The organism is Paenibacillus sp. J22P143 (genome assembly GCF_059692035.1).
This window is the reverse complement of record NZ_JCAUAQ010000034.1, coordinates 1-45,935: the sequence shown is the minus strand read 5'-3', so window position 1 is coordinate 45,935 and position 45,935 is coordinate 1. Positions and strand designations below refer to the sequence as shown.

Genomic DNA, 45,935 nt, shown 5'->3' with positions numbered 1-45,935 from the left:
AACTCTCCATAATAGTTTGGACAATTGCTTGTCCGTATATCTGAAAGCTTAATTGCTCATTTGCGTTGCTAGCGAGATTTTGCAATCTCTTTTTTGAACGATTTCTCGTTCGTGCTTACTCACTCGTTGTTCAGTTTTCAAAGATCAATCACTCTTGTCCCACCTGCTCTCTTTCGAAAGCCGGAAGACCAATATACCACACTGAGTTTTTATTTGCAACTCTTAATTTCGAGTTGTATTTGTTGTGTTTCTTATGTTTCTCGTGTTGTCCTCAGCGGCAACTTTTATAAGATACCACAGACGCCACACACTTTGCAAGTACTAATTTCAAAAAAAATCGAGGCACCGAATGGTGCCCCGAAACGAAGAAATTATTCGCCTTGGCGCTCACGCATCAACGGGAATAATAAGACATCACGAATCGATGGTGCATTCGTCAATAGCATTACCAAACGGTCGATCCCTATACCTAGACCACCCGTTGGTGGCATTCCGTACTCAAGAGCGCGGATGAAATCTTCATCCATTTCATGCGCTTCATCATTCCCTTGTTCTTTTTCACGCAGCTGCGCTTCAAAGCGCTCTCTTTGATCGATTGGATCATTAAGCTCTGTAAAGGCATTAGCATGCTCACGCGCTACGATAAAGAGCTCAAAACGATCCGTAAAGCGCGGATCCTCAGGGTTCTTTTTGGCAAGCGGAGAAATCTCTAATGGATGTCCATAAATGAACGTAGGCTGAATCAGCGTCTCTTCAACGAAAGTCTCGAAGAACTGATTTACAATGTGACCGAATGTCATATGCGGCTCAACAGAAACTTTGTGCTCTTTGGCCAAGCCATGCGCTTGCTCGTTGGTCATATGGACACTAAAGTCTACACCTGTGACTTCTTTAATCGCATCCACCATGGATACACGTCTCCAGCCCACAGCTAAATCAACCTCATGATCTCCGTAAGGAATTGTCGTCTGTCCAAGCACCTCTTGCGCGATATGAGCAACAAGCTCTTCTGTCAGCTTCATGATATCTTTGTAGTCTGCGTATGCCTCATACAGCTCAATCATCGTAAACTCTGGATTATGACGCGTAGAGATACCCTCGTTACGGTATACGCGACCGATTTCGTATACTTTCTCTAGTCCGCCAACAATAAGACGTTTCAAGTGAAGCTCGATCGCAATACGCATATGAAGCTGCATATCCAGCGCATTGTGATGCGTGTTAAAAGGACGTGCTGAAGCGCCGCCTGCAATCGAATGTAAGGTTGGTGTTTCTACTTCTAAATAGCCTAAGGAATCTAAATAACGACGCATGGATTGAATGATTTTGGAACGAAGAATAAACGTCTTTTGCACATCTTGATTCATAATCAGATCGACATACCGTTGACGATAGCGCAGCTCAACATCGCTAAGGCCATGGAATTTATCCGGCAGCGGAAGCAAAGATTTCGTCAATACCTCAAGTGATTTCACTTTAATCGAGGTTTCGCCTGTCTTCGTTTTGAAAACAACACCTTCTACCCCTACCATATCGCCTAGATCGAGAATATCAAAAGCTTTATATATGTTTGCATCCAGCGCATCTTCACGCACATAGATTTGAATTTTACCTGTGATATCTTGCAGATGTGCGAAGCTAGCCTTGCCCATGCTTCTCTTCTGCATAATACGCCCAGCAATACGGACTACTACGTTGGCTTCATCTAATTCTTCTTTGCTCATCTCTTGATAAGCAGTAAGAATATCACCCGCTGCATGCGTTCTTTCAAATTTGCTCCCAAATGGATCGACACCGAGACCGCGAAGCTCGTCCAATTTGTTGCGTCTGATCACGAGCAGCTCATTTAACTCTAGTTCCTGACTCATTATTTCATCTCCTACTCATTAGTTAAGTCTGTGAACGGAAAAAAGCTTCCTGAGGGAAGCTTTCCAAAAGGCTTGCGGCTGCACGCTACTTTTTAATATCAATAATTTGATACTGAATGACGCCAGCAGGTACTACAACATCAACGTTGGTGCCCTTTTGCTTGCCTAGAATAGCTCTACCCACAGGGCTTTCATTGGAAATCTTATTCTGCAACGGATCGGATTCAGCCGAACCTACAATGTTGTATTCTACCAAATCGCCGAATTCCAAATCTTTCAGTGTTACAATCGACCCAACACTTACTGTGTTAATATCGACTTCATCGTTATTAATAATCCGCGCATTGCGCAGCATTTTTTCTAAAGTAATGATTCTACCTTCAATGAAGGCTTGCTCATTCTTCGCGTCTTCGTACTCGGAGTTCTCACTAATATCGCCATAACCGATGGCAACCTTAATTCTTTCCGCGACTTCTCGGCGTTTCACGGATTTCAGATGCTCAAGCTCATCCTCTAATTTCCGTAGCCCTACTGGTGTAAGAATGACCTCTTTTTCAGCCATTGCCAACTGATCTCCCGTCATGTGAAAGATTTTCATATCGTTGAATCGATGCTTCCTGCTAGGAGTTGGGTCTTTATAGAGCTGATTCAAGTAGTATGAATTCACGTTTCATAATAAGTTGCTTACTCGTTAGTCTTTCAATATATGCAGGAACACATTAATATTGACTGATTATATTGCAACGGTTTCAAAATGTCAATGTCAACCATTGCTGCATGTTTTTAATGCAGCACGGCCGATTCCTCCGCTGCCCCAGACGCGGAACTTGTCGCAAGATGCTCGACATATTCGTCTAATGTACGAACCATTTCATCCCGCTTCAAGGTTTCCATAATGACATCCTTCACGCGGGCCGCTCCCGTCATTCCTTTGAGGTACCAAGCCATGTGTTTGCGCATTTCCTTCACGGCAACATGCTCACCTTTGAGTGCGATCAGTCGATCCATATGCAAAATCGCAATGCGAATTTTCTCTTCTGCTGAAGGTTCTGGAGGTAATGTACCATTCGCTAGGTATTGAACCGTACGGTACAGCATCCATGGATTGCCTAATGCTCCACGTCCAATCATGACACCGTCTACACCGGTTTCGTCCAACATACGTTTCGCATCCTCTGGTGTCACAACATCACCGTTCCCGATAACCGGAATAGAAAGAGCTTGTTTAACATCACGGATAATGTTCCAATCCGCTTTCCCTGTATAGAGTTGCTCACGTGTACGTCCGTGTACACTAACGGCGCTGCCGCCGCCTCTTTCGACAGCTTTCGCATTTTCTACGGCATAAATATGATCAGAGTCCCACCCAATACGCATCTTGACCGTAACCGGTTTACTAACTGCCGCGACAACTGTGGCGATCATCGCTTCGATTTTATCCGGTTGGAGCAACCATCTTGCTCCCGCGTCACATTTCGTAATTTTGGGAACAGGGCATCCCATGTTGATATCAATAATATCGGCATTCGTATGTTGGTCAACAATTCTAGCCGCCTGAACCAACGTATCCGTGTCGCCTCCAAATATCTGAAGACTCAGCGGTTTCTCACGATCATCGACATACAACATCTCCATAGAGCGTGTGTTGCCGTGAACAATCGCTTTATCACTAACCATTTCAGCACAGACTAAGCCTGTACCAAACTCTTTGGCGATTAATCGAAACGCTGGATTACATACGCCCGCCATTGGGGCTAACACAACTCTATTGGGAGCTTCGACATTTCCTATTTTCAGCACCGAAGATTCCACTCCTCTCATTTCACAACTACCGCAACTAACTCATCCGGTTCTATATTAAGAACTTGCGAAATATTTAGAATCATTTTATTATCCGGCTTGCGTGTTCCTCGTTCAATCGCCCCTAATATGGCAATGGATACGCCTAACAAATCAGCCAGCTCACTCTGGGTATAGCCTTTTAATTTACGAAAAGCGCGAATGCGCTGTGCTATTGAGCTTTTTTCCATAGGATGACGCCTTCCTTTCCTTCCAGTTTCTCCAAGTGTGCAGAGATAGATTCAAATAGAGCGTCCTGCCGCGCGTAGAGAACCTCAGATAGGGGCACCAATACAAAAGCCCGCTCATGCATCCGCGGATGCGGAATGATCAAGTCGGGGGTCGTTAGCCGATTGTCACCAAATAGGAGCAGATCCAAATCAATCGTTCGAGGTCCCCAACGCAAGTCGCGCGTCCGACCCAGACGATTCTCGATGGCAAGCAAGGTAACCAATAACGCTTCAGGCGATAAGTCAGTATGAATTTGAATAACCATATTTAGAAAAGCAGATTGATCCACATAGCCTACAGGCTCGGTTTCATAGATGCTGGAAAGTTGCGTCACCGTTATCCCCGATTCCTCATTCAGCGCTGCAATTGCACCCTGCAAATAATGTTCACGATTATCAATATTGGAGCCTAATGCGACATAAGCTATGGTTCGTTCTCGTTCTTCGGCTGTCATTCCAATGCCCGCTTTCGATTGATCTCTATAGTAACGCCGTCAAAAATAACGGCAAAGGGCGGATGCGGCTTGATAACGCGAACCGTCACTTCATTGATACTAGTATAAGTATGCAGGAGCTCGGATGCAATATTTTCTGCTAATGCCTCGATTAATTTGTACGTACGCCCTTCAACAATCCCTTTGATTAGGAAGAAAGCCTCTCCGTAATGGACGGTTTGGGTCAAATCATCGGTCTTTCCAGCTTTATCTAAAGGGAGCATCAGCTCTACATCAACGTAGAAGCGTTGCCCCAGCGTATTTTCTTCAGGGAACACACCGTGATTGCCAAAAAATTGCATGCGGGATAGCGTGATTTTATCCATAGTAGAAACCTCCAGGGGTTAAATGTTGCTGCGAATAATCGCGTCGGTCATAACAGCTAGTCGTTTCATCGCTTGGATATCGTGGACCCTAACGATGTGGCAACCTTGCGCAATGCCTAGCACGACGGTCGAAGCTGTACCTTCAAGGCGCTCTTCGGGAGGCAACCCGAGGGTTAGGCCTATGACACTTTTACGGGAAGTGCCCAAAAGGACCGGATATCCCAGATTTGCGATCAAACGCAAGTTGTTCATTAGGTAGAGATTTTGCTCATAGGATTTGGCGAAGCCAATGCCGGGATCGAGAATGATGCGTTCAGGCTTAACTCCTGCTCCGATAGCTTCGTTTGTATACTTTTGCAGATCCCCACATACGTCTTGAAGAAAATCGACATATTCTGAGCTTATTCGATTATGCGTGATGATAAATGGACAATCATATTGCGCTGCTACTGCTGCCATGTCAGGATCCGCTTGTCCGCCCCATACATCATTGATGATATGGGCCCCTGCTTCAAGGGCTTGTCTAGCTACTTCCGCTTTGTAGGTATCGATTGAAATCGGAATGCTCAGTTCACGACTGATGGCCTGAATTACGGGGATAACACGCTGCAGCTCCTCATCTAGTGTGACTGTTGCCGCACCTGGTCGTGTAGATTCCCCGCCAATGTCGATGATATCTGCGCCTTCTGCAACCATTTGATGGGCTTTGCTAACCGCATCTTCGATTTGTTTATAGCTGCCGCCGTCCGAAAAGGAGTCTGGCGTTACGTTCAATATGCCCATTATGATCGTTCGATCACCAATGGGCAATTCGTGTCCTCTGCAGGATAACACATTCATCTTAGGTTCACTTCCTGTTCGTTGCTGTTAGTTCGCTTAGAGCCTACTCATTGCCCCATGCTAAACGTAATGTTGAATCAGTTGGCGGGTTATAAGACCTAGAGACCCTGTGCCTACGGTGTAAGCTTGTCCATTCGGCGTGTACAAGGTGGTGACTGGTACAATTTCTTGAATAGAATTTACGAGAAATACTTCGTCCGCATCGACGAGATCTTCCCAACGGTACAGACCGTCCTGTATGAGTAGCTGTAATTGCTGCGCTAACGCTATGACATGCCCTCTCGTGATGCCTGGCAAGATACCTGTATCAAGTGATGGTGTATAGAGGGTGTCATTTTTGACAAAAAAGAGATTGCTGACGATCCCTTCGGCCACATAGCCATCTTCAGATAACATAAGGCCCTCTGCCCCAGTTGCCCACGGGTATTGCCCCAGCTCTCTTTTGGCCAAAATGTTGTTCATATAATGAAAGGACTTGAATCGGTACAAGCCTTCTGGTGTATTGCGAGGCAGCTTAAGCAGTTGCAGCGCTTTGCCTTGAAGATAGGTTCGTTCATCCTTTGGAGGTAACGGTTTGATGTAGATGATTTCCTGTGGATGGGTGTAGTTGTCGGACGGCAGACCAAGTGCTTCCACACCTGCAGAAAGTGAATACCGAATATAAGCATCATCCAGGTTGTTGACCTGGAGTAGTTGCTCGATTTGAGCTGTTAGCTTGTCAAGATTAGGCTCATAGATGATGCGCAGCTCTTGGCACCCATCGGTTAGACGACGAAGGTGCTCAGCGAGCAGGAAAGGCTTACGGTTATAGGTTCGAAACGTCTCGAACAAACCGATCCCGTACAGAAAACCGTGGTCGTATACGGAGACCACGGCTTCTGTTTCTTGGACTAAAGTTCCATTGATGGAGATGATCATACGTCTGTTAAACCCCCGACTTGGCTGTGCGACGAAGGAAATTGCGAAGCATTTGGTGACCATGCTGCGTGATGATCGATTCGGGGTGGAATTGAACCCCTTCGATCGGATACTCTTTATGACGCAAAGCCATGATTTCGCCTTCAGCCGTTTGTGCGCTGATTTCCAGACAATCTGGTAATGTTTCTGTTTTGACGATTAAAGAATGATAACGTGTTGCGATGAAAGGTGACGGAAGTCCTTCGAATAAGGTTTTGCCGTCGTGGAAAATCTCCGAGGTTTTGCCGTGCATCAAGCGCTCTGCGCGAATCACATCGCCACCGAAGGCTTGGCCAATGGATTGATGTCCGAGACAAACACCGAAAATCGGGATGATCCCTTTAAAATGGTCAATCAGTGATAAGCTAATTCCAGCTTCATTCGGCGTGCAAGGCCCTGGAGAAATTAAGATATGGTCTGGCGCGAGCGCCTCGACACCTGCCAAGTCAATCTCGTCATTCCGACGAACGACGACTTCCTCTCCGATCTCTCCCAAATACTGCACAAGGTTGTACGTAAACGAATCATAATTATCAATCACTAAAATCATTCTAAGCTCCCCTTTCGTCAGCCCCACTCGGGCTTAAGCTCGGCTCATGCTCCGCTCGCTATACTCGATTGCTTTCCACATCGCTTTGGCTTTGTTCAAGGATTCGATGTATTCACGCTCTGGGATGGAATCAATAACGATCCCCGCTCCCGCTTGAATATGGCCCATCCCATCAACCGCTACTAACGTGCGTATAATAATATTAAATTCCATATTGCCATTATAGTCAATCCATCCCATCGAACCTGTGTAGGGCCCGCGACGAACCGGCTCTAGTTCTTCAATGATTTCCATGCAGCGAATCTTCGGTGCGCCCGTGATCGTTCCTCCAGGAAAGGTCGCCGCAATGACATCATAAGCGTCCTTCCCTTCCGCCAATTCGCCTACGACTTCGGAGACGATGTGCATCACATGGGAATAGTACTCGATGACCATGAAGTCCTTCACATGGACGGAGCCATATCGCGAGATGCGGCCCAGGTCGTTGCGCTCGAGATCGACCAGCATGACATGCTCGGCGCGCTCTTTGTCATTGTTGATGAGCTCGCCGGCTAGGCGCAGATCATCCTGCTCGTCCTTGCCGCGCGGGCGCGTGCCAGCGATAGGACGCGTCCGCAGGATGCCGTCCTCAAGCTGCACGAGCAGCTCCGGCGAGCCGGAGACAAGGGCGAAGCCTGCGAAGCGCAGCAAGCCCATATAGGGCGAGGGATTGACGATGCGCAGCGCCTCGTAGATCTCCTCCGGCGTCGTGCGCAGCTGCCGGCTCTGCCTTACGGACAAGTTGACTTGGAACACGTCACCTTGGGAGATGTAGGCTTGGATGCGCTCCACCGCAGCCATGTAGGCGGTCTTGTCGAACGCAGGCTGGATGCCTGCGATGCTCTCGACGTCGATGTGCAGCTGCTCGCGCGCCATCGCTGGTTGGTCGGCACCGCTCAGCGGTGTGCCGGACCAGTTGCCGGCGCGGATCGCGTGCCAGCGGACGAGCATCGCTTCGGCGCGAGCGTGCGCCTGCGCGTAGAGCGCCGCGAGGTCTGCACCTTGCTCGAATGGCATGTGCACCGCGATGAAGAGACTCTTCTCGGTGTGATCCAAGGTCCACACCTGATCATACATAGCGAAGCTGTAGTCAGGGATCGGCAGATCATCCTGCGATTGCTCCGGCAGCTTCTCGATGGTGCGAATCACATCGTAGCTCCAGTAGCCTACGCAGCCTCCGACAAATTTGGGTGCACCTTGGACTTTCGGACTACGGTAGGCAGACATCCATTGCTTGACGATGTCGAGCGGCTTGCCTTGAACGCGAGATATCGCCCAGTTCGTGTTCGTGATTTCTGCTTCCAAGCCTGTACCGCGAACCGTCGAAAAGGGATGCAGCCCAAAGTGCGTATACCGACCGCCTTTTCCGCTTTCGAGCACGAAAGAGTCTGGCGAAGCTTCTTTCCACGCGTCTTGCCATGAGGCGATCCGATCATCTGCCAGTCCTAATTTGATTACATACGGCAGCATCGTGGAGGTGGAAGTGGAGGACCAGTCCTGCCATTGTTCTATTGTTGTTAAAATCATTACTTGCGCTCCTTAGTGAAAAATCCGTTCTTTCGTTGTCCATTAGTATACTCCAACCCTATACAGAAAAAAAGCCCCAGCTGTAATAGCTGAAGGCTTGATCTCTTTTGCATGCGATTCGATCTTATTGCTCTTCGAATTGGTACAAAGGCGTTGAAAGGTAACGCTCACCGTTACTTGGAACGACAGCAACAACACGTTTGCCAGCGCCTAACTCTTTAGCAACCTTCAATGCTGCGAAAATCGCTGCACCGGAGGAAATTCCGCCAAGAATACCTTCTTCTTTGGCAACACGACGTGAAGTTTCGAACGCATCTTCGTTCTCAACCGTAATAATTTCATCGTACACATTCGTATTCAAAATATCTGGAACAAAGCCTGCGCCAATACCTTGAATTTTATGAGGACCTGGCTTACCACCAGAAAGAACTGGGGATGCCGAAGGTTCAATTGCGTAAATTTTGATGTTCGGGAAGTTTTCTTTCAAAACGCCACCCGCACCTGTGATTGTTCCACCTGTACCGATACCAGAGATGAAAGCATCCAGTTTACCATCATGAGCGTTGATCGCTTCCACGATTTCCGGTCCTGTTGTTTCACGGTGAACTTTCACGTTCGCTTGGTTCTTAAATTGTTGTGGAATGAAGTAAGAAGGATTCTCCGCTTGAAGCTCTTCCGCACGTTTAATTGCACCCTTCATGCCTTCTGCTCCTGGAGTTAGAACCAGTTGTGCACCGTAAGCGCGAAGCAGGTTACGTCTTTCCAAGGACATGGTTTCAGGCATAACAAGGATTGCTTTGTATCCTTTTGCTGCTGCGACTAGAGCAATCCCGATTCCTGTGTTACCACTGGTCGGTTCTACAATCGTGTCGCCTGGTTTCAATTTACCTTCTTGCTCAGCTACTTCGATCATGGAGATGGCAATACGGTCTTTAACACTAGCACCTGGATTTTGGTACTCTAATTTCACATAAACCTCTGCACTGCCTTCTGGAACAACACGGTTCAAACGAACTAGCGGTGTATCTCCAATCAAATCCGTAATGCTCTGTACTAATCTTGCCATAATATTTCCCCTCCAGATTGAGTATTGAATGATTTCCGAGTTAAATGGTTGGTATTAATGAATCTAATCTTATCAATGCGTTTACAGGTTGTCAACCAAATTTTCACATTCTCTTATCGGAGCGTCGAATCTACTACACTTACCTTCCATTTACTTCGTAACTGCGCGACAAAATCTTTCAATGGAGGCGCTTGTTGCAGCGCAAGCTCTCTGCGCACATTCTCCCGTATGAACACCAGATCCGGGTTCTTTTTGTCCCGTCGATCCTTAAGTAAGACGACCGCAAACCCCTGTGAAACAGGTATGGGCTTACTCACTTCGCCAACCTTCAACAATTTCGCTGACTCCAAGACAGGCGCCTCTACAAAAGGATCGTCGCCTTCAATCCAACCCAAAACACCACCGGAGTTATTGGTTGCATCATCAATTGATCGATCTCTGGCAAGGATCGCAAAGCTCACCCCTTTGGCCAGCTCCGCAATGACCTTCGTCGCTTGCTCCTTCGTGGATACAATGATCTGCTGAATGTTGTATTCCGTTTCTTGCTTAAACTCATCTGCATGTATCGTTATGTATGTCTCGACCTGAGTATCCGTGATGTGAATGGAGGCCGTTGCTAGCTTCTCAAGTAACAACTTATTCGATACATCCTCTTTGATTTCCTGCTCCGACATCCCCAGCTGACTTTGCATAGAGTCATAAAATTGTTGTTCACTTTCGTACCCTTGCTGCATCCTTTTCAACTCACGGTTGATTTCCGCACTCTCTACCTTTGTTCCCGACTCATTTCCTTCTAGGCGAATCACTTCACGGTCTAGCATTTGACCTAGCTGCTCTGGTCCATAATGGTGCGCGAGCGCTGTTTCGAGCTCTTCCATGGTAATTTCCCGATTTCCAATTTTGGCGACAACTCGTGTATTCTTATTCTCACCCTGCTGTTCGGGCTCTGGTGATTGTCTTGGTTCTGATTGGTTGATGGCATGACTGATCAGCAAGGATGCGAGCACGAGTATACATATCGACATCGCGATGATGACTCCCCACAATCGCTTTACATTGCGCATCCTATTTCCCTCTTTTACTTCCATATTGCTGCTTGCACCTGTGTTCACTAGCTAAATCAAGCAGATCACCCACGCTTACAGATCAATCATCCGTTGCAAATCTTCCCCTTCATACCGGTAAGCTTCATTGCAGAAATGACAGACGACTTCCGCAACTCCTTCTTCCTCCAGTATTTCTTGAAGTTCTTGCTTGCCTAAGGAAATCAAAATAGATTCCACTTTCGCCCGACTGCATTTGCAACGGAACATGACGTCCATCTCGTCGAGCTTACGGAAGGATGGGAGTACGGTTTGTAAAATTTCTTCTAGATCCAATCCGCCACCTAACATGTTCGTGAAGGTTGGGATTCGTCCTAACATCGCTTCGATCTCATCGATCTCACTATTTGTCAAACCCGGGAGCAGTTGAATCACGAAGCCGCCTGAAGCAAGGATTGTATGATCTGTATTCACCAATACGCCAAGTGCGACAGCAGAAGGTGTTTGTTCAGATTTTGCAAAGTAATAGGTGAAATCCTCTGCCAATTCACCTGAGATTAGAGGAACGCTTCCTTTATAAGGCTCCTTCATCCCTAGATCTTTCGTTATGTATAAAAAACCGTCTGTCCCGACCGCAGCAGCAACATCTAATTTGCCGTTCTCTTTGAGTGGCGGATCCACCAAGGGATTATCTACATATCCACGCACTTCACCCTTTGCATTCGCATCAACAACGATTTGACCGATAGGGCCATCCCCTTTGACTTGCACAATGAGATGTTCCTCTCCCTTGAGCATGGCAGCTATAAGAAGAGCCGCGGCAGCAGTTCGACCCAAAGCGGCTGTCGCCGTCGGCGTCGTTTGATGTCTTTGACTAAGCTCTTCTGTTAGGAGAGTCGTCTGAACAGCGAAAGCACGTACACGCCCCTCTAGCGCTGTTCCTCGAATTAAATAATCACTCATGTCCAAATTCCTTCCTTAAACAGCTTAGGCATTTTTCTCATAAATCATTTGTAAGCCTTGTAAAGTAAGCAATGGGTTGACGACTTGAATCGTCCGTGACTCACTGGAAATGAGCTCTGCTAATCCCCCCGTTGCAATGACCGTTGGATTCACATTAAACTCTTGAATAACTCGCTCTACGATCCCGTCCACCTGGCCAACATAGCCATAAATAATTCCGGCTTGCATTGCAGCGACGGTATTTCGGCCGACGACACTTTTCGGCTTAACGAGCTCGATACGAGGCAGCTTCGCCGCCTTTTGATACAATGCTTCCGTTGAGATCCCAATGCCAGGCGCAATGGCGCATCCCACAAGTTGCCCAGATGAATCAATGTAATCGTACGTTGTAGCTGTACCGAAATCGACAATGATACATGGAGCTCCATATAGCTCCAGTGCCGCCACCGCATTCACGATGCGATCCGCGCCAACTTCCTTCGGATTGTCCACACGGACATTCAGTCCCGTTTTGATCCCAGGTCCTACGATAAATGGCACCCTTTTCAAGTAGTGTAAGCATAGGTTTTCCATGGCATTCATCAACGGGGGCACGACAGATGAAATAATGACACCTTCTACTTGTGCAAAGGTAATGCCCGAGTGCTGGAACAAACTGTGCAGTTGCATGCCATACTCATCAACGGTAGCGGAACGATTCGTGCTCACACGCCAATGATACAAGAGCGTACGTTCTTGGTAGAGGCCTAGCACAATGTTCGTATTCCCGACATCGATAACGAGAATCATAGTGCAGTCTCCTTCCGCTCATTCAGATCCAATGAAATATCGAGCGCTGCTACCGAGTACGTCAGTCGTCCAACGGAAATCACGTCCACACCCGTCTCCGCCATGGCCTTAATCGTTTGCGGGGTGACCGAACCTGACCCTTCTACTACAATATGCGGCGCTTTGTTTTTAATTATCGAAACTGCTTCTTTCATTTTGACCGGTACCATATTGTCCAGCATGATAATATCAGCTCCTGCTTGGAGCGCCTCATGAAGCTGCTCGAAGTTTTCAACTTCCACCTCGATCTTCATCGTGTGAGGAATATTCTGACGAGCCGCTTGAACCGCTTGGGTGATACCACCTGAGCCTTTAATATGGTTATCTTTAATCATCACCGCATCATAAAGACCAAAACGATGATTATAGCCGCCCCCAACGCGCACGGCATACTTCTCGAGCAATCTGTGCCCAGGCGTTGTTTTACGGGTATCCACTAATCTTGTAGGTAAACCATCTAACGCGGTTACAAATTCATGCGTCTTCGTGGCGATCCCCGACAATCGTTGCATCAAATTCAGACTTAATCGCTCGCCCAATAGGATACTCCGTGTATTACCTTCCACTTCAGCTAGTATGGTCCCTTTATGAACAGACGATCCTTCGACCACTTTTGTTTCAAAACGAAGAGAAGCATCGACTACCGCAAAAACCTCCTGCGCGATACGAAGCCCACAAACGATTCCGTCTTCTTTGACGTGGATAATCCCTTTGGATACTTGTTCCAAAGGGATTGTTGTCAGAGTCGTGACATCGCCTGTGCCGATATCTTCTTCAAGCCAAAGGCGAATTTGCTTCCGAACTAATTCCATATTTATTTCTAACATGCTAAATCCACTCCTCAATCCTATCTTCCCCGCGCTGGAAAACAATATGCTTCTTCCATACCAAGTCATCCCGATCCGGGAAATCTTCTCGATAGTGGCCTCCACGGCTTTCCTCACGAGTTAAAGCTGCAGTCGTTGTTAAAAGGGCTACGTTGAGTAAGTTAGCAAACTCATATTCTTCACGTTTCGTCATCAACGAATCAAAAATCGACAGTTGTCTCGCCAGCTCTTCATGCCCCTTTTGCAATCCTTTGGCAGCGCGCTTGAGACCTGCATAACGGAGCATGATTTTCTGAAGCTTGAGCCTCTTCTCAACAACCGCTTGATTCGGGATCTCTGTACGCAGAGCTTCCGATGCCGCACGGATCTGAATGTCTCCTTGGAGTGCAGGCAGCTCTTGAATCCGTTCAATGATTCTGCGACCGAATACAACCGCTTCTGATAAAGAATTACTCGCTAAGCGGTTGGCGCCATGTACGCCTGTAGAAGACACTTCTCCGCAGGCAAATAAACGACGCACCTGTGTTTCTCCGTGCAAGTCCGTCTTCACGCCACCCATCATATAGTGCGCTGCTGGGGCAACCGGAATCCAATCGGTGCTCATATCGAGCCCATAATTCAAACAGTATTCATATATCGTTGGGAAACGATGTTTAATTAATTCTTCCGATTCGTGTGTAATGTCGATATAGACGAAGGTTGATTTGCAATTTTCCATCTCATCCACGATCGCGCGTGCAACCACATCTCGCGGCGCTAACTCAAGCTGGGGATGATAACGCTCCATGAAGCGTTCTCCTTTGATGTTACGCAAATAGGCGCCTTCGCCCCGCACCGCTTCGGAAATCAGAAACCGCGGTGCGCCCGGATAGCATAGCGCTGTTGGATGGAACTGAATGAATTCCACATCTTGAATTTGTGCCCCTGCACGGTGTGCTATGGCAATCCCGTCACCTGTGGCGATATCTGGGTTTGTTGTGTAGCGGAACAGCTGTCCCGCGCCACCGGAGCAAAGGATCGTGGCGTTGCCGCGCACAAACACGCGCTGTCCACCTGGCTTCTGAACGAGTGCGCCGTAGCATTCACCATCTTGGGTAATTAGGTCAATCACGAAGTGATCGTCCCAAATTTCGATATTCGGATCTTGCTTCGTACGCTCCGAAAGAGCTCTGACAATTTCCGCACCTGTCGCATCGCCATTCGAGTGCAAGATACGACGTTGACTGTGCGCTCCTTCCTTGGTTAAAGCAAACTCCCCGTTCTCTAAATCGAACTGAGTTCCCATACGGATCAAATCCTGCACGCCATCAGGCCCTTCATGCACTAGGACATCAACAGCGTCTGATGAGCAGAGACCCGCTCCTGCGATTATCGTATCCTGACGGTGGTACTCAGGTGAATCTTCGTCTGAAATGACGGCGGCAATCCCACCTTGCGCGTAGCGTGTGTTGCTATCAAGGAGGGATTTCTTCGTAATCATAAGGACTTTTTTATTCTCGCTAGCACGCAGAGCCGTGAAAAGTCCAGCAATGCCTGCACCAATAACAATTACATCTGTATGTATATGAGGAATAGAATCTAAATCAACATCTACGAGATATCTAGGAATCATGACGTTTCACCTGTTCTTCACCATTAATACCTCGTAAAGCAACGATAGCTCGTCCATGATGAACTCATCCTTGGATCCGATACTATCCTTGCTTCACGAGGGCACCTATTCACGGACAAGAGAGTAGCGCATGCTACTTAACTTGTAACATGCGCTCTAAGGACAATCTTGCTTTATCGGCTACGTCTTCTGGTACATAAATCTCTGGTTGCATCGTCTCAAGACATTTCACGATTTTCTTCAAATTATTCACTTTCATGTTCGGGCACACCAAGTACTTGGTTGCAAAATGAAATTTCTTATTAGGACTATCCAGACGAAGCTGATAACCAGTTCCGTCTTCAGTTCCAACGATAAACTCTTGGCAGTCGGACTCTTTGCAATATTTAATAATCGCAGTCGTGCTACCTACAAAGTCCCCTAACTTCACTACTTCTGGGCGACATTCTGGGTGAACAACGAACTGTGCGTTCGGATATTGTGCTCTCATTTCTTCCACATCTTTAACGGTCAGCATATCATGCGTGTTGCAGTAGCCTTCCCAGATGATCACTTTTTTGCTTGTGAATTTTGATACATAGTCACCCAAATTTTTATCCGGTACCCAGATAATTTCATCTGAATCGACGGAATTGATGACATTGATCGCATTCGCAGAGGTACAACAAATATCTGTTTCCGATTTCACATCGGCCGACGTATTGATGTAAGCAACAACCTTGGCTTTGGGATGCTGACGTTTAAGGGCACGCAGACCTTCAACATTCACCATATCTGCCATCGGGCAGCCAGCACGTTCGTCTGGAATAATCACCGTCTTATTTGGCGCAAGAATCTTCGCACTTTCCCCCATGAAATGAACACCACAGAATACGATGACATCGGCATCGGTTTGCGCGGCCTTCTGAGCAAGTAAGAAGGAGTCCCCTCGAAAATCCGCTACCTCTTGAACTTCGTCACGCTGATAATAATGAGCAAGAATAATAGCATTCCGTTCTTTCTTCAATTGCAACAGCCGTTCTTTGAGCTCGCGGTTTTGTTCCGCTTTGCGTTCTAATGCTAAGGCTTCCATGGTGCTTCCTCCCCTATCTGGGACGTAAGAATGGTCTCATCGTCTATCTAAAAGTAGTATGATCAAAAAGCAATAAAATTAGAGATTTACAACTAATTTACACATTCTCACATCGCCTGTCAATGCGCAAATACATTGAAAAAACTCGGAATTCCGCGCACACTTGACGTGTACAACGGATTTCCGAGTTCATATCGCAACTTACTCTTCTGTTTGATCCGGTTTGATCTCTTTAACTTCTTTTTCTTTGTCAAATTCTAGCTTATTGCTCTCGCTAGCTTGGCTTTGACCCTGAATATTGACTTTCACATCATCTTCGTCGGAACTAGCGGTAAGCTTGCCCTTTTCCAAAAGTTCGATGATTTCATCTTTATCCAACGTCTCTTTCTCAAGCAATGTTTTGGCAACGAGATGAATTTGATCCGCATGCTCCGTAAGAATCGCGCGAGCACGCTCATAGCAGGTACGAATAAAGCTTTGCATCTCTTGATCGATCTCGTATGCAATCGCATCACTATAATTTTGCTCGTGCCCGATGTCACGGCCCAAGAATACTTGACCTTGTGAGCTACCGAACTGCATCGGTCCAAGCTTATCGCTCATTCCGTATTCCATAATCATGCGACGAACGATTCCTGTTGCTTTCTGGAAGTCGCTGTATGCGCCTGTGCCAATTTCCCCGATGAACAATTCTTCGGAAACACGACCGCCAAGGAGTCCAGTTACTTTGTCCAGAAGCTCGTTCTTCGTTTGCATCATACGATCTTCGCCTTCTTTAGGCAGCATCATCACATAACCACCAGCGCGTCCGCGAGGAACAATCGTAACCTTATGAACCATGTCCGCATTCTCTGCATGATAACCGATAATCGCGTGTCCCGCTTCGTGGTACGCTACAATACGTTTCTCAGTTTCAGAGATGATACGGCTTTTCTTTTGTGTACCCACGATAATACGATCAAATGCTTCTTCTACTTCAGCCATCGAAATATCTTTACGATTACGACGCGCTGCAATCAAAGCAGCTTCATTCAATAGATTCTCAAGGTCAGCACCCGTAAAACCAGTTGTATAACGTGAAAGTGAATCTAGCTTCACATCTTTAGCAAGAGGTTTGTTACGTGCATGAACTTTCAATACTGCTTCACGGCCTTTGATATCCGGACGATCAACCGTGATTTGACGATCGAAACGACCTGGACGCAATAAAGCAGGATCAAGGATATCTGGGCGGTTGGTCGCCGCTACGATGATTATACCTTCGTTCGCACCAAATCCGTCCATTTCAACAAGCAATTGGTTGAGCGTTTGCTCACGCTCGTCATGTCCGCCGCCTAAACCAGCGCCACGTTGACGACCAACCGCATCGATTTCATCGATAAATATAATACAAGGCGAGTTCTTCTTCGCGTTCTCGAACAAGTCACGAACACGGGATGCGCCGACACCGACGAACATCTCAACGAAGTCAGAACCGGAGATACTAAAGAACGGAACCCCTGCTTCACCAGCAACTGCACGAGCTAGCAGCGTTTTACCTGTTCCCGGAGGACCATTCAAAAGAACACCCTTAGGAATTCTAGCACCAACTGCCGCGAACTTGCGAGGATCCTTCAAGAACTCAACAACCTCGATCAATTCTTGCTTCTCTTCATCTGCACCTGCCACATCTTCGAATGTGACACGCTTCTTCTCCTCGTTATACAGACGCGCACGGCTCTTGCCGAAGTTCATCACTTTGCCGCCGCCGCCTTGCGCTTGATTCAATAAGAAGAAGAACAAAATGAAGATAATGACGAATGGAATAATGGACGTAAGAAAGCTAATCCAAACGCTGTCGCGTTCCATCGGCCCGTACTCTTCCGTTGGTACGCCGTTCGCTTCAATCATTTGTACGACTAACGGTTCATAAGGAGCGTGTGTTTCGAAGCTCTTCTTATCCGCGCCGTTAGGCGGGCTAATATACTTACCCTTAATTGAGTAGCTATACCCGTCGAACTTAATTGAAACAGACTCTACATTTTTGTTGACTACTGCTTGTCGGAATTTATCGTAAGTGATTAACTCCTTCTGTTCATTTTGCGTACTGATGAAATGAACAATCCCCACGGTTACCAAAAATATAAGCAAATAAAAGCCGGTATTCCGGATAATTCGATTCATAACGAGCCTCCTCTCAAACGGCACACAATTATTATTTTACCACATTCCGGTAAAGCGCTACAACACTGCTGCATTCGTGCGCTTCTGGAACGTGACACTAGCTCGAATAGATTTCTGGTTTTAATATGCCGATAAATGGAAGGTTACGATACTTCTCTGCATAATCCAGACCATATCCAACAACGAATTCATCCGGAAGCACATAACCTGCATAATCAGGCTCAAGCTCCACTGTTCTTCGTGCTGGTTTATTAAACAGCGCAACAACCGAAATTGTCTTCGCATTGCGACGTTCTAGCACATCTATCAGATAACTGAGCGTTAAACCGCTATCGATGATGTCTTCTACGATAAGGATATGACGTCCTTCCACTGGTACATCAAGATCTTTGATAATCTTCACTACACCAGATGATTTCGTAGATTGACCGTAGCTGGATACCGCCATAAAATCAATTTCTAAAGGTACTCGAATTTGTTTCACAAGGTCCGCCATGAAAATAAAAGCGCCCTTCAGTACACAAATAACTAATGGATTCTTGCCTTCGTAATCAGCGGAAAGCAATTCCCCTAATTCCTTGATCTTGCCTTGAATTTGTTCTTCACTGTAAAGTACTTCTTGAATGTCGCTGTACAAGGATGAACCCCCTAGATTTTATATTATGAATCCTAATAAATTTACATTCTAGAAGAACGAAATTTACGTATGTTCCTGCAGCACTAGCTTCATATGAAGCACACGTTCTGTGTCAGGTCCGACCATTGCGTGTTTGGACCTACGAAATCCAGCAATCCAGAGAATCTTCCCGGAAGCGTCAACCAGTACTGGGATGACCTCGCGTCTAGTTGGCGGCATTTTGGCATCAATGAACATATCCTTTACTTTTTTGGACCCGTTTAAACCAAGAGGTTCCAATCGGTCACCCGATCTGCGGTTTCTAATATAGAGCGGCAATTCTACCTGATCTAAATCCAAAAAAGCGTCCGTTGTAGCTGAAAATAGATCGGCTTCCTCATACGAGCTTAAAGGCGTCCATGAGTAGATCAATTTGGCGTTCATTTCCGGCAGGTTCAGTTCATCCGCCTCAAGACCAATCTCGTACAAGTACGGCTGGGGATCTGGAGCGAAGTTCTGAAATCGAATAGATCCATATTCTCTCACAATATAAACCTGTTCATCCACCTGAAGGACTTGATTCGACATCTGATCTTTAACAATTAACTCACGTACACGCTCAATTCGTGTAAATACCAGCCGTTCCCTTTCCAAACAAAGACAGTTTAATATTAATTTAATCAAACGCCTTTGTAAAGCAACGTGAAGCTCGGCGAGATCACACCGATCCAAGCGGTAGAAGTTAGACTGAAATGTCACAATTCGGCGAAAAACCTTCTCAGTTTCTGCATCCAAATAATCATTCTCAGCTTGCATCACATCCGTCAATCGATTGAGTGACTCTGGAAGTTGTTCATTATACTGTTTCAGCATTGGCATAAGATCTAGCCGAATCTGATTGCGGAAATACTTCCGCAGCTCATTGCTACTGTCCTTACAATAGGTAATTTCATGCTGAGCGCAATAATTCACAATATCTGATTTGTATATACGTAAAAAAGGACGAATCAGTTCCACTTTTTTTTCACGCCTGCGTTCCGGCATCCCAACTAGCCCCGAGGGGCCTGTCCCTCGCAGGATTCGCATCAGCATCGTTTCCGCTTGATCATCGGCATGATGGGCCAACGCGATCCGATGTGCGCCGTATTTAGCAGCCACCTGATGGAGAAATTCATATCTTTTCTCACGTGCTGCCACTTGCCCGTTTAAGGAAGCTTCCTCTATATAGGCAGGAACATCGATGACACCTATTTCGCATGGAAGCCCCAGCCCCGCCGAAAGCTCCGCCACAAAATCTGCTTCTGCATCCGATTCCAATCCTCTAAATTGATGATTCAGATGGGCAACAACAATCGACCACGAATAGGTATCTGCAAGACGAAACAGGACATGCAATAGCGCCACTGAGTCAGGTCCCCCTGATACTGCGACGATCATCACATCCCCTGGATCTGCAAGTTTTTGTTCCACAATTCGTCTTTCCACTCTGGCAACCAGATCCGTTTCCATCTCACATTCCTTTCTGCCATTCTCTATCGAACCCTACCAATACATATAAATCGTTGCTCCAAAAATAACAATGGATGCAGCAAAGCATATTTTGAGCCACGGCATTGTTAACGTCGACTGTGCGACCTTCTTACCTGCCATCAGCTTCCTCCAATAAACAATCGCTTCCTCCGAAGTGCTAAACTCGCCGCGTAAGGCTTTATTCAAAAAGGGAGCTAACTGAGCAGCAACTGGATTTTCGCGCATAATCGCCGCTAATTGATCTATCTCTCGATTCTGAGGTAGTGTTTTGATGAAGCCTGCAAAGCGCTTGCGATGATCTAGTGTTTTTAATAGTAGAATGGCAAATGAAAATAGATCATAGCTTTCCTCCGCAATCCGCTCCCCCATGCTCCAAAACCCGCGATCGTAGACTTCCGTTAGTTGTTTAATCGCTCGCCCCTTTGATGTTACGCCTCCGAAATCAATGAGGTCCACATTGCCATAGTTAGACACAATCATGTTTTCGCCCTTCAAATCCCCAAATACGTAACCACTTCTATGGATTTCTGTAAGCTTCCGTAAAAGGTTCGTGCCAATCACATACATCCAATCCTGACCACGTTTATGTATAAATTCGGAAAGGGTCACGCCTTCAATGTATCGCATGACATAAAAGGATATTCCCTTTCCTTGAACGATCATATCATCGGCATCAATCAAAAAATTCTTAAATGAATTCTCTTTCAGGGATATCGCCAACAAGGAATTGATCTCTGATTGATGATCTACCGTTTCATATCCTGCTTTCAGCGCAAATTTCGCGTTTCCTCGTCGCACAAGAGCTACAATACCATTTGAACCTGCGCCTAATAAGCGCTCGACCACGTACACATGGCCATTCCACTTCCCCTTAATTTCTGACCCTGGGCGAAAGGCCTCATCATACCACGTAGTCACTTAGCATCCCTTCTTCAGTCGTCTTTGGTGAGAAAGGCTTTTCTGTCACGAACTGCAATGTTTGCAGCAGCGCTGGACCAGTTGGCGTCGTACCCTTCATGTTTATTTTATAGAACATCTTGTCGACATTTGCAAGCTGATTCGTCCATCCGTGATCCATTTCTAGCTCTTGATCACTTTTTTTGGTTGATGGAAAATGAAAAACAGCGAGCTCACTCACGCCACTGCGAGCTCTTAGACTAAGCAAAAGGTCATGAATCGCTTCGCGTACCGCGGCAAGCTTCGGCTTCATACTCGCACTTGCATCTATTAAAAGGGCAACACGCAGAGACGTGGTTTCACTCATAGTATCAATCACTTGAACGACTTCAGCACGTTTCTCAGGAGGCAATTGCTCAATTTGAGAAAACCCTAATATGCTTTGCAGTTCCTTGCCTACGGCGTGCTGGATGGTCGCGTTAACGGTTTTGCGGGTCATCATTTGCACCGTTTGCGATAGCTGCTCGGAATTAACAATTCGACTCATCCCGCCGCCTGCTGCAGCAATCTCTCGAATCTCTTCAGAGCCTAGCACCCCTAGTTCCCCATGATCAATTACACCGATGACATTCACTGCAACACCTTCTGCTTGCGCTTGAGCTGCCGCAATTACGGGACTTACGCCAACATTGGAACAACCGTCTGTAATTAATAATATTTGTTTCATCATGAACTTCTGCCTCCCTGGCCGATAAGATTAGCTCTCCAGTAGTTTCATATCCTAGTTTTTCCATTTGCGAGAGTGTCTAATCATAGATTAGCGAAAGTATGTTTAAAGCATTCATGCTGAGATAAGCACGAAGAAGCAGGGGGGATCCCCCTGCTTCTTGCACTTCACTTTTATTGGATGACGACGAACATGACTTAGCGCTTTCTACGGATCTTCCTTCCTAGCATAATTCCAAATAGCACGAATGTAAGACCAGCCAGCCTCACATACAAATGACTGGATTCCCCAGTTACCGGCAGTGTTGCAGGCTCTGGGCTTGGCGTTACCACTACAACTGGATCCGAGGGTTTAGGCGACGGAACCGTTACCACGGGCGGTGATGGCTTCGGACTCGGGCTCGGCGTAATCGACGGACTTGGGGTTACACTAGGTGTTGGCGTTGGCGTCGTTGGTGTTGGCGTTGGCGTTGGCGTTGGTGACCTGCTGTTAATTAACGTCACCTTTTTATTCTCTGCCGATTGCAGCGTGAATGGTTGGTCACCTCCATCTAGGGTATACCCACTAGGAGCTGCGATTTCCTTAATCACATAGTCACCAGCAAGCAGTCCTTGGAAAAGGGCTGTGCCTGTTTCATTCGTCGTTTGCGTCTGAATTAAATATTTCGTTTCACCGGACTTTCGGTACAGCTCATAGGTAGCACCACTAAGAGGTAATTCTCTGTTCGTGGCATCAACCTTTTTCACTTCTAAAGACCCGCGGACACCAGTACCCGTGCCTGAACCAGTGGATACGCCGACCACAATTTCTTTAACGGTTTCTTTCGTGATGGTTGTCACGTTCTTACCGCTAAAACTTACGACATTGGTTACAGCTTCTTGATCGCGAGCTGCAATGGCAGACTGATATTCCAACACATAAGCTGTGGAGATAGGATTCGTGAATCTTAATCGGAACGTCTGATTTCCTTCTGCATCCGTTTGTATATTAACCGTATAACCGATACCCTTCACTAATTCGACGTCCTTCGTCAAATAGCCATTGGCGGCAACTGACATGCCAAACAAATGGAAGGAGTCCGGCAGTACTACTTGATTCCTGGATGGACTATCGTATATTTCCGCATCAGTTAACTTAGATTGGCCCTGATTGACAGTGATCTGCCAGTTGATCTTATCTCCGCTTTGCGAGCCGTTCTTACTCACATATTCCCCACCATGTGGGATATTTACAGTGGCTATAAGATCTCTGTATACCTGAGTTTGCCCATCGAACACTTTAGCCTTATTTGCAACTGTGCTAGGGATCAGTTGGCCCTCCAAACTTGTTTTAAACACAATTGTATAAGCTGCCGAAATCGGGTCGTGGAACGTTACAACAAGCTTGTTCTGATCCTCAATGCTTATCCCGTAGAGGGAAGTATCTACAATTGTGCCCAGCGAAGGGTCACCATCTGCAGAAACGACCATGTTATACACGACGAGTGAGCCCTCAACCAGCTTCTGATTGTCTTGTAGGACATCCTCAACTCTCGCTGAAGCAAGCTCTTTCTCTCTGTAGTTAATCCCTACTGTCCAAGTCAGCTCTTTGTTTGCCAGATCATAATCGCCATATTTAAAGCCATTGTAATAATATTCATCTCGTGGGTAGAAACCCGCTCCAACTGTCTTCGAATACTCCACTTCATTCGTCGAAATCCAATTCATCTGAGCCGTATTATGGAAACTCGCAGCACTTCCAGTGGGTTCAAACCAATCCAAGTTAAAATTAGTTTGATAGGTGATGATGACTGGCACTGTCAGCTCGTTAGTGAAGCTTATTGTGAAGCCTTCATACTTACTTACACTATTGTTCAAAGTGTAATCAGCGGGACTATGCAGCGACTCATTTCCCTTGGTTATGACCAACGTATCTTCTAAAAAATACATGCCCTTATTAGGGAACGTATCCTTCACAACAACATGATTCATAACCTGACTGTTGCCGTTTAACTCAATTTTCCAACCTACCTTCTTCTCACTATAGTCAAACGCACCTAAGTTTTTAATAATACCTACTTGAGAAATATTCTGTGAAGCTGAGTTATGCTCCTCAGTCCATGTAGTCACTTCATTCGTGATGGTAGTATCATCGATAGTCGGACGAGTGGCTTGGGTTTCATAATCAATTCGGTACGCGCTAGAGATAGCCATTTCAAATTTCAGCTTAAAGACATTGCCCTCCACCCCTATTGGCGTAATCGTGTATTGAGCTGCTGGCAGCATGGCACCGCGAATCTCATTACCCGACGCATCAAAAGTGACCTGATACACATGAAGTGATCCATCCACAAGTTGATGCGGTACGGTTACGGTGTCTATGATATAAGCGTTTTCTTCACTAATGGAAACCTCTCCACCATTGTAAAGAACGCTCCAAGATATTTTCTGCTGATTCGCTTGATAATCCGTATTTTCCTTCCTGAGCATACTTCCACGATGCACCGCAACTGTTGACGTCGCTTCAACAGCCGGTGTAGAGCTTCCCCCAAACTTAGCTGTATTCGTGAATGACGACTTGCTCAGGTCAGTAATATCCGTTAAATACTTGATCCGGTAAGCTGACGTGATCGGGTGGTTTGTGAAATAAACTGTTAAACTGCCTCCTGCTGTGCTCATCGTATACTGACTGCTATCCAGTTCTGCCTCTTGTGTAACAGAGCCATCCAGTTGCACATTCAATGAATAGACTTTGACATCTGTTGGCGCAGATAATCCCTCAACGATCCGATCCGTTACGACGGCATCCTGAACAGTGTCCAGGGATTTGTTGACATCCACCGTCCAATCAATCGACTTCGCATTGTATCCTCGGGGAACACCCGATTTGCTAATTGTTGATTCCACGGTAGGCCTGAACTTTACGGTAATAATCTGATCACCGCTACGAACAGGGATTACAATCGTTTGCTCATTACTTCCCGTAATTTGACTTTTATTGAATTTCGTAAGAAAGCTGATTGTACCCTTCAGATCATCATGACTCTCTATAAATTGGTTAAACGTAATCACCACATGATGGCTGTCCTTATCGGCATAGAAAGTTCCCACTGTGGAGCTATCACCCGTGACGAGGGCGCCGCTCACATCATTAAACAATAGGAACTCCTGCGGCAAGGTAAAAGTAAACGTATCCCCGTTATGGTAGCCATGACTATTGGGCAAAGACCAGGTGTAGTCCAGCTTCGCTTGGGCATTCTGATCATACACATTCCCCGTGACGACTTGACCGTTACTATCGTATACCGCCAACGTGACACTATCCAGGATGTTGCCTGATATTTCAGTTGCATTTACCTTGCTAGACAAGGTAATTCCATACATGCACTGCATAAACATAAGTAAAGCAATCAGTAAGGCCTTCGTCTGTTTCTGTCTTATCTCTCCAGACCTCCATTCAGATGTGTTATTTTTCATTTTCATGAAAACAGGATCCTCCCTATTTAGATACAAAATGTATCATTTTTGACATCAGTTAATTCAATATTTTATTTTAAATAATTAATTATATGCCCTTTGTATCTGAAATCATTTAACTATTCTACTAGTTTCCCCTTCACAATTAATCGGTGTGTCGGATTAACCATAGGATCACATGTAATCAACGTAATCTCCCGATCACTGGAGTTACCCTCTAACATCCACACATCAGTTGGGAGAACATATAGCTTTTCTTCCACCTTGTACACAAACTTCTTGTTCCCTGTATCTACCCCAATCAAATCACCAAGCGCGACCTCATCTAACCGGTTGAAGTTCTTGCCATAGGTCAAATTCCGATGCCCAGCTATTGCATAATTTCCTACCGCACCTGCCTTCCCTGTATTTACTATACTAGCGACAGAAATCTTCATATTGTCCAATGTCGCATTTGTCAGGATCGGCAGCTTTAAATCAATAACATCAATACTAAGAACCCCCTCTATGTTCTTCGGCTTTATGGGTGCAGGTTTTGGTGTCGTCACGACATTCACATGCGAGCTACTTGTACTTGTAGGCATAGCCATCACTAGTGTGCCCGACGAAGTCGCAACAGCAGGTTCAGTCGCAGTTTCACCCACTTGTGTAGCCTTCAACGCACTGTCAAAATTGATCTCCACACTCTCCTCCGGGATTACCTGGTCCAACGCTTGCATATTGTCTTGCCACTGCTTCAAGATCTTTTGTTGTTGATAGCTTTCATATCGATCATTAAAAGTAGGATACAGAAATATAAACACGCCCAGGAGTATGAGCAATAAGGCAAAAATTCTCCTAATCATTCAACTACCCGCCTCTCTTGACTCCAAAAGCCGCGCCAGCAAATGAGCCGACACGGCTTCCATAAATCGTTAGCTCACCGTCTTCGGACGCTCCATTCGCGTAATGCCCGGCCAACGGAACGTCGCCCATTCAGGCTGCCGCTTCTCCACGCGCGCTACAACAACGGTCATATCATCCTGAATCTCCCCATGATGATGGCGGAAAATACGCTCCAATAAGCAGTCCGCGAAATCCTGTGGTAAGGTGGTATCGATCTCCTGGATCATCCGCTTCATCCACATCTCCTTGTTCACAGCATGGCCTGGGGCATCATAGATCCCATCCGTCATCATAACAAGGATATCTCCGGATTGTAGCGGTATCGAAACCAGATCGACATCAATCTCGCTCAAAATGCCTACTGGTAAATTGTTCGCAGAAATCGCGATAACCTCCGTGCCGCGCTTGATAAAACTTGGCGTAGAGCCAATCTTCATGAAAGTTGTATTCGCACTATACATATCAATCAAGGCCATATCCACCGTCGCGTACATCTCATCCGATGAGCGCAGCATCAGCACCGAGTTCAGCGACTTGATCGCTAGCTTCTCATCCATGCCGGACTGCAGCAGTTGCTGCAGGATGCTAAGAGCCGTCTCGCTCTCGGCACGCGCTCGCTCGCCATTGCCCATGCCGTCGCTCAGCGCAACGGCATACTTGCCATTACCCAGCTCCTTCGTGGAGTAGCTGTCACCTGAGAAGAGGTCGCCCCCCTTGGCAGCGCCGGCGACCCCGGTTTCTACCTCGTATTCCTTGGCGGAGCCGAATACGACCGTGCTGTAGCCCTCGCCGCGCGTGTGCATCTCCTCACGCATTACGGCGACGTTCTCGCCGATGATTTCGCTTAGGAGCGGCGCGATGATTTTACGACATTCATCAAATCCTTTCGTATATTGATGGATGATTTCGATTTCGATATTTCCTTCATCCAAGGAAATCACGTCGATCGTATGAATGGATAAGCCCAGCTCCTCCAGGGCATTTCGGATTTGCTCTTCTTGAAGGAACAGTTCCTGTCCTTCCCGTTTAATCTCCTTCGCCAGGTCTTCCATGACCTGCGAAACACCTGACAATTGGTCGGCAACGAGATGCCGGCTATCCATGATTTGCTTTTTCCAATGCCTATCATTCTTATATAAGCTATATTGCTGTTTCATCACATCTAGCACTTGTTCTGTACGGATGCACACTTTCTTCCACTCAGGTGGAATCTGCTTCTTCGTCATGCTCTCCTTCGTCTCAATTTGGGACATCATATCGGTCATATACGTATAGGTTTGATAGAATTTCTGATCCCAGCACTGGTTCTTCTTGTAACAGGACTCGCAGGCTTTCTGGGTGACAGCATTCATGAAATGTCCGACATCCTCCTCCTTACGGCTCACCTCATCTTCGGTTGTCAACTGTTTAAAACTGCGCGCCAGCTGGCGAAACACCTCTGAGAACTGCTCTACGCGGCCTGCTGTCACATCGCGCACACGCTTCGCATAGTCCTGCTGCGACTTCAGATTCTCTTGCGTACCTGGTACATATTTAGCCAGCATGAGAATGACACTGCGCGGGGTAAGGAGGAAGAGAGCAACGGCCGCAAGTGATTCCCATGCAGAGTTGATCACATCTACACTAGAACCCATATAGAAAGAGAGAATAGATGATCCTAGCAGCATCCCGAAGGCAACCGTTAAGCGGTTCCCCTCCTTTAGGAGACCTGCGAGCATACCAGAGAAAGCAAGTAGACTCATCTGATAAATCGCACTACTATTTGCAAGACTTAGAATGAGCCCTGTAACAACACCGACCGAAGCACCGAATGGCGCTCCCCCTACCAATGCAAACAGTAGAATTAAATAGCGAGACAGCACATGCTCTACAGTAACAGGACCCACGATCCAACCGACTGTGCCAGTCATGACCGAAGCCAGCAAAATGATTAAACAAATAATCTCCTCATGCTTTAAATGATAATTTTTGCGAGTGAGCGTAAATACTGGAATCGCTTGGATGAAAATGAGCGTCAGCACCAAGCTTAGCAACGCTTCAACGGTTAGCATCATCAGCGAGTACCACGTTAAATTTGAAACAACCAACTCTGCAAAGAGCTGCACGAGAAAGGTTGAGCTGAACACGAGCAGTGGCGCTAACGAAACGTCTGATCGTTCATATTTTTCCAGCGCCTTCTGGATCAATAAGAATACAACGATTTCTGTCACCAGATAACCGGTGTTCCCATTCACCGCGAGCAAGCTTCCGGCAAAAGCAGCAATACCCACCCAATGCAAGATATCTTTTCTTGTAAAATAGATAACTGCGATAAATGAGAGAGCAAATGGTGATAACTGTTCTAGAATCATCGCTCGACCTAGCAAGAAGCCCATAACGATAAGCAGTAACGACCATTTCTTAGCAACAAAAGCTTGAACCCATCGATTCTCCACAGCTGTACTGTGAACGCCTACTTTTGCTTTCTGCCAAATCCCCGACCATCCGCTACCCATCACCGCGCCTAAGCTTCGTCTTTGCATATTCTCGAACACCATCCATTTCTTCCCTTATTTGTTTCTCTAGTATAGAGACAATCTAGCAGAAAGTTTGTCAGAATGAGTTGCTAGATTCAAAGAAATTTCCGACATATCCCGAAGTCCTTGTCAACAGGCCTCAGCCCTTATCTACTATAGGTTTGTCATATTGAAATCGTTTCCAAAAGTCTGATTACCTCGAACTTTCGCCCTGCGTATGGGGAAGATACCCGTAACTCCATGTCGATTGTTTTGTATTCTTTTGCACGACTTGTCACTAGAAACATAGAAAAAACCACATTCGCATTAGCGAATGTGGTTCATCATCTACATCTATTAGTCTCTTCTTCCGCCTCGGCCACCGCGTTTGGACTCGGTGTTTTTCTTCAAGGACGAAATCCGTTCTTCACTATCTTTAAGGAAACGAGATACTTTATCTTCGAACGAGAATGGTCTAGCACCGCCTTGCTGCTTGTTAAAGCCGCCGCGACCACCACCGCCGCCACCACGATTGAAGCCACCGCCGCCGCCTGGACGACCGCCACCACCACCGGGACCACCGCTTGGAGGACCACTACGATCGCCGCCACCGCTTGGGCGACCACCTTGATAACCGCCACTTGGACGATCACCACTAGGGCGACCTTGATAGCTGCTGCCACCTGTACGTTCAGGACGAGCTGGTCTTTCCTCAACTGGCTTGTCAATCGTTTGCTTGATCGACAGTCCGATCTTGCCATCCTTGTCCACGTTAATTACTTTGACCGTTACCTTGTCTTCCAGCTTCAAGTGGTCATTAACGTCCTTCACATAATTGTCCGCGATCTCCGAAATGTGAACAAGACCGGTAACTCCTTCAGCAAGCTCGACGAATGCTCCAAAGTGAGTAATCCCCGTCACTCTTCCCTCTAACTTGGTGCCAACTTCAATTGCCATAAAGTAAAATGTTCCTCCCTTAAAATGTTGAAAACACTGGCTACGCCGATTATAACCGATGCAGAAACCACGGTCAACACGGCATTCGCCACTTCTTCGTAATGTTTTTTATTGCGACTTCGAGACACTTAGTGGCGTCTCTCCCGTTTTACTGTAATGAAAGTCTCGGCGAATGATTTGATCCAAATATTCGTCGTTATGAAGCCGTGCGATTTCCTTCGTCGTTTGGGCATTTACCTTCTGCGCTAGGGCGAGTTGTTGCTCCATATTCGCTACGACACTTTTCTTCTCGTGCAGCTTGGCGAACTGCCCCCAGATGTTAACAGCAGCCCAGCTCAGAAAACATAAGACAATGATCAAAAGAATACGAAGTCTTCGCTTCGAGCCTTCCCGACTGATGCGCTTGGTTGAAACGGTTGCTTGAGCATGCATGAATAGGAATTCCTCCTACTTCGAGAATAACCTGCGATAAAGCGCAATGATACGTCCCTTTAGTTTCTTCAACCAGTCAGGGATCACCAAGTACTTATGCACAGGCTTAGTCATCCAGAGGAATAATCTCCACACAGGATAAAGCAATTGTAGCACAATTCTATACAGGAATATAGCTACGGCTAGCAAAAAGCCTAAAATTATCACGATCAGACGATATAAGCCAATAATCGGTTTAATGATTAAAATTTCGACAGTCCTCATAAGGAAGCGGTAAATCGCTACAATAATTCGAATGAGAACGAGCGTAAGGCGAATGACAAGCGAACTGAGGAGAGCGAAATAAAAGCTAATCCCGATACCCATGCCGAGGAAAATAAAAATACGAACTTGTCCTTCATTACTGTAAATAAGCATCTTGAACACCAGGATTGTCGCCACAATCCAATAGATACTATCCACAATCGGAATGGTCCATCGTGGCAATCGCAGCTTGCCCGAGAGTACATGGAACACATCGAACAAAGCCCCTATGCAAATTCCACTCAAGAACATGATAAAAATCGTATGAAACTGAACATGTAACGTCACTTAAATAGCTTACCTAGGAACCCTTTGGATTTCTCCTGGGTATTCCCGTCCACATAGGCTAATTCATGAATAATACCTTCAATGGCGACTAAGCCTTGCTCCAAGCTCAAGTTCTTAATGTGCAAATTCTGCCCTTTAATCATCAAGTAGCCCATTTCCGTTTCTAGGAGGAATTCTTCGCTATCAAAGCTTTCTACGTTCAAAACTCCCGATATTTCCAAGAGCTTGCGATTCAACATTTTAATTTCTTGCCTTTTATTGTTGTTTTTCACGGGTTCGATCATGGCCTGTACCCCTCCTTCACCTAATCTTACGATATGGGAGGATGTCCTTTTTTAGAACCAAGCCTTGCATCTTATGCCCATAAAAAAAGTAGCCCGAAATCCCCTCTGCAGGAATCCCAGGCTACTTCATCATTATGCGTCATTCAGATTGGAAGGCTTCTTCCTTCAGCAACGTGTACATCTGTGCAGCGTCTTCCTTACGGGTAGACTCTGTCAGAAGCTCAACGCGAATCGTTACTTTCTTTTGACCGAACTGAATGGATAGCTCATCTCCAACTTTCACATGCGTACTCGCTTTAGCGTCTCTACCATTGATCCATACGCGTCCTTGATCGGACACATCCTTCGCAACCGTACGGCGTTTAATCAGACGAGATACTTTGAGAAATTTATCGATCCGCATTATTTTACAGCGTCTTTAAGCTTGTTGCCCGCTTTGAAAGCAGGAACATTGGATTCTGCGATTTCGATTGGGTTACCCGTTTGTGGGTTACGACCTGTACGGCCGGAACGTTTACGAGTTTCGAATGTACCGAAACCGATCAATTGTACTTTATCTCCGGATGAAAGAGCGTCAGTTACTTCACCAAGGAATCCGTTAAGGACAACTTCTACGTCTTTCTTAGTAAGTCCGCTTTTTTCGGCAATGTTGTTGATCAAGTCTGTTTTGTTCATGTGTTTTCTTTACCTCCCAAAATGTTTGAAGATCAGGTCTTCTATGTACCAACTGTGGTTACATTTCATGATTTCACCTTGCAACAAGTCTAGTATTCTGCTTTTTTCGGCAAAATCCTTCTATCGCTGATCAAGTTTAATAACTTTTTTTGCTTCCTGCCAGTAATGTTCCATCTCTGATAACCCAGTTTGTTCAAAAGATAAGCCCTTTAAACGTAGCTGTTCCTCGATGTATGAAAATCTTTGCATAAATTTACGGTTCGTTTGGGCTAGCGCCTCTTCTGGATCTACTTTGAGGAATCTAGCAACATTCACGATAGAAAAGAGAACATCCCCCAGCTCATCGCGACGCTCCTGAGCGCCGTCTGCTACTGGCTTCGCAATCGCTTCACGCAGTTCGGCAAGCTCTTCTTCCACTTTAGCAAGCACATCATCCAGCTCTGTCCAGTCAAAACCGACGGTTGCCGCCTTCTTCTGCAACTTCATCGCCTTCATCAAGCCCGGCAACTCACGCGGAATACCGTCCAACACGGATTGCTTCGTGACATCGATGCCTTTCTTCCGCTTCTCCTCCGCCTTCATCGCGTTCCAGTTCACAAGCGCTTCATCGGCATCTTCTGCCTTCTGCTCGCCAAACACATGGGGATGACGGCGTATCAGCTTTTCATTCAAAGTGGCAATCACATCGTATACAGTGAAAGTCCCGATCTCCTCTTCCATCTGAGCATGCAGCATGACTTGTAAAAGCAGATCGCCAAGCTCCTCGCACATGTGTTCCGGATCATCCTCATCGATCGTTTCCAGCACTTCGTAGGCTTCTTCGATCAGATTTTTGCGCAGACTCTCATGTGTCTGCTCGCGATCCCATGGGCAGCCTTCTGGACTGCGCAGGGTCTGCACAATCTCATGCAGTTTGCCAAATGTCCGATAGTACGGCTCCTGCTGTTCACTGCGAGGCACCCAAACAAGTGACAAATTGCCATAGCCTTTGACATGATCCAGCTCATGAAGCGGCACCTCAATGATCTGCTCCTGACCTGCCACCCCTAACGAATGACCAACTACAACTGGGTATTCATCTGGGTAAGCTTCCATCAAGCTGATTTTCAGATCAGATGCCGTGTAGGTATCGTAGACCTGCCCAATCACCGTATGTAGCTGTGGATTCAGCGCATACCGGCTGATGCTCGTCGCATCGAGTAGTTGAAAGCCATCAATCGGGTCAAAGCCAAAGCGCAGGAACGCTTGGTCTAAGAAGCTCTCGCCACCTATAATTTGGAGTTCGATACCCTCGGAAGGGCAGCGTTGTTTTAAAAGCTGTACGGTATACTCAGCCACCATAGGATGGCCTGGGACCGCGTACAGCACTTCAGCCGTATGGCTTTTTGCTGTAGTGATTAATTGTTCCGCGATGGACTCGTAGACGCCTTCAAACGACTCATTCGACATGTAGTTCGCATCAAACGTCTCGTAGGGCATGGAATTGGCATCTAGTAAATGCACCATGGGATGGTCTTTCGTCCGTAGGAATAGTTTGGCTTGTGACTTCGCAGCGAGTTGGAGTTTCTTCCAGACACCTAAGGTTAGTTGATCTTCGTCTCCAGTCCCGAGTCCAAGGACGGTAATTTGTGGTTTGTTTATTGACATGGGATGACACCTCCTGATTGATGGTTATAGGGATTTTGCCGAGTGAGGCAAAAGTTGTAAGGGTGGGTTCGTGAAACAGCCGCTACTCGGGGTCTGTAGGGCCGGCCGAAGACTTCGTCGGCCGCAGCTTCGCCAGGACCGGCGCCAGCTTCCGGTCCAGCTCCGGCATCAGCCGCAGCTCCTCGCGGCTGATGCTGCCGCTGCGCAGCATCACCAGCCCGTAGACGGCCGCGCCGCCGACTACGCCAACCAAAGCGATGGCGCTAGCGCTCCATCGCTCAGGCACTTGCCATGCCGCCGTAGCGAGCATGGCCAGCCCTTGCAGCGCTGCGAGGCCGCCGCCCATCAGTCCCACGCCCAGCGCGGGACTGACGGCGTACGGCCGCAGCGCGAAGCGCACCCCGGTGCTGCGGCGCAGCTGCACCAGATTCAGCCCCGCGGCAGCGGCGTAGGCGATCACCGCGCTGAGCGCGGCGCCGTCGATGCCCCAGCGGGGCAGCAGCAACACGTTGCCGAGTGCTTTCAGCACGATGGCAACGAGCAGGGCCTTGACCGGCGTGCGGATCGCGCCGGCGCCCTGGAGAACGCTGGCGCTGACAGCGTTCAGGGTACTAAACAGCGCCGTGAAGGCCAGCACGGCCATCGTCCAGCTTGCCTCAGCGCTCGTATAGAGCATCATGTTGATCGGGACCGCCATGAAGGCGAGTCCAAATGAAGCTCCGAGCCCGATCAACCACGCGAGCCTGACGGACATTTCAGCTCGAAAGCGGATAAGATCTAGCTGTCCTTTCACCTTAGCCTCGGCTATGGCTGGTACCAAGACGGCTGACATGGAGGACGCCATCATCACGACCAGCTGCACGAGCGGAAGACCGCGGTTATACAAGCCGAACTGACGCATAGCTTCCACTTCACTGCCAAACGAAGCTTCCAGCAAACGAGGCATGGTGAACGTATCCACAAGGGTGAGTAACGGCACTACAATGGCGCCTAAGCATACAGGGATCGCATACAGCGTAATGCGTTTCGCCCACTGCCAGGAAGAGGTCACTTGCGTTGACTCTAGGCCAGCTGCTATCGCCTTCATCGCTTCCTGTTCTGATCTAAGACCCATTCCTTCCCCTACTAGCCCTTCATTCGTACGCAAGCCTGCCTTCTGGCGCTCCACACGCCGCTCTCTCCGCCAATATACGGCCATCACCACTAAACCCGCTCCAGCGCCCGTCACAGAGCCAAATGTGGCACCTGCAGCGATCCAAGCCTCATCGTAGGCGAGAGCGACCATATATAACAGCAAAGCGACCATCGTAATCACACGAATGAGTTGTTCAATGACTTGCGAAACCGCGGTTGGCACCATATTCTGATAGCCTTGAAAATATCCGCGCAGGACGGCGAGAACGGGTGATAGAAGCAATGCAAATGAGATACTGCGGATCGCTGTCACGGTTTGAGAAATGCCAATCCAACCAGCCATCGTCTCGGCACCGAAATACAACAAAAGAAATAAGAGAAGCCCTGCACTCATTAATAGCACAGATGAGACAACCACAATCCGCTTCGCACCAGGATGATCCCCTTCCATGACACGTTCGGCTACAAATTTAGACACAGCGACTGGAAATCCAGCAGTGGCTGCAAATAAGATCAAAATATAGAGCGGATAAACCGCATTATAAATACCAAAAGCCACATCTCCGGCTACGTTTTGCAAAGGAATCTTCTGCAGTGTCCCTAATAACTTGGAGATCACAGCAGCAGCTCCAAGCAGGGCAGCGCCCTTCAATAGCATGTTCCCCCGTTTACCGTTACCATGCCTACGGAGCCCCTCGTCCTGTTGTTCTTGCTCCTTGCCGGTGACTCTCATTCCGAGCTACCCCTCTACACTAACATGAGTTCTATGTACGTATTATAGCGAAATCTACCAGTTCAGACAAAAAAAGCTTCGCTTACAGATGCGTCACCATCTCCGTAAGGAAGCCTTCGTTTGGGATTATGTGTTCATTGTTCCATCTGCTTCGCTAGAAATCCAGCTGCAGTCTCAACCATTTTAACTTCCATATTGGCCATTTTCACATTCTCGTCCTTCGAAATCAGGATAACGGAACCAATGGGATCGCCACCTGCCACAATCGGTGCAGCTACAAAGGAAGTGAATGTCTCATTGGTGTCTTTAATAATCTCAAACTGGCCTGAACTGCTTTCAATGACAGCCTTACGATTTTCCATGCAAGACTCAATGATTGCCCCTACGGATTTCTCTAAGTAATCTTTTTTAGATCCGCCAGCCATGGCAATAATATGATCTCGATCGGAAATCAGGGCAACATGATTGGTGCTTTCAAATAACGACTCTGCGTATTCCTTCGCAAAATCACCAAGTTCACCAATCGGTGAATATTTCTTCAGAATGACCTCTCCATCACGATCCACGAAAATTTCCAAAGGGTCACCTTCACGAATGCGTAGGGTGCGCCGTATTTCCTTGGGGATTACAACTCTCCCTAAATCATCTATCCGACGGACAATTCCAGTTGCTTTCATACCTCTAGATGCCTCACTTTCCGCTTTCGAATTAGATACGACACGAGCATGAAACCTTGTATGCTAGATCGGGATTTGGTGGGAACTTGAAATCTATCCTTAGTATTCTTCACTTCCCATTCTTCTATGCAGACGCCTCGACTAAGCAATTTACTTTATTTAGCTCTGCACCCTGCTGCGCTTATCATGTCCAAAAATGAGAAATAAAAACAGGATGCCCATTATCGGGCATCCTGGTAAATTCTTACTTTGCAGCTGGGCTTGCCGCAGGACTAGCTGCTGGACTAGCTGCTGGACTTGCCGCTGGTGCTGGGCTTGTTTCCACTTTAGGAAGGTTATTCGTTTCGATCAGTTTCGGGTATTCTGTTTCTGCAAACTCAGTCAAAGATTTCTCAGCAAGCTGAGATTTGATTTGTGTTTTGAGTGTATCATCCAGTTGCTTCGTGCTTCTGGATTCTACTTTCATCACGTGGTAACCAAATGTGGATTCAACTGGATCACTGATTTTGTTCAATGGAAGCGTGCTAGCTGCATTCTTGAACTCTGTTACCCATTCATTGATGTTGGCATCTTTGTACGTACCGCCTGCATCTTTGGAGCCTGGGTCATCGGAATATTCTTTCGCAAGCGCTGCGAAATCGCCGCCTGCATCCAATTTCGCTTTCACTTCTTTCGCTCTCTTTAGCGCTTCATCCTTCGTACGAAGATCCGCTTGTGTTGCAGAATCTTTCAAAGAGATGAGGATATGACTAACCGTTGCAATGTCAAATGCATGTGCTGCCGCTTGTTCTTTATAGGCATCTTGAACCGCTTGGTCCGTGATTTTACTTTCCATGCTGCCCATTGTGTAGAAGCTTAATTTCATGAGGGACTCGATATCCTTCAACTCGATACCGTTGTCTTTCAACTGCTTGTCCATTCCGCCTTCTTGTTTGCCGAAGTAGTCGGTGATAGCTTTCATTTGCTCTGTTACTTGTTTGTCAGCATCCGCTTTCACCTTATCATCCGCTTTGGCGGAAAGAACACGGAAAGTAACCATTTGCTTCAACATATCTTGTTGAAAAGCAGGGTCTGTCAGGTATTGAGCTAATTGCGGTGAGAACATTTTATTTACGTTGATGAATGAATCGAATTCACCTCGTGTAATTTTCCCGCCTTCTTTGTACGTAGCAATAATATCGCTTGGATTACCTGTTGCAGCCGCTGATGCGGAAGGCGAAGCTGTTGCAGCGCCTTCCTTTTTGCTTCCGCACGCGCTGAGGACAGAGAATGCAAGGACTACTGTCACCAAACCTAATATCCATTTTTTCGAAGTAAGTCGTTGTCTGCTAGTTTCATTTGGCAACATCCTGTAATTCCCCTTTCGTTTTCAGAACATCCTTATATTGTACCAAGAATTTCTCCAACAATTCGATGGAGGCTTCCGGCTTCATGCCTTTAAAGCGGATAACAATAAGTAGCTGCGGGTCTGCGTTCAATTTGATACGACCATCAAAGCCTTTGGACAAGGCAAGCAGCTTCTGGCCATCCAGCCTGCCATTCTGGTCGATATGCACCTTGATTAGATAATCCTCCCCTTTTTGGCTAATCGTTTCAATCCGGTAATCCGAACCGTATGCTTTCAAACGAGCCACTGTCAGTAGGTTGAACACGGCCTGCGGCAGATCGCCGAAGCGATCAACGAGCTCATCATGCAGATCCGCGGCTTCTTCCAGCGTACGAATGGCGGCCACTTTTTTGTAAATTTCGATTTTCTGCATGCTGTCATAGATGTAATCGGATGGCAAATACGCATCCAATTGAATATCGATTGAAGTATGCCATTCCGGTTCTGGAATGACGGCTTCTCCATCTATTTCTAGCTTCAGCTTTGCAATTTCCTCGGCTAGCATTTGAGAGTACAAATCAAAGCCGACGGATGCAATGAAGCCGTGCTGCTCAGCACCCAATAAGTTTCCTGCGCCACGAATGGATAAGTCCCTCATCGCAATTTTAAAGCCTGAACCTAGTTCTGTAAACTCTTTAATCGCTTGAAGTCGTTTCTCGGCTACTTCTGTCAGCACTTTATCACGCTGATACGTGAAATAAGCATAAGCGACGCGATTCGACCGACCTACACGTCCACGCAGCTGATAGAGCTGGGAAAGCCCCATTTTATCAGCATCATGGACAATAAGTGTATTCACATTCGGGATATCTACGCCGGTTTCAATAATGCTCGTGCTGACGAGAACATCATACTCCCCGTCCAAGAAATCAAGAATTGTCTTTTCGAGCTCCTGCTCGCCCATTTGGCCATGTGCTACGGTTACCCGCGCATCTGGAATCATCATCGAGATTTGATCGGCTATTTGTGTAATGCCCTGCACGCGATTGTAAAGATAATATACTTGCCCCTCACGCGCTAGCTCTCGTTCAATGGCTTCTCTAACCAGTGTCGGCCCATATTCTACCACATAGGTCTGAACCGGGAAACGGTTCTCTGGCGGTGTTTCAATGACCGATAAGTCACGAACGCCCAGCATGGACATATGCAAGGTTCTTGGAATTGGTGTTGCAGTTAGCGTGAGCACGTCCACGTTCGTCTTAAGGCGTTTTAGCTTCTCCTTGTGGGACACGCCGAAACGCTGCTCCTCATCGACGATGAGCAAACCTAGATCCTTGAACTGGACGTCTTGTGACAAGAGGCGATGGGTCCCAATCACGACATCAACGACGCCTTTCTTGACCCCTTTCATGACCTCCGTCTGTTCCTTCTTCGACCGGAAACGACTCAACACTTTCACATTGAACGGATAGCCGGAGAAGCGCTCACGGAACGTTTCATAATGCTGCTGCGCCAAAATCGTCGTTGGCACGAGAACAGCAACCTGCTTCCCGTCAATCGCAGCCTTGAAGGCTGCACGAACGGCAACCTCGGTTTTCCCATAGCCAACGTCTCCGCACAACAGCCTATCCATGGGACGCGCTTTTTCCATATCCGTTTTGATTTCCTCAATGGCGCGAAGCTGATCTCGCGTTTCATCGTATGGGAACATCGCTTCGAACTCGTTCTGGTATGAGCTATCCTTGCTAAATCCATAACCGGTCGCGGCTTGGCGTTCGGCATACAGCTTAATCAGCTCATCTGCAATATCTTTGACCGAGGCGCGAGCTTTGCTCTTCACACGGGCCCAATCTGCGCCACCAAGTTTATATACCTTCGGTTCTTTCTCTTCGGAACCGACATACTTTTGGATCAAATCAATCTGGTCAATCGGAACAGACAGCTTATCGCCGCCGGCATACATAATATGCAGATAATCCTTATGAATCCCGCCAACCTCTAAGGTACCGATACCAACGTATTTCCCAATCCCGTGGTTCACGTGAACAACGTAGTCGCCGACCTTCAGTTCTTGATAGCTTTTGATCCGCTCCGCGTTCTCCAGCTTCTTCTCCACTTTGCGCGCCTTACGCTGCTTCTGGGTGAAAATCTCACCCTCCGTAATCACGACAAGATGAATCGAAGGCATTTCAAAGCCTGTTTGCAGATTGCCATCTACAATCTCAGGAACTTCGATCTGGTAATCACCTAGAACACGACGTACACGCTCAGCACGGTCATCCCCATTCGCCAGCAGAATGACCTTGCTGCCATTTTTCTTCCAGCGCTCCATCTCAGCCTTGAGGAGATTCATCTGCCCATGGAAGTTTTGCATCACACGGCAAACGAAGTTCACGATATTTTGCGGCTGAATACCCGCTACCTGCCGAAGGAAAAGTGACACATACAACGTCGGAAACGGTCTGCGGTGCAGCAAAGTTTCGTAAGATTTGGACAGCACAAAAGCCGGCAAGCTCTTCCCCTCAGTTAACGCATGCATCATCCACTCGGCTTCATCGCGTTCGAGCTGCTTCGCTGTTTCCAGGAGGCGGGCAGGCTCGTCGATAATGAGAATCGAATCTTTGGGCATGTAGTCCATGAGCGTCTGTCTTTCCGTATATAGGAGAGAAATATATTTATAAATGCCTGGGAACGTCTGACCCTCACGCATTAGCTCGATATCGCGCCCTATGACCTCTAACAGCTTGTCTTTGGCTGAACGCTCCGTCATCTTCGCCAGCTGCACTTGCAGCAGCTCGTACGCGTGCTGGGCCGCCGATTGTAACCGCTTTCTATCCGCTTGAATCTCGCGGCACGGAGGGATCGTCACCGTTGTTAACTTATCAATTGACCGTTGGTCACTAACATCGAAAGTCCGAATAGAGTCTACTTCGATATCAAAAAGCTCAATCCGAATCGCATTCTCCGACGTTAATGGGAACAAATCGAGAATACCGCCTCGGACACTCATCTCACCTTTCGTTTCGACTCGCTCCACCCGTTCGTAGCCTAGACTGGATAAGCTGGCTAGCAGCTCGTCTAATTGAACGGTATCCCCAACATTAATCGTTACACGGGATTCCTCGAACACTTGTTTGAGTGGAAGCAATCTTCGCACGCCAGCAAATGGCGCAATAACCACGCCGCGGTATCCACCGGCAAGTTTGGTGAGAACGTCAATACGCTGCGCTAGCATCTCCGGGCTTGAAGCCGCTTCTTCTGTAGTCAGAAGCTCTTGAGATGGATAGAGCAGCACTTCATCAGGGGACAGACACTCCAAGAGGTCTTCCGCTATTTTTTGCGCAGCGAACATATTGTGCGTAACAACGAAAAGCGGACGCTCAAGCTCACGCGCGAGTGAGGCCAGCATCACTTGCCTGGAGGAGCCAGTTAAACCGGCAATGAGCTGCTCTTTCATTTCGGACTTTAGGCCTGTCACGATCGTTTGAAAGTCGGTATCCGCAGAAAAAGCTTGAATTAAAGCTTGCAAACAAGTACACTCCCCTCACAAAAAGAAGCCTCGGCACACTTGCCTCGGCTATTAACTCTTCATCTTCATCATAATTATTGCAACGGACTGGCTAGCAGGGATAATTCCGGGTTCGCTTCTAGTGCCTCATGACAATAGTCACAAACGACCCTAACTGTAACATCTCCGTTCGTATTATACGATATTATATCTCTACGCTCATCAGGGGTCAAGAAATGGAAGCCTAACTGCTGCTCGGTAATCGCACGCTGATTAATTTCCCCGACAAAGGTATGACAATGCCTGCAAATATACTTGATCATATGTATGCCTCCTTCGACAATTCGATTACATCCTAGTATGACCATTCTTCGGAGAAATTAGCCGAATCTGCCATTGTCATTTTCGAATAGGTAGCTTACATATCATCATGTATACAACAGGATAACGAGATGTGTTTATTTATTAAACTTAGCCATCGTTTTTTCGAAAGACTCTCCCAAACTAAACTCCATCGCATCGCAAGTTAGATCCAACACTTCGTTAATGGACTTCATCTCTTCTTTGGAAAAGTTGGACAGCACATAATCCGCAATGTTATAGCCCGGTGCTGGGCGATTTACACCAATTCGGATGCGATTGAAAATTTGTGTGCCCCCATGCTGAATAATCGACTTAATGCCGTTATGTCCACCTGGGCTCCCTTGATATCGAAGGCGAATTTGCCCAAAGCTCGTATCCATATCATCATAAACAATGACGACGTCTTCCAATTTCGCTTTATAGAAATCAAGGAATGCACGCATAGATTCACCGGAAAGGTTCATGTACGTCATGGGTTTAAGTAAATACACCTTCGTCCCGTTCACATTACCTTCTGCTAGCAGTCCCTTCCCTTTATTCTGAAAAGAGGTGATTCCCCATTTGGCGGCAAAGCGGTCAATAGCCATGAACCCGACATTGTGCCGATTCAGCTCATACTGCTTCCCCGGATTTCCCAGTCCGATAAAACATTTCATAATTTTCAAAATCCCCCCATAGATAAACAGATACGTCGTCCTTCGAGGGACGAGCGTGTTTGTCCAGGTTGACCAGAAAGTAAAAACGAATACTTTCTTTTTCAACTAGATATAAAACTAAAAAACCTTTGCGGAACCCGCTTCTAAAGGTTATTGTTTACAATATACCTGTTCCCCAATGTTATCCAATGTTATCCATCCCAAAAAAGCTGTAGGTGATAAACGAACGATGTATCTTCATGGACAACAGCTTACAGAAGATGATCATTTCCAAGATCATGTCGATGCGGACGTACCCGTCCAAGTATACTATCAAAATCTGCACAAGGATATAGGTTTCATTGAAATGTACAACCGTCATTTCGTTAAAATTAATCGTATCTTTTATAGCAGAAAGAAGCATACTTTTGTTTCGCGACCCGGGTATTAAACGCTTACATTTACAAGGCGTTAGCAGGCTCACTGGTAAGACAAAGAACCTCTTTCGGTCTCGCTCAGCCTGATCGCTCTCACGCCAACCAAGCTGAGTGGGCAGCATCTCATTTCACGCACCCTACCTCAAGAGGTTCTATTCCTATTGTTTAAAGACTCCCCCGTGCCTGGTCACTCACAGTCCATCAACGACCTTTATTCTCTTTCTTCGCCTTCATCCGTGCTTTGATTTTATCTGCATAGCCCGCTTTATTCTCTTGACGCTCACGCGCGATAGCCAGATCACCCTCGTTTACATTATGTGTAATCGTGGATCCCGCAACCACATAAGCCCCGTTCCCGATTTTCACTGGCGCGATCAAATTGACATTGCTGCCCACGAACGCATTATCACCGATTTCTGTCAGGTTTTTATTAAAGCCATCATAATTCACCGTTATGGCACCGCAACCGATGTTGACATTCGTCCCGACAACCGCGTCACCTACGTAGCTCAAATGAGAAACCTTCGTCCCTTCACCTAGCGTTGCATTTTTAATCTCTACGAAGTCGCCAACCTTCACTTGCTTGCCAAGCTTAGCGCCCGGTCTCAAATAAGCAAATGGCCCTACCGATGTTTCGTTATCTACAAATGCACCTTGAAGAACCGATTGCTTAATCGTCACTTCATCCTGAATGGTGGAATCGATGATTTCGGTTTGCGGTCCAATCGTACAAAGCTCACCGATATGTGTATTTCCACGCAAAATCGTGCCTGGCAACAGAACCGTATCTGCGCCAATTGTGACATCCTTCTCGATATACGTATTCAGCGGATCGATTATGGTAACCCCGTTCAACATATGCTGGCGGTTAATCCGCGCTTTGAACAGCTGCTCAGCTTCGGACAATGCCACACGATCATTCACGCCAATCGACTCAGCCGGATCTGCCATGCAATAGCCTTGAACGACTTCGCCTGCACTCGTCATAATGCCGATAACATCGGTTAGGTAATACTCATTCTGTACATTCTGGTTCGTAACCGACTCCAGCGCCTTGAACATTTTCCGATTATCAAAAATGTACGTACCCGTATTAATCTCCTGAACAGCCGCTTCCTCTGGTGTGCAATCCTTCTGCTCTACGATCCGCGCAACGCGTCCATCTTCTCCGCGAATAATACGTCCGTAGCCTTGCGGTTCACCCAGCTTCGCTGTCAAAATCGTAGCAGCCGCACCCGATTGTCGGTGCAGTTCAATCGTCTCTTGCAGCGTAGCTGCTTTAATAAGAGGGGTATCCCCGCAAATAACAACCGTCATTCCCTCTTCCTCGCCAAGCAGATCCTTCGCCTGAAGCACCGCATGACCCGTTCCTAGTTGCTGCGCTTGCAGGGCATACTGAGCACGATCACCTAGGTATCCTTTCACTGCCTCCGCACCAAATCCAACGACCACAACCGTTTGCGTTACTTCTATATCTTGCAGCGTATCAACAACATGACCCACCATCGGTTTACCAACAACCGGGTGAAGCACCTTGTAAAGCTTTGATTTCATTCGTTTCCCTTGTCCTGCAGCCAACACAATTGCCATGAGCTTCAACGAATATCCAACTCCCTTATTAATGAATTCATGATTTCTCTTTATCTATACAACGATGAGTTCTTCCCCCAATATAGCATCATTACCTGCGAAAAGAAAAGAGAGCCCAAAGGGCTCTCTCAATAATCTGAATTATGCGCCTTCTTCAATAACTTCCTCTTCTACAGCTGCGCGATCATATTCAGCTAATACTGCAGCTTGAATCTTCTCACGAGTTGTGGACGAAATCGGATGAGCGATATCGCGGAATTCACCGTCTGGTGTTCGTTTGCTCGGCATAGCAACGAACATTCCGTTATTGCCATCGATGACACGAATGTCGTGTACGACGAACTCGTTATCAATGGTAATAGAAGCAATCGCCTTCATCCTCCCCTCGGAGTTTACCCGGCGGAGTCTTACATCTGTAATTTGCACTTGTGTTCACCACCTTTTTCCATCTCTGAGACTTGGGTGATATATTCAACATCTCCATGCAAATTCCTTCTTATTTTTTTGAAAAATTTGATAATTTAATGTGTTCTTAATGTTTCTGTTAAATTTCGACAGGAATCACAGCAATTAGTTCAATTTCGACAAAAACATCACGAGGTAATCGCGCAACTTCAACGGTAGATCTAGCTGGTTTGTGGTCACCAAAGTAGGTTGCATAGATCTCATTAAGCTCCCCAAATTGATTCATGTCTTTCAGGAAGACAGTTGCCTTCGCGACATGCCCGAAAGATGAACCCGCTGCTTCAAGCACGCCTTTCAAATTCGCAAAAACTTGATGTGCCTGTTCCTTGATCCCGCCCTCTACGATTTGACCATCCAAACCTAATGGGATCTGTCCGGAAGTAAACAAAAGGTTACCTAATTTAACCGCTTGTGAATAAGGTCCAATAGCAGCAGGTGCTGCTGATGTTGAAATGAGTTCCATGCTTTACGAATCTCCTTTTTTGAAATATAGAAATGACTTGTGACGGCCGTGTCGTTTATTTCGTGTCAAAATAGTTGCCTGGCTCTACCGTAATTTGCTTCGTCTTGGAGTCCACGCCATATAACCTGGCTAGTGAGACATAGTTATCCACCAACTGCTCCTCAGCTTCGCAGGATTCCATGAATACGCCTACACCTTGTACCGTCGCTTTAAACTCCGCTAACAGGTCCATCATGCCATGAATCGTGCCGCCAACATGCATGAAGTCATCGATGATCAGCACCTTGGATTCTTCCTTCAGTGCGCGCCTTGCCAGTGACATGGTTTGGATCCGCTTATTGGAGCCCGACACATAGTTAATGCTTACAGCCGAACCTTCCGTCACCCGGCTGTCTCTACGTACGATAACAACAGGTAAGTTCATATAGGTGGCCGTCGCATAAGCGAGCGGTATCCCTTTGGTTTCAACAGTCATAATCACGTCTACGTCACGACCAGCGAAAGCGGATGCAAAGGTTTTGCCAATTTCGTTCAAATACTGGGGCTGCCCCATGATATCCGACATATACAAATATCCGCCCGGAAGAATCCGTTCTGGCTGTTGGAGTTGCAAACAAAGGTTCTGGATAAACTTCAGGGATATTTCTTTGGGCACCTTCGGTGAAAATTTCACGCCTCCAGCGGCCCCAGCAAGCGTATTAAGCTCACCTAGTCCTTCTTCTTCAAATACTTCTTTAATGATGGCAAGATCTTCGCTTATGGAAGATTTCGCGGAGTTGTAACGCTCGGCAAAAGTCGTTAAAGGGATTAACGAGTGGGGGCGAAATAACAAATATTGTGTCATTTCTACCAGCCTAGCGCTCCTTTTCAACTTTTTCATCGCACTACCCCCAAAAATCCGAATATTATAATGAAAATATACCACTTTTATACGTATTTATTCAAGCTAACCATGAAAATTATGTTAACACGAACCTCACATAAACATGACGCACTTCAGGGTCCAGGAGCCCCCATTACCATTATGCCCCTTCAATTGAAAAAGAGCCCCATAGCGGAGATCACTGCAAAACGCATGCAGAATTTGTAAAAACAGACCCAGTGCCGCATAGGTACTGGGTTTGTTGTATACTGGAAGAAAAGGAAAAGCGGTGCCGAAATTTCATGT

42 protein-coding genes are annotated in these 45,935 nt (G+C 46.9%); all 42 read right to left on the bottom strand.

The window, feature by feature from the left end:
* Nucleotides 1-371: 371 nt before the first annotated feature.
* Nucleotides 372-1,868 (bottom strand): lysine--tRNA ligase, encoded by a 1,497-nt coding sequence (gene lysS / locus AC58PQ_RS26945; protein WP_497247033.1) that lies wholly within the window; start codon nt 1,866-1,868, stop codon nt 372-374.
* Between the two features lie 85 nt (nt 1,869-1,953).
* The gene (gene greA, locus AC58PQ_RS26940; protein WP_028557404.1) at nt 1,954-2,430 is read right to left on the bottom strand and encodes a transcription elongation factor GreA; all 477 of its coding nucleotides are present in this window, start codon (nt 2,428-2,430) and stop codon (nt 1,954-1,956) included.
* A gap of 221 nt (nt 2,431-2,651) precedes the next feature.
* Complete coding sequence (dusB, locus tag AC58PQ_RS26935; RefSeq protein WP_497247031.1) at nt 2,652-3,668, bottom strand: tRNA dihydrouridine synthase DusB; 1,017 nt, start codon at nt 3,666-3,668, stop codon at nt 2,652-2,654.
* Nucleotides 3,669-3,685: 17 nt separating this feature from the next.
* Complete coding sequence (locus tag AC58PQ_RS26930; RefSeq protein WP_497247029.1) at nt 3,686-3,898, bottom strand: helix-turn-helix domain-containing protein; 213 nt, start codon at nt 3,896-3,898, stop codon at nt 3,686-3,688.
* The gene (folK, locus tag AC58PQ_RS26925; protein WP_497247027.1) at nt 3,880-4,392 is read right to left on the bottom strand and encodes a 2-amino-4-hydroxy-6-hydroxymethyldihydropteridine diphosphokinase; all 513 of its coding nucleotides are present in this window, start codon (nt 4,390-4,392) and stop codon (nt 3,880-3,882) included. Before folK ends, AC58PQ_RS26930 begins: the two co-directional genes overlap by 19 nt.
* The gene (gene folB, locus AC58PQ_RS26920; protein ID WP_497247025.1) at nt 4,389-4,757 is read right to left on the bottom strand and encodes a dihydroneopterin aldolase; all 369 of its coding nucleotides are present in this window, start codon (nt 4,755-4,757) and stop codon (nt 4,389-4,391) included. The genes folK and folB overlap by 4 nt, the downstream gene beginning before the upstream one ends.
* Nucleotides 4,758-4,775: 18 nt before the next feature.
* The gene (gene folP, locus AC58PQ_RS26915) at nt 4,776-5,597 is read right to left on the bottom strand and encodes a dihydropteroate synthase (RefSeq protein ID WP_497247023.1); all 822 of its coding nucleotides are present in this window, start codon (nt 5,595-5,597) and stop codon (nt 4,776-4,778) included.
* 60 nt (nt 5,598-5,657) lie between these two features.
* Nucleotides 5,658-6,515: an aminodeoxychorismate lyase gene (gene pabC / locus AC58PQ_RS26910; RefSeq protein ID WP_497247021.1), complete on the bottom strand. Its 858-nt coding sequence runs from the start codon at nt 6,513-6,515 to the stop codon at nt 5,658-5,660.
* Nucleotides 6,516-6,522: 7 nt separating this feature from the next.
* Nucleotides 6,523-7,104: an aminodeoxychorismate/anthranilate synthase component II gene (gene pabA / locus AC58PQ_RS26905; RefSeq protein ID WP_497247019.1), complete on the bottom strand. Its 582-nt coding sequence runs from the start codon at nt 7,102-7,104 to the stop codon at nt 6,523-6,525.
* 33 nt (nt 7,105-7,137) lie between these two features.
* A complete protein-coding gene (locus AC58PQ_RS26900; RefSeq protein WP_497247016.1) occupies nt 7,138-8,670 on the bottom strand; it encodes an anthranilate synthase component I family protein in 1,533 nt (510 codons plus the stop codon).
* Between the two features lie 124 nt (nt 8,671-8,794).
* Nucleotides 8,795-9,736: a cysteine synthase A gene (gene cysK / locus AC58PQ_RS26895; RefSeq protein WP_477593070.1), complete on the bottom strand. Its 942-nt coding sequence runs from the start codon at nt 9,734-9,736 to the stop codon at nt 8,795-8,797.
* A gap of 113 nt (nt 9,737-9,849) precedes the next feature.
* The gene (locus tag AC58PQ_RS26890; RefSeq protein WP_497247014.1) at nt 9,850-10,800 is read right to left on the bottom strand and encodes a peptidyl-prolyl cis-trans isomerase; all 951 of its coding nucleotides are present in this window, start codon (nt 10,798-10,800) and stop codon (nt 9,850-9,852) included.
* Between the two features lie 75 nt (nt 10,801-10,875).
* Nucleotides 10,876-11,742 carry an Hsp33 family molecular chaperone HslO gene (hslO, locus tag AC58PQ_RS26885; protein WP_497247012.1) on the bottom strand — a complete coding sequence of 289 codons (867 nt, stop codon included), beginning with the start codon at nt 11,740-11,742 and terminating at the stop codon, nt 10,876-10,878.
* Between the two features lie 24 nt (nt 11,743-11,766).
* Nucleotides 11,767-12,531, bottom strand: coding sequence for a type III pantothenate kinase (locus AC58PQ_RS26880; RefSeq protein ID WP_497247010.1), 765 nt, complete (start codon nt 12,529-12,531; stop codon nt 11,767-11,769).
* On the bottom strand, nt 12,528-13,397 hold the full coding sequence (gene nadC / locus AC58PQ_RS26875) for a carboxylating nicotinate-nucleotide diphosphorylase (RefSeq protein ID WP_497247008.1): 870 nt from the start codon (nt 13,395-13,397) through the stop codon (nt 12,528-12,530). Before nadC ends, AC58PQ_RS26880 begins: the two co-directional genes overlap by 4 nt.
* Nucleotide 13,398: 1 nt before the next feature.
* Nucleotides 13,399-15,009, bottom strand: a complete 1,611-nt coding sequence (gene nadB, locus AC58PQ_RS26870; protein ID WP_497247006.1) for an L-aspartate oxidase — start codon at nt 15,007-15,009, stop codon at nt 13,399-13,401.
* 133 nt (nt 15,010-15,142) lie between these two features.
* Nucleotides 15,143-16,081 carry a quinolinate synthase NadA gene (gene nadA, locus AC58PQ_RS26865; RefSeq protein WP_477593076.1) on the bottom strand — a complete coding sequence of 313 codons (939 nt, stop codon included), beginning with the start codon at nt 16,079-16,081 and terminating at the stop codon, nt 15,143-15,145.
* Between the two features lie 201 nt (nt 16,082-16,282).
* Complete coding sequence (gene ftsH / locus AC58PQ_RS26860) at nt 16,283-18,244, bottom strand: ATP-dependent zinc metalloprotease FtsH (protein ID WP_497247004.1); 1,962 nt, start codon at nt 18,242-18,244, stop codon at nt 16,283-16,285.
* Between the two features lie 97 nt (nt 18,245-18,341).
* On the bottom strand, nt 18,342-18,881 hold the full coding sequence (gene hpt, locus AC58PQ_RS26855; protein ID WP_497247002.1) for a hypoxanthine phosphoribosyltransferase: 540 nt from the start codon (nt 18,879-18,881) through the stop codon (nt 18,342-18,344).
* 63 nt (nt 18,882-18,944) lie between these two features.
* Nucleotides 18,945-20,369 (bottom strand): tRNA lysidine(34) synthetase TilS, encoded by a 1,425-nt coding sequence (gene tilS, locus AC58PQ_RS26850; RefSeq protein ID WP_497247000.1) that lies wholly within the window; start codon nt 20,367-20,369, stop codon nt 18,945-18,947.
* Nucleotides 20,370-20,402: 33 nt separating this feature from the next.
* Nucleotides 20,403-21,308: a protein kinase domain-containing protein gene (locus AC58PQ_RS26845; protein ID WP_497246998.1), complete on the bottom strand. Its 906-nt coding sequence runs from the start codon at nt 21,306-21,308 to the stop codon at nt 20,403-20,405.
* Nucleotides 21,292-22,014 (bottom strand): vWA domain-containing protein, encoded by a 723-nt coding sequence (locus AC58PQ_RS26840; RefSeq protein WP_497247035.1) that lies wholly within the window; start codon nt 22,012-22,014, stop codon nt 21,292-21,294. Before AC58PQ_RS26840 ends, AC58PQ_RS26845 begins: the two co-directional genes overlap by 17 nt.
* Before the next feature lie 197 nt (nt 22,015-22,211).
* Nucleotides 22,212-25,475, bottom strand: coding sequence for a collagen binding domain-containing protein (locus AC58PQ_RS26835; protein ID WP_497246996.1), 3,264 nt, complete (start codon nt 25,473-25,475; stop codon nt 22,212-22,214).
* A gap of 113 nt (nt 25,476-25,588) precedes the next feature.
* Nucleotides 25,589-26,314: a class D sortase gene (locus AC58PQ_RS26830; protein WP_497246994.1), complete on the bottom strand. Its 726-nt coding sequence runs from the start codon at nt 26,312-26,314 to the stop codon at nt 25,589-25,591.
* Between the two features lie 69 nt (nt 26,315-26,383).
* The gene (gene spoIIE, locus AC58PQ_RS26825; protein WP_497246992.1) at nt 26,384-28,876 is read right to left on the bottom strand and encodes a stage II sporulation protein E; all 2,493 of its coding nucleotides are present in this window, start codon (nt 28,874-28,876) and stop codon (nt 26,384-26,386) included.
* A 330-nt stretch (nt 28,877-29,206) separates the two neighbouring features.
* Entirely contained in the window at nt 29,207-29,806 is a 600-nt protein-coding gene (locus AC58PQ_RS26820) for a S1 domain-containing RNA-binding protein (protein WP_497246990.1), read from the bottom strand.
* Nucleotides 29,807-29,914: 108 nt separating this feature from the next.
* Nucleotides 29,915-30,238, bottom strand: a complete 324-nt coding sequence (locus AC58PQ_RS26815; protein WP_497246988.1) for an FtsB family cell division protein — start codon at nt 30,236-30,238, stop codon at nt 29,915-29,917.
* 15 nt (nt 30,239-30,253) lie between these two features.
* A complete protein-coding gene (gene yabQ / locus AC58PQ_RS26810) occupies nt 30,254-30,829 on the bottom strand; it encodes a spore cortex biosynthesis protein YabQ (RefSeq protein WP_497246986.1) in 576 nt (191 codons plus the stop codon).
* Nucleotides 30,826-31,113 carry a sporulation protein YabP gene (gene yabP / locus AC58PQ_RS26805; protein ID WP_028557380.1) on the bottom strand — a complete coding sequence of 96 codons (288 nt, stop codon included), beginning with the start codon at nt 31,111-31,113 and terminating at the stop codon, nt 30,826-30,828. Before yabP ends, yabQ begins: the two co-directional genes overlap by 4 nt.
* A gap of 139 nt (nt 31,114-31,252) precedes the next feature.
* Nucleotides 31,253-31,516: an RNA-binding S4 domain-containing protein gene (locus tag AC58PQ_RS26800; RefSeq protein WP_057313307.1), complete on the bottom strand. Its 264-nt coding sequence runs from the start codon at nt 31,514-31,516 to the stop codon at nt 31,253-31,255.
* Nucleotides 31,516-31,788, bottom strand: coding sequence for an HU family DNA-binding protein (locus tag AC58PQ_RS26795; protein WP_028557378.1), 273 nt, complete (start codon nt 31,786-31,788; stop codon nt 31,516-31,518). Before AC58PQ_RS26795 ends, AC58PQ_RS26800 begins: the two co-directional genes overlap by 1 nt.
* Before the next feature lie 120 nt (nt 31,789-31,908).
* Nucleotides 31,909-33,435: a bifunctional methyltransferase/pyrophosphohydrolase YabN gene (yabN, locus tag AC58PQ_RS26790; protein WP_497246984.1), complete on the bottom strand. Its 1,527-nt coding sequence runs from the start codon at nt 33,433-33,435 to the stop codon at nt 31,909-31,911.
* An 82-nt stretch (nt 33,436-33,517) separates the two neighbouring features.
* A complete protein-coding gene (locus AC58PQ_RS26785; protein WP_497246982.1) occupies nt 33,518-35,302 on the bottom strand; it encodes a putative polysaccharide biosynthesis protein in 1,785 nt (594 codons plus the stop codon).
* Between the two features lie 134 nt (nt 35,303-35,436).
* The gene (spoVT, locus tag AC58PQ_RS26780) at nt 35,437-35,979 is read right to left on the bottom strand and encodes a stage V sporulation protein T (protein WP_497246980.1); all 543 of its coding nucleotides are present in this window, start codon (nt 35,977-35,979) and stop codon (nt 35,437-35,439) included.
* A 244-nt stretch (nt 35,980-36,223) separates the two neighbouring features.
* On the bottom strand, nt 36,224-37,327 hold the full coding sequence (locus tag AC58PQ_RS26775) for a peptidylprolyl isomerase (protein WP_497246978.1): 1,104 nt from the start codon (nt 37,325-37,327) through the stop codon (nt 36,224-36,226).
* Nucleotides 37,314-40,835 carry a transcription-repair coupling factor gene (gene mfd, locus AC58PQ_RS26770; RefSeq protein ID WP_497246976.1) on the bottom strand — a complete coding sequence of 1,174 codons (3,522 nt, stop codon included), beginning with the start codon at nt 40,833-40,835 and terminating at the stop codon, nt 37,314-37,316. The genes AC58PQ_RS26775 and mfd overlap by 14 nt, the downstream gene beginning before the upstream one ends.
* 74 nt (nt 40,836-40,909) lie before the next feature.
* Nucleotides 40,910-41,137 carry an anti-sigma-F factor Fin gene (fin, locus tag AC58PQ_RS26765; protein WP_056617980.1) on the bottom strand — a complete coding sequence of 76 codons (228 nt, stop codon included), beginning with the start codon at nt 41,135-41,137 and terminating at the stop codon, nt 40,910-40,912.
* A gap of 135 nt (nt 41,138-41,272) precedes the next feature.
* Nucleotides 41,273-41,833 (bottom strand): aminoacyl-tRNA hydrolase, encoded by a 561-nt coding sequence (gene pth / locus AC58PQ_RS26760; RefSeq protein ID WP_497246974.1) that lies wholly within the window; start codon nt 41,831-41,833, stop codon nt 41,273-41,275.
* A 617-nt stretch (nt 41,834-42,450) separates the two neighbouring features.
* Nucleotides 42,451-43,848, bottom strand: coding sequence for a bifunctional UDP-N-acetylglucosamine diphosphorylase/glucosamine-1-phosphate N-acetyltransferase GlmU (glmU, locus tag AC58PQ_RS26755; protein WP_497246972.1), 1,398 nt, complete (start codon nt 43,846-43,848; stop codon nt 42,451-42,453).
* Nucleotides 43,849-43,980: 132 nt separating this feature from the next.
* Nucleotides 43,981-44,265: a septation regulator SpoVG gene (gene spoVG, locus AC58PQ_RS26750; RefSeq protein WP_028557369.1), complete on the bottom strand. Its 285-nt coding sequence runs from the start codon at nt 44,263-44,265 to the stop codon at nt 43,981-43,983.
* A gap of 118 nt (nt 44,266-44,383) precedes the next feature.
* Complete coding sequence (locus tag AC58PQ_RS26745; protein WP_477593092.1) at nt 44,384-44,767, bottom strand: RidA family protein; 384 nt, start codon at nt 44,765-44,767, stop codon at nt 44,384-44,386.
* 55 nt (nt 44,768-44,822) lie between these two features.
* Nucleotides 44,823-45,647: a pur operon repressor gene (gene purR, locus AC58PQ_RS26740; protein ID WP_065854315.1), complete on the bottom strand. Its 825-nt coding sequence runs from the start codon at nt 45,645-45,647 to the stop codon at nt 44,823-44,825.
* Nucleotides 45,648-45,935: the final 288 nt, after the last annotated feature.

Coding starts and splice junctions, on each gene's coding strand:
- AC58PQ_RS26785 (WP_497246982.1), bottom strand. CDS start 35,302: ATGAGAGTCACCGGCAAGGAGCAAGAACAACAGGACGAGGGGCTCCGT.
- spoVT (WP_497246980.1), bottom strand. CDS start 35,979: ATGAAAGCAACTGGAATTGTCCGTCGGATAGATGATTTAGGGAGAGTT.
- folB (WP_497247025.1), bottom strand. CDS start 4,757: ATGGATAAAATCACGCTATCCCGCATGCAATTTTTTGGCAATCACGGT.
- folP (WP_497247023.1), bottom strand. CDS start 5,597: ATGAATGTGTTATCCTGCAGAGGACACGAATTGCCCATTGGTGATCGA.
- AC58PQ_RS26800 (WP_057313307.1), bottom strand. CDS start 31,516: ATGCGGATCGATAAATTTCTCAAAGTATCTCGTCTGATTAAACGCCGT.
- nadC (WP_497247008.1), bottom strand. CDS start 13,397: ATGTTAGAAATAAATATGGAATTAGTTCGGAAGCAAATTCGCCTTTGG.
- folK (WP_497247027.1), bottom strand. CDS start 4,392: ATGACAGCCGAAGAACGAGAACGAACCATAGCTTATGTCGCATTAGGC.
- tilS (WP_497247000.1), bottom strand. CDS start 20,369: ATGGAAACGGATCTGGTTGCCAGAGTGGAAAGACGAATTGTGGAACAA.
- AC58PQ_RS26930 (WP_497247029.1), bottom strand. CDS start 3,898: ATGGAAAAAAGCTCAATAGCACAGCGCATTCGCGCTTTTCGTAAATTA.
- AC58PQ_RS26775 (WP_497246978.1), bottom strand. CDS start 37,327: ATGTTGCCAAATGAAACTAGCAGACAACGACTTACTTCGAAAAAATGG.
- ftsH (WP_497247004.1), bottom strand. CDS start 18,244: ATGAATCGAATTATCCGGAATACCGGCTTTTATTTGCTTATATTTTTG.
- nadA (WP_477593076.1), bottom strand. CDS start 16,081: ATGGAAGCCTTAGCATTAGAACGCAAAGCGGAACAAAACCGCGAGCTC.
- nadB (WP_497247006.1), bottom strand. CDS start 15,009: ATGATTCCTAGATATCTCGTAGATGTTGATTTAGATTCTATTCCTCAT.
- AC58PQ_RS26815 (WP_497246988.1), bottom strand. CDS start 30,238: ATGCATGCTCAAGCAACCGTTTCAACCAAGCGCATCAGTCGGGAAGGC.
- pth (WP_497246974.1), bottom strand. CDS start 41,833: ATGAAATGTTTTATCGGACTGGGAAATCCGGGGAAGCAGTATGAGCTG.
- yabP (WP_028557380.1), bottom strand. CDS start 31,113: ATGATCGAACCCGTGAAAAACAACAATAAAAGGCAAGAAATTAAAATG.
- AC58PQ_RS26830 (WP_497246994.1), bottom strand. CDS start 26,314: ATGATTAGGAGAATTTTTGCCTTATTGCTCATACTCCTGGGCGTGTTT.
- purR (WP_065854315.1), bottom strand. CDS start 45,647: ATGAAAAAGTTGAAAAGGAGCGCTAGGCTGGTAGAAATGACACAATAT.
- spoIIE (WP_497246992.1), bottom strand. CDS start 28,876: ATGCAAAGACGAAGCTTAGGCGCGGTGATGGGTAGCGGATGGTCGGGG.
- AC58PQ_RS26890 (WP_497247014.1), bottom strand. CDS start 10,800: ATGCGCAATGTAAAGCGATTGTGGGGAGTCATCATCGCGATGTCGATA.
- hslO (WP_497247012.1), bottom strand. CDS start 11,742: ATGAGTGATTATTTAATTCGAGGAACAGCGCTAGAGGGGCGTGTACGT.
- fin (WP_056617980.1), bottom strand. CDS start 41,137: ATGATCAAGTATATTTGCAGGCATTGTCATACCTTTGTCGGGGAAATT.
- greA (WP_028557404.1), bottom strand. CDS start 2,430: ATGGCTGAAAAAGAGGTCATTCTTACACCAGTAGGGCTACGGAAATTA.
- yabN (WP_497246984.1), bottom strand. CDS start 33,435: ATGTCAATAAACAAACCACAAATTACCGTCCTTGGACTCGGGACTGGA.
- AC58PQ_RS26820 (WP_497246990.1), bottom strand. CDS start 29,806: ATGGCAATTGAAGTTGGCACCAAGTTAGAGGGAAGAGTGACGGGGATT.
- pabC (WP_497247021.1), bottom strand. CDS start 6,515: ATGATCATCTCCATCAATGGAACTTTAGTCCAAGAAACAGAAGCCGTG.
- cysK (WP_477593070.1), bottom strand. CDS start 9,736: ATGGCAAGATTAGTACAGAGCATTACGGATTTGATTGGAGATACACCG.
- AC58PQ_RS26835 (WP_497246996.1), bottom strand. CDS start 25,475: ATGAAAATGAAAAATAACACATCTGAATGGAGGTCTGGAGAGATAAGA.
- pabA (WP_497247019.1), bottom strand. CDS start 7,104: ATGATTTTAGTGATTGATAATTATGATTCGTTTACGTACAACCTTGTG.
- AC58PQ_RS26840 (WP_497247035.1), bottom strand. CDS start 22,014: ATGAAACAAATATTATTAATTACAGACGGTTGTTCCAATGTTGGCGTA.
- AC58PQ_RS26745 (WP_477593092.1), bottom strand. CDS start 44,767: ATGGAACTCATTTCAACATCAGCAGCACCTGCTGCTATTGGACCTTAT.
- AC58PQ_RS26900 (WP_497247016.1), bottom strand. CDS start 8,670: ATGATTTTAACAACAATAGAACAATGGCAGGACTGGTCCTCCACTTCC.
- AC58PQ_RS26795 (WP_028557378.1), bottom strand. CDS start 31,788: ATGAACAAAACAGACTTGATCAACAACATTGCCGAAAAAAGCGGACTT.
- AC58PQ_RS26880 (WP_497247010.1), bottom strand. CDS start 12,531: ATGATTCTCGTTATCGATGTCGGGAATACGAACATTGTGCTAGGCCTC.
- lysS (WP_497247033.1), bottom strand. CDS start 1,868: ATGAGTCAGGAACTAGAGTTAAATGAGCTGCTCGTGATCAGACGCAAC.